Raw genomic sequence first — 57027 nt, 5'->3', positions numbered from 1 at the left:
TGAGAACAGAATGCTCGCGCACGAGATGCGTAATCTGATCCACACTACGCTGCTCGCATTCACCGCTTTACAACGAGGAAATCTGAGCGCGAAAGGAGCCACCGGATTACTTGCTGAGCGTAGTCTTTTGCGACTCGGCAAGCTGACTGACCGAATGCTTCGCGACTCGGCAGACCCGGCGACCGTACGTTACGACGACGTTATCTTCAGTCTCGCTCCATTAATCCTGGAAATCGAGGGAGCGGCGCGAGTGGACGCGACAGCCCGTGGAAAAAGTTTTTCCGTTACTCCGGTCGACGCGCTCATCAAGGTTCGTGGAGATCGCGACTTGTTGTATGAGGCGATAATCAACCTCTTACAGAATGCGTTCAAGTTCACCAAGGAGAAAAGCGCGGTCGCGTTGAGAATCTATGTGAATCACGACGTCTTTATTGAAATCCACGATCAGTGCGGAGGACTTCCTTGTAAGAACGGCGAGTCGATGTTCGATCCTTTCGTGCAATTCAATGCGGATCGCAGCGGACTGGGCTTAGGACTGACTATTGTGAGGCGCAACGTAGAAACTTTGAGGGGAACCGTGGAAGTGAAGGACATTCCTGGCCACGGTTGCGTCTTCATTATTCGCTTGCCGCTCGTTTCACACGCATGAAGTCGAGGTTGGTCGCATTCATGGCGCGATCCAATGACCGTGCCACTCGTTGCGTTCGAGCCAGAAGTTTGCGCGCCGGTGCATTTCGCCCGAGACGTCGAGGAAATCGATCTTACTGACGATGACGTCGATGAGGCAGAAGTGTTCGAAGCCATCCGTCTGAGTGTGCGCTGTTGTGTCGTCGGGCTTCGGGCGCGCATCGGGCGGACTGTCCACTAGTGTTCCCGGAGGCAACGGCGCACGATAAAGCGCGAGCGAACCGGGGCGGCTCGCGTTCCACACGGCGAGTCTTTCGTCATCGTCGATGACTTGTTGCGCGCGCCCTTCGAGTCGAATCTGGATGCCGGCACGCCAGTCGCCGACAAGCGCGGAGACGTTCGGCTCCTGTTCGATCTCAGCGACCTTTTCCGATCTCACGTCCGTGTGAAAGCTCACAAGCGCGCGGTCCTGGATGGCACGCCGCATTACGACCGTGCGCAGCTTCGGCGCGCCATCGAGTCCGATGGTCGCGAACTGCATCAACGTGTAGGCGGAACGCTCGCGGCCGGGATTGGCGCCTGAAAGCAGATGGCTCCACGTCTGCGCCAGAATCGCATCCAAAGCGTTGCTCAACTGACGCCTCCGTTGCTTGATGCAGTTGTAGTGACAGCGGCGATTAGTCAGCCTTGAAGACGATGGCGGCTGTGTCGTCGATCTGCGTGAAGCTGCGCACGAAGCGATACGACTGCTCGTCGATTTCGATTCGATTTGCACCTGATGAGGTCAGTTCCAGCATTTCATCGGCGAGCGATTTTGGAATCGAGCCTACTTGTTTCAACTCTTCCTTGGGCCCGGATGGGTCGCCGAGATAGACCGTGCAAACGTCGGCGGTATGCCGAATAAGGACGACGCTTGTCGCCTTGTCGAGCGCGCGTTCCAGATAATCGGCGAGTGGGCGTAACGATTCGAGTTTGTGATCGGAACGGTCGTCAGCGAATCCATTGATGTCTGGCACTGCGGCCTCCTTGATTTGATCGTCTGCACCGTGGTTCGATACGTCGAAGCGCACGATGGTGCAAGCGACGGAGTTTCGATTAGCGAACCGGCTCTTCGGCTTTTTTTCCCGATAGCAACGATTCGATGGCGGCGACGGATAGCGGTTTGGACAAGTGGCCATCGAAGCACGACATATCGAAATGTTCGTGAATGTCGTCGTGTGCGGTTAGCGAGAAGATGCGCCGGGAGGCATATTTCTCGGATGCGCGGAGTCGCATGCACAGAGCGTGGCCATTGATATCGGGAAGCCCGATATCCAGAAGGATGAGTTCGAACGCGCCTTCGCCTGCGGCCGCTTTCAGCGCCTCGGTGCCGGTGTAGGCGCGAGTAACCGCATGACCCATGGACCCCGCGATTTCGGCGAGCATGTCGGTGGTATCGGTGTAATCGTCCACTACGAGAACTTTCATTTGAAGTGCTCCCAACAGTGAGGACCGAGGTGCGGGGGTTTTTGATGTTGAGGTTGCAGTCTACTCTAGGTTGCTGGGTTGGATGCCGGCGGCTGCTGAGCACCAACTTGCGTTGCTTGGTGTCACTGAGAATCTTTGACCGAGACTTACCAACTTCCGTTATATGTCGTTTGCGGCCACTTCGTCTCACGAAATTTCTTGCTGATTCTTTATGTTATTCAGAAGCAGACAGCCGATGGATCATCGCCTGTCTGCGGACAACCCGACGGTGGAAGGTCAGTGCTTCCGTCTCGACAGTCACCCAAGCGTCATCGTAAATTTAGAAGTCGGTCCGGACACTCAACATGACGTTACGCCTGTCGCCGAATACACTGTAGAACTGGCCGGGTGGGCGAATGTAATAGCCGCGATCGAAGATATTGTTCAACTGCAGTGTCGCTTCGAGATGCTTGTTGAAGCGATATCCGACCTGCGCATTGAAGATGGCATACGCGCCCTGTTCGACGCCGCGCGATATGCGTGTCTGCGCGAGCATGCCGCCGCCGACCGATACCCCGCGCATGACGCCCTGCGTAAACTGATACCGCGTCCACAGTTTGAAGAGATGCTTGGGGTCCGTGCCATCGGTGAGGCCGGGCGCATCGTTCTCGAAGTGCTCGTTCAGGTACGTATAGCCCGCATAGACGTTCCAGTCCGGCATCGGCTGTCCGGTGACTTCGAGTTCGACGCCCTGACTGCGTGCCTTGCCGGCGGCAAGGTAATAGAACTGATGATCGGGATCGTCGACCGCGCGGTTGTTGTCGTTGATACGGAACAGCGCCATGTTCGTATTCAGGCGTCCGCCGAGCACGCTGCTCTTCACGCCGACTTCGTATTGCTCGCCGGAACGCGGTGGAATGCCCGCGCCGGAGAATGTCGTCTGCGTCTGGGCGTCGAGGAAGCGCGCGTAATTCGCGTACGCGGTGACCGCCGGCACGATATCCCAGACGAGTCCCGCCGACGGCAGAAAACGATGGTTGATCTGCGAGTTCGTCGCCCAGTCCGTGAGGTCGGGCAGTGTCGATTGCGTGCGATCCTGTACGAACGCCTCGCGCGCGCCGAGCACGAGCGTCAGCGGATTCGCGAGTTTGATGCGCGCCTGCGCGTAGATGCCGTACTGGACGGTGCGCTCGTTCGTGCCGAAGCTGAAGGGCGTATCGACCTGCGGCACGGCGTTGGGATCGAACAGGCTGAAGGTGCCGCCGTCGAACGGGCCATCGACGGACTGGAAGCCCGAGAGCGCCGTCGACGACATCACCGAATAATTTGCGCCGACCGTCAACGTGTGCGTTTGCCCGAAGAGCCGGATGGGACCGGACACGTTGCTGTCCGCGCCGAACCAGTCGTAGGTGTTGCGCTGATTCTGATCGCCGTAGAAGCTGAGGCCATCGGTGGTCGCGCCCGGTCCCGAGTACGCGTAGTACGCCCGCGTCAGCATGTGCCTGTAGAACAGCGTCGTGGAGGACTTCCAGCCGCTTTCGAAGCGATGCACGAGGTTCGCGTTGGCTTCCTGAATCGACGTGTACGACGTGTTCCAGCTCGGGCTGAAGTTCTGTGCATACGAACTCGGCACGCGGCCGACGAGTGCGGTCTGATCCGCATTGAGCACGCCGCTCGCGCCGTAGTCGAGGCCGTACATCGGCAGGACTTCGTAGCCGCCCGAGAGCGAGAGCGTCGTGCGCGGCGTGAAGTCGTAGTCGATCGCGCCATAGGCCATGAACTCCTTGCTGCGCGCCCGGTCGATGGATTGATGCCCGGCCTCGCCGACGATCACCGCACGCCCGCGCAGGCTGCCGTCCTTGTTAAGCGGTCCGGTGACGTCGATCATCTGCCGCACGCTGCCGAAGGAATCGACTTGTGTGTCGGTCGTCAGATGGAATTGATTTTGCGGCCGTTTGCGCACGAGATTGACGACGCCGCCGGGCTCGCCTGCGCCGTCGATCACGCCGGCCGGTCTGCGCAACACTTCCACACGGTCGTACATCGCGAGGTCGAATTGCGTGAGATATTGCAGGCCGCTGACGATGGGCGTGCCATCGAATTCGATGCCAAGTTGTGAGCCCCGCGCGCGGAAATAAGCCGTGCCGTCGCCGTAGCTGACCGAACTGACGCCCGTCACGTAGCGCAAGGCTTCTTCGATGGTCGTGTCGTTGCGGTCGTCCATTTGCTGGCGCGTGACGACGGAAACCGAGTACGGCGTCTCCTTGATCGATTGCGCGCTCTTGCCCGCGATGGTCGCGCGTTTCGCGGCGTACGAGCCGCTGTCTTCGGTCGTCGCATCGGCGCCGGTGCTGTCGGTCACCACGACGGCGGGCAACGTCACATCGCTGCCCGCCGGGTTTTGCGCGCGTGTGGGCGGCGATGTCGCGCCGAGCATCGTCAAAAGCGCGAGCGCAAGCGGCGTCATGCGCGGCGCGCGCACGTGCCATCCCGTCGTCGGCGCGGGCATCGCGCCGCGCGGGTCATTCCCTCTTCTCATGTTTTCTCATCCCATCGTTGAATAGACAAACGGCGTCGTCCCGCTGCATGCGGGCTTGAATCGGATGGGGACATTGGTTGTGTGGTGCGAGGCACGCGCGGCCCCGTTCTATCGACTTCGATGCAACCGTCATGTTTGCCGCGCACCGCGCAGCAGGATCAGCATGACGAGCCACGGACCGCCGAGCAGTGTCGCGACGAGACCGGCCGGAAGTTGCTCCGGATAAGGAATCTGCCGTCCCAGCCAGTCCGCGACGACCATCAGCAGCGCGCCGAGCATCGCTGCGAGGTAGACCTGCGGCAGCAGACGCCGCCCGCCCGAGAGTCGCGCGATATGCGGCGCGATCAGCCCGACGAAGGACAGCGGTCCGACCACGACCGTCGCCGCCGCCGTCGATACCGCCGCGAGCAGCAACAGGCCGAAGCGCGCGCGCCCGACCGGCACGCCGATGCTCGCCGCCACCTGCGGACCGGCGCCGAGCGCCGCCAGCCAGCGCGCGAACAGCGGCGCCACGGCGAGTACCGACATCGCCAGCACGGCCATGAGCAATGCCATCGCCGGCTCGATGTAGTAGGTCGACCCGACCAGCAAATCGAGCAGCACGCCCGCGCGTGGATCGCCGCTCGCCATGACCGCGCCGACGACCGCCTGGAACAGCGCGCTGATCGACAATCCGACGAGCAGCAACCGCTCTGGCGCGAACCGCGCGCGCCGCCCGAGCCAGAGCAGCAAGCCAAGCGTGGTGCACGCGCCGGCCACGCTTCCCGCGAACAGCGCGGCCGGTTCGAAGCTGCCCGCGATCAGCAGCACCGCGACGACGCCGAACATGCCGCCCGAGCCGACGCCGAGCAGGTCTGGGCTTGCCATCGGATTCGCGGTCATGCGCTGCAACAGCGCGCCCGCCGCGCCCAGCAGACTGCCCGCTGCGAGCGCGGCCAGCAGGTGCGGCACGCGCCAGAAGAGGAGCGCGTCGATGTCGGCCGGATGCGCGAACCGCCAACCGTCCGGTCCGCGCGTGACGACGAACGACAACGCGCACGTGATCGCGAAGAGCGCTGCCCATACGAGCGGCATCGTGCGCACTGCGTGCGGCGCGGTGCCGCGGTCATGCGTTTCGCGGATGTCCGGCGTGGTGCGAAGGCGCGGCAGCAGGACGACCAGGAGCGGCACGCCGATCATCGACGTGACCGTGCCGGTGGGAATCAGATGCGCCGAGAACAGCTCGCCCTGCGAGACGATGCGCACGAGTTCGTCGGTGAGAAAGAGCAGGGCGGCGCCCAAAAGCGGCGCCCACACGAGCCGGTCGCGCAGGCGGCGCGCGCCCGTGAGCCGCGCGAGGAGCGGCGCCGCCAATCCGACGAACCCGATCACGCCGACCTGCGCCACCACGCTCGCCGTGAGCACGACCGCGACCAGCAGCGCCGCGCCGCGCATCCAGCCGACGGCGGCGCCGAGATTGCGAGCGGTGGCATCGCCGGCATCGAAGAGTTGCAGCGGTCGATGCAGCAGCGCCGACGCCAGCGCGCAACCGCCCACGCTCGCCGCAACGCGCGCGGCGCTTTGCCAGCCGGTCTGATCGAGTGCGCCGCCGCCCCAGATCTGCAAGCCTTGCAGCAGATCGAAATGCATGACGCCGATCGCGAGGCTGATCGCGCCGCAGTACAAATTCACCACCATGCCCGCGAGAATCACGGCAAGCGACGACATGCGTTGCAACCATGCCAGGCCGAGCACGAGGATCATTGCCAGCGCGCCACCCGCGAGCGCGATGGCTTCGCGGCCCGCTGCGAGCCAGCCCGGCAGCCACACGCTCACGACGGCGAGCCCGAGATACGCGCCGGGGAAGATGCCGAGCGTCATCGGTTCGGCAAGCGGATTGCGCAACACCTGCTGCACCAGCACGCCCGCAAGCCCGAGCGCCGTGCCGCACAGCAGCGTCATGGCGATGCGCGGCAGCACGCTCTCGTGCACCAGCACGTCGCGCATGTCGGTGAGATCGGGCGAAACGAGCGCCTTCCAGAACGATGCGCCGTCGAGCGCGCCATGCAAATGCAACGCGGCGAGGCACACGGCGGGCAGCATCAGGCCGGCGAAAAGTGCAAGCCGCCAGTCGCGTGGCGGCGCCGAAGGGCGAGTGAGTGCGACGCGGCTGCTACGCAAGCCCACCTCCGCCGTTATCGATGATGGTGCGTGCATTCGCCATTGCGGTCGCGAAGCGTTGCATCGAAATCAGGCCGCCGTACGGGGCGATCACCGGCAACACGGCCACGCGTTTCTCGCGGACCGCTGGCAGCGCGCGCCAGAGCGGGCTCGCCGTCAGCGCCGCGCGGATATCGGGCGCGAGCGGCCGAGTCAACGCGATATCGGCGTCGGCGGCTTCGAGGAGACGGGGCAACGGCACGACGGTGGAACCCATCGCGTTCGTCGTCCAGCGCACGCGCGCAGTCGCGGCGTTCGACAGCCCGATCTTCGCGAGCACGTCGTTGAAGAGACTGCCCGCGCCGTACACGCGCAGATGCCGCTCGTCGATCACGTCCGCGACGATCACCGGCCTGCCGCGCGGCACGCGCGCCGCGATGTCGCTCATGACGCGCTCGGTTGAAGCGAACAGCGCGTCGGCCCGGGCGCGGGCGTCGAAGGCATCGGCCATCACGCGGGTTTCGGCGCACAGGCTCGCGTAGGGATGCCCGTCGGTCATATACGCGCCGAGCGTGAGCGTCGGGGCGATACGCCGCAGCGGCGCGAGCAGTCCCGCATGCGCGGGCGTGACGATCAGCAGGTCCGGCGCGAGCGCGAGCAGCGCATCGAAATTGGGTTGATAGAGAAGGCCGATATCCGCGACATCGGACGGCAGCGGCGGCACCGCGATCGTGTTCGCATACCACGCGGGCAGCGGAATGCCGACCGGCGCGCGCCCGAGCGCGAGCAGCGTCTCGGTCAGCTCCCAGTTCAATACGACGATACGTCGCGGCGCCGGTCCGGCCACGACGCGCGCGGCACGCGAGAACGCGAGCAGCGCGGCGGCGCCTTGCAGCAGCGTGCGTCTCGGTGGCGACTTCATGACGGAAAACACATGCGACGGCCGGTGGACGCATCGGTCGTAACCGACATCGGCACGCCGTAGATGGCTTCGAGCCGCGCCGGATCGACGATTACCGCCGCGTCCTCGCGCATCAGCAGACGCCCCTCGCGCAACGCGACGATCCGGTCGCAGAAGCGCGTCGCCATGTTGATGTCGTGCATGACGATGACAGCGGTCATCGCGCGCTCGGCGCACAGCGTCCTGACGAGTTCGAGCACGGTCAGCTGATGGCCGACATCGAGCGCCGACGTCGGTTCGTCAAGCAGCATGCAGCGCCCGTTCTGCGCGACCAGCATCGCGATCCACGCGCGCTGGCGCTCGCCGCCCGACAGGCTGTCCACGGTGCGGTCGGCGTAACGATGAACATCGGCGGCTTGCATCGCCCGGTCGACGTGCGCGGCGTCGCCGGCCGTGAAGCGCCCGAGCGCGCCGTGCCACGGATAGCGGCCGAGCGCGACGAGCTCGCGCACCGTCATGCCATCGGTCGATGGCGTCTGCTGCGGAAGCCAGGCGACTTCACGCGCGAACTCGCGCGTGCTCCAGTCGGCGAGCGGCCGGCCCTGCGCATCGGACGACGCCCGTATCCGGCGTAATCTGTCCTGCGAGCAGCTTGACGAGCGTGGATTTGCCGGAGCCGTTGTGCCCGACAAGCCCCGTCACGCGGCCCGGTTCGATATGCAGATCCAGCGGATGCAAGAGCGTGCGCCCGCCCGCCGAGCGCGACACGCCTTCGAGCGAGAAGGCGGGCGGCGTCGCGGTCGCGTACGCCGTCTGGTAGACGTGGCCGTTCATGCGAGCGCCGCCTTTTTCGTGGAACTCACCTGACCGCTGTCGAGCTTGACGATACGATCGGCGAGATCGAAATAACGGTCGTCGTGGGTGATGACGAGCACCGTCTTGGCGCGCGCCTTCAGTTGCGGCAGCAGCACGCGATAGAAGACGTCCTTGAACGCGGGGTCCTGGTCGGCGGCCCATTCGTCGAAGAGATAGAACGGGCGGTCTTCCAGAAACGCCACCAGCAAGGCAAGACGCTTCCTCTGGCCTTGCGACAGATCGAGCGTCGAAAAACGGCCGTTGTCGATGCGCACCTTGTGCTCTAGTTGCAATGCCACGAGCAGCGCGCGCGCCGTGGCCTCGCTGTGCGCGGGCAGGCCGAGCAGCGAATCGAACAAATGGAAATCGCTGAAGACGACGGAGAAAAGCTGGCGGTAAGCGGCGCGATTGCCGTCGTCTACCACCGTTTCGTCGATGACGATGCGTCCCGACTCCGGCGCATACAGCCCGACCAGCACCTTCGCGAGCGTGGTCTTGCCGCTACCGTTGCCGCCCACGAGATAGACGAGTTCGCCCGCCCGGAACGTCAGATCGATAGGTCCGAGCGTGAAAAAACCGTCCTCGGCTTCGCGCACGTAGCGATGTTCGACGCCTTCGAGCGTAATGCTCGCGAACGCATCGGCGTCGAGCGAGGCGCTTGCGGGCTCGGGCGGCAGGGCTTGTTCGAGCTGATCGACGCGCTCGAACGCGATCCGCGCGCTGCCGATGGCGGGCAGGGCCGCCAGCAATCCTTCGACCGGCATGATGAGGTAAAGGAAGACGAGCGCGTAACCGGACATCACGTGCGCGTCGGCATCGAAGAGACGCGCGAGCACGAAGAGGGTCAGGCCGACGAAGCCGAACAGCAGCAGATTGCCCCAGCTCGCGGCCAACGCGTGCAGCATGTAGCCGCGCGTGCGCTGCGCGCGCACCGCTTCCACATGCGGGGCGAGATCACGCGCGACGAACGCTTCGGCACGCGCGCGATGCAGCTTCAGTTCCTTCGCGCCGTCGAAGAGCGAGCGAAAGCGTTGCAACAGGCCGTCTTCACGCTGCCGCGAATCGCGCAGATGGAGAAGCGCCCGCGAGCCGATCAGATGCGTGCCGAGCGATCCCGCGCCGATCGCGACGAGCGCGAACAGCAGAATCGGCAGGGACAGCATGCCGAGATAGACGAGACAACCCGCGATCACCGCGCCCTGCATGACGATCGACGGCAGACTGATGAAGAACACGACGATGGTATCGAGGTCCTGCGTGAGCGCGTTGATGGCGCGCGACGCGCCGCATCGTTCGAGATCGCGGTACGACGCGCCCCCGATGCGGCCGATCGTCTGCAAGCGCAACCTCGCCTTGGCGTGCTGTCCGAGATACATGAACAGCATCTGAGAAACGACCCGCGTGAGAATGACCACGACGCCCAGCGCCGCGAAGCGCACGCCGAGCGTGAGCAGTTCGTCGCCGGTTGCGCGAAGCGCCTGATTGATCAGCGCGACGAGCGCCGCGTTCGCCGCGCCGCTGACGAGACTGACGACCAGCGCGACAGGCAACAACCCGCGCGCGCCGCGGATCGACGAGGCTATCAGAGACACGTGCGCACACCCTCGTTGAAAGCAGCCAAGGCAGGCGGCTGCCCACAAAGCGCATTGGGCGGCAACAAAAATGCGAGAATGCGAACCATTAACATTTCAACCGATGGGTCGGCGCAAAGTGTTGAGTGACGACGAGTTTAGCGTTTCGTCGAAAGATCAGGCCGACACCGAATATCGAATTTCTGACAACTATTGGTGTTTTATCGATAGTTTTTTGCGTACCACTTTTTCGCGACCATGAAAGAGTTCCTGCTCAAACGCTATCCGATCGAACGCGTCCCGCTGTCGCGAGACGTGATGGCGACCCTCGTCGACTATCGTCATGGCGAGCGTATAACCTGGCATCAACACAAGCACGGACAACTGGTGTTCGCCGTGCGCGGCGTCGTGCGCGTGCTCACGCCCTCGCGCACCTGGACGCTGCCGCAGTCGCGCGCAGTTTGGCTGCCATCCGATGTCGATCACGAACTGCACGCGGTCGGCGACACGCAACTATGCAGTGTGTATTTCGAGCCGCGTGTGTTTCCGTGGTCGTGGCATCAACCGGCCGTGATTGCAGTGTCGCCGTTGATGAGAGAGCTGGCCATCGTGCTGGGCGCCGCGGGCGAGCGATACGCCGAGGGAAGCCATGCCTCGCTCAGCGCGCCGCTGTTGCTGAAGGTGTTGAGAGAGACGCCCGCGCTCGCCGAGCCCGGCGTGCCATTGCCGCGCGATGCACGGCTGCTGCAGATCTGCGAGCACATGATGAACGACCCGGCGAGCGAACTGACGCTCGATTTCTGGGGCGAGCAGTTTCACACCAGCGGGCGAACATTGGCGCGCTATCTGAATGCCGAGACTGGATTGACCTTTGGCGCATGGCGTCAGCAGATACGAGTCGCGGAGGCAATCACGCTCCTTACGCTGGGACAACCTGTGACGCAAGTTTCGAAGAAGCTTGGCTATCGCAGTGCGAGTGCTTTCATCGTCATGTTTCGTCAGGTCACGGGAGAGGCGCCACAACGTTACCTGGCTTCGCGCTCGTCGAGCAGATAAACGGAGAGCGGGGCGGCTCATGCAGACTTCGAGTTGGAAACTTAGATGTAGATCGCATCGTTGCTCGAATGACGTTCGTATAGCTGCGGTCTTCGTTCGGGCCTCGATAGCTGAATGTCGAATGGCCGTTGTAGCGTTGAAAGCCGTCGTCGTCGGTACGTGGGGGAGAAGGGCGGTTGAGGGTCGTGAAGACTCATGCGCGCCTGCGGACGTTCGATTCAGCGGTGCAAGCCGGCGAATAACCGCAGACGGACGGACTGCAGCCACACGGTTCGTAACTGGGGAAGGTCGGCTATGGCCGAAAAGACGCCGTCACCGCAGCATGCGAACGCAAGCCGCAAGCCGCAAGCCGCAAACCGCAAGCCGCAAACCGCAAGCCGCAATCCCCAAACGTCGACCTTCTCAAAACCGGGCGAACGCCATTAATCGAACGTCATGGAGCGTGCATAGCTGGTTTAAAGTCGACCAATTCGACGCAAACTAGCGCTCGCTCTGAAGGCGCTAAAAGGTTGAGCAAAATGCAGCACGGCTGAGAACCGTGAGGTCGCGGCGCAGGTCCGTCACCGTGCACCTCCCAACCATCAATGGCATCATTCCCGGCAACCGACAAACAACGCCCCGGAGGCGCCACCAATGACCCCGAAAATCGACGTACACCAAGTAGAAGCCCTTCTGCGAGACGTCGGCCAATCCCTGCTTCAAACCTTCAACACCCAATACCCCATCTACGAAAACGCCGAGATGATGCGCGTTTTCAAGTCCCTCGACGATCAAGCCGCCAACACCATCCGCGAAGCGCTCGCCGCTCGTTATCCTGAGATCGCGTGGCTCGAAGGAGAACTCGCGGAAGCTGACGCCCAGACAAGCGACAAGAAAGCCTTCTGGATCTGCGACGCGATCGATGGCGCCGTCCAGTTCTTGCGTTCCATCGCCTCATGGTGCATCACCATCGCGCTCGTCGAAGAAGGCGTCACGGTCTTCGCGATGACCTACGATGCCATCCGCAACGAATGTTTCCACGCCGTGCGCGATGAAGGCGCGTTTCTGAACGGCGACCGCATAGCCGTGAACGGCCGCAAACACCACGCAGGCGCAATGCTCGCCACCAGTCAGCCGCCGTTCATCGGGAATAAACCAGCAGTCGTCGAAGCCGCAGGCGAGTCGTTAAGCGCGATGCTTGCCAAAGCGGGCGCTGTCCGCAATCTCGGACCCACATCGCTGCAACTCGCCTATGTCGCGTGTGGGCGGCTCGATGGCTTCTGGGAATTCGGAGAAGATACATTCAACTGTGTTGCAGGCGCTTTGCTTGTCGAAATGGCGGGCGGTCGCGCGACCAACGCTATCGGCGAGCCTTATGGGTTGAAGTCGGCGAGCATCGTCGCTGCATCGAGTGGCGTATCGGAAAGCATCATCGAAACTTTTGCTGCGCATCCTGGATTGACGCGCGCTGCGTAGTTTCGGTCTGGTTTGGAACGCAACAGTCGCCTGCCGAAGCTGGCGGCGACATAGCGTCTTCAGCAAGACGATTCTTCACCATCCTTTGAAACTGATTACCAACCCAGCCCAATTATCAAAGCGCATCATTGCGACCAAACTGCTTCCATGCATCGACGTTGAACAAAGCGCATCGGCAAGTCCCAACAGCACGATCGCTCAGTCCTTCATCACTCAATGGAAGCAAGCCATGAACAACAACACCTCCGATCACGACGCACGTCACACCACTGCGACTCAAACGAGCCGTCGCACGTTCCTGGCGCAAGCGGGTCTCACCGTCGCGGGCCTGGTCGCGGCCGGTGGAATCGGCGCAACCGAGCAGAGCTTCGCAGGCGTCAATGCCGCGTCGAATAACCCGCTTTCCAAGGCCACAGGAAAAGGGTTTTGGCCCAACGGAGCGCGCCTCGCCGTCAGCGTATCGATGATGTTCGAAGGCGGTGGCCAGCCCATATCCGGTGCAGGCGGCCCGATTCCCGAACCGATCGCGAAGGGCGTGCCCGATCTGCCGACCAACGCGTTCTTCGCGTATGGCTACTACGAAGGCATACCCCGTGCGCTGGATCTGTTCGATAAGCACGACATCAAGGTATCGTCGTTCATGATCGGCAAGGCGATCGAGCAAGTGCCCGATCTCGCGCAAGAAATCGTGCGGCGTGGTCATGAAGCAGCCGCGCACGGTCAGGTTTGGTCCAACTCGTACAACATGCCGCGCGATGCGGAAAAGCGCTTCATCGCCGAATCCGCCGATACCATCGAGCGAATCACGGGTCATCGTCCAGTAGGCTGGAACGCATACTGGCTGCGCAATTCCGTACACATTCTCGAAACCTTGCAGGACCTCGGCTTCGTCTATCACATCGATGAACCGAGCCACGACGAACCGTTCATCGTCCCCGTGCGTGGCCGCGATTTCGTCACGGTGCCGTACACGTTTCATATGAACGATATCTCGTCGTTCCCGTTCGAAGGCTATAACCCGATGGCCTATGAACAGGCCTTGAAAGACGAGTTCGATCAGTTATACGAGGAAGGCGCGAACCGTCGTCGCATGATGCTCGTTGGTTTCCACGACCGCATCAACGGTCACGCAAATCGCATCCGCATGCTGGACCGCTTCTTTACTTATGCACGCTCCAAACCCGACGTATGGTTCGCGCGAAAGGACGAGATAGCGCAATGGGTGCTCGCGCATCGCGCGGATACGCCGGTGCTAAAACGTGGCCGAGCGTCGGTGACGGGGTTGCCAGCTTGAGCGTTTGAGCTTGGTCACTTCACGATCTCAGGCGCAGCAGGCTGATTGGTTCCGTTAGGTCCAGGTGCCGTGGCGTGCGGGGTTTGCATCGCTCCATCCGTTTGCGCACCCGTTTTCATTTCCGCACTCACGGCCTTTATCGATCCAACGCCCGGTTTCTCCACGACCTCGTTACCAGGCGGCGCAAAGACATTGACCTCTTCTTGCGAATAGGCGTTTGCAAGCGCGCTATAGAAGACGGCCGCAGCCGCTGTCGGCAACACGATAACGAGTCGCATACGACCTCCACTTTGGACGATGGCCAAAGCCTCGGTGATTGCATCGAGGAACTTCAACAGAAGAAACGAACCGGGCAGTGCATGCTGCCTCAAGTAAGTTATAGGCCCTGCCGATAGCGATTGACAGGCCGCTTCGAAAAATTGTCAGCATATGCATGGATTACTTCAATGCCATCGCGAGCAAAACATGGCATCGAAAGCAATCAGTATGTGTTTAGTCAGATTTGAAACAAAGCTCCAGTCGAGCGGGGGCAGTGACGATATGCAGTGATCTTTTACAACGTCCCCTCTCGATCTCCAATGGCATTCCTTTCCAACATTAAAATCGGCCGGCGCCTGGGCGCTGGTTTTGCAGTCGTTTTGTTGCTGCTGTGCGCGGTCGGTGGCATCGGTCTCGTTCAGGCATCACGCATCTATGACGGTACGCGGGAGATGGGTCAGAACTGGCTGCCGAGCGTCGAGGCGCTCGGTAAGGTGCGCGGTTTCGCGGACGATGTGCGACGCACGTCCTTACGTGCGCTCGTCACGAGCGACGCGTCCGATCGCAAGACCGTGATTAACCAGCATACGCAGCTAATTTCCAAATTTGCCGCGGCATTCGACGGCTATGCGCAACTCGTCTCGTCGCCCGAAGAGCAGCGGGTTGCAAGCGGCATCAAGTCGGCATGGGCGCAGTATCTGGAACTCGATGCGAAGATTCAATCGCTCACCGAATCCGGCGACACAGGCATGGCCGAGGCTCGCAACTTGGCCGGCGGCCCTTCCGCGAAGGCATTTGCAGACGTGCAGGAGTTGATCGACGTCGACATCAAGCTGAATCACGAGGGCTCGACCGCCGAGATGGAAAAGGCGCATGCGTCCTATCAAAGCACGATGGCATGGACGGTCGGTCTCATCGCGGTGGCAATCGTGCTGGGCGCGGGAATCGCGTCTGCAATCACGGTGTCGATCACGCGGCCCATCCGCCGTTCGGTGGAAATAGCGGAAACGGTCGCGCGTGGCGATCTCACCGCAGTGATCGAAGTGCAAGGCAGCGATGAGACGAGTCAGTTGCTCGGCGCGCTGCGCCACATGAACGAGCGCCTCGTCGATCTCGTGAGCCGCGTGCTGACGAGTAGCGCAGGCATCGCGACGGCGTCGGCGGAAATCGCATCGGGCAACACCGATCTGAGTCAGCGCACCGAAGAGCAGGCCGCTTCCCTCGAAGAAACGGCCGCGAGCATGGAAGAGCTCACCACGACGGTCAAGCAAAACGCCGACAACGCGAGTCAGGGCAACGCGCTGGCCGCGCAGGCGTCGGAAACAGCAGCGCGCGGCGGCGAACTGGTCAGCCGCGTAGTCGATACGATGCACGGCATCTCCGGCAGCTCGGAGCAAGTCGCGCAGATCATCTCGGTCATCGAAGGCATCGCGTTCCAGACCAACATCCTCGCATTGAATGCGGCAGTGGAAGCCGCGCGCGCAGGCGAACAAGGTCGCGGTTTCGCGGTGGTGGCGGGCGAAGTGCGCACGCTTGCACAGCGCAGCGCGACGGCCGCAAAGGAGATCAAGGATCTGATCACCGAGTCCGTGGAACGCGTGAACAATGGTTCGGCGCTCGTGGACAACGCGGGCCGCACGATGACGGAGATCGTGCAGGCCGTGAAGCGCGTGGCCGATCTGATGGGCGAGATCAGCTCGGCATCGGGCGAGCAGCATCATGGCATCGAACAGGTCAACACCGCAGTCATGCAGATGGATGAAATGACGCAGCAGAACGCGGCGCTCGTCGAGGAAGCATCGGCGGCCGCGCAGTCCATGGCGTCGCAGTCGGCTTCGTTGCGTGATCTCGTCGCGGTATTCAAGGTGGATGCAGCGGCTGCGCGCGCGGTTCCGGTATCCACGGCGGCGAAGCCAACGAGCGCGTCTCGCGTCGCTCTCAAACCTCGCGCTCCAGCGCCGACCAAGCCTCGCGCCTCAGCGAAGACAGCGCCGAAACCTGCGCCGACGCATGCAGCGACTGCGAGCGCGGAAGGGGACTGGCAGACGTTCTGAGAGCGCGAGCGAGCGAGCCATCCGCGTCAGCAGGCGTGGATGGGAGTCGTGGCGCTCTCACAAAGCAATCGCAACCATTCCTCACACCTCTTCAAGTGCACACCCAGGCAGCACGTCCCGCACCATTCCCGCTCCACCATGCGCCGCCATCGCGCAACGCGGCGCTAACTCGAGCACGCAACCAAACGGCCACTTGTGTCCGTCTCAGCCGCTAGCGACCGAAACGGCCACAAACGCTCCCCTACCCCGCCAACAATCGACAGCACACAGCCACCTCGCCAAACACGGCGTGGAAGTCGCTAAAGAGTCATCCGTTCACAAACCGCGCATCGCTGCGAAGCACGCGCCAAGGATGACTCCGCCATGCAAATCCGCAGAATTCCCACTACCGTCGTCACCGGCTTTCTTGGCGCGGGCAAGACCACGCTCGTCAATCACATTCTCGATGCAACGCGGCCGATGCAGATCGGCATCGTGGTCAACGAGTTCGGCGAAGTCGGCATAGACGGTCAGTTGATCGTCGCCGACGAAGAAGCCGTCATCGAGATTAATAACGGTTGCGTGTGCTGCACGGTCCGCACGGATCTCGTCGCAAGCGTGCGCGATCTGCTTACACGCTTCGGCGACCGGCTGGAACGGCTGATCATCGAAACGTCCGGGCTCGCCGATCCCGCGCCCGTGCTACAGACCTTTCTCGCAGACCCCGACGTGCGCGAACGTCTCGAACTCGAAGCCGTCGTAGCCGTTGTCGATGCAATGCACGCATCCGCCCAGCTTCACGATGACATCGCGCGCGAACAAATCGTGTATGCGGACCGCATCATCATCAACAAGACGGATGTGGCCGTGCCCGCGAAAGTGGCCGCGCTCGTCGAAGAACTCCGACAAATCAATCCCACCGCGCAGATCGACTTCGCGAACCATTCAGCCGTCGACGTCGATGCATTGCTCGGCGTGCGGAGTTTCTCGCTCGATAACCTGCTCGCCGTCGAACCCGGTTTGCTCGATGAAGAAGGCCACGATCACGAACACGACGACAGTATCGCTTCTTGCGCGATCGTCGTTCCAGGCGCCATTGACGCAAGCCGCTTCAATCAGTGGATCAACCAGCTTGTGCAGACGCAGGGGCAACAACTGCTGCGCATGAAAGGCGTGCTCAACGTGCACGAGGAAGCAAGGCGTCTGCATTTTCATAGCGTCCACATGCTGCTCGATACGAGCTTCGGCCGCGCATGGAAGCACGACGAAGCGCGTGAGAACCGCTTCGTGATGATCGGCAGAAACATCGACGCACGGCACATGCGCGATGGACTTCTTTCCTGCATGCATTGACCCATTCATTCATTTCTTATCGAGGAGCACGCGCATGAAAAAGCCCGAAGCATACACATTGAGCATTGGCGTACTGGCCGTCGCGGATACATGGCTCACCGGGACCGTATTTCCCGTACCCGTCTGGGTGACGTTCATTGCATGGGCGTCGTTCTTCGTGCTTGGCGGCGGTCGCGCGGGCTTCGTGAAGAGCGTTGCGTCCAATCTCACGGGGCTGGTCATCGCATCGCTCACGTTGCTCTGCATTGCGACGACGAGCGGTGGCGCGTTTGCGGCGGCGGTGTTCGTCGGCATCGGCAGCGCGGCGATGGTGCAGGCAGCAAAGATCAGATTACTCGATGTCTTGCCGGCCATCGTGTGGGGCTTTGCATCGACGGTCGGCACGACGGTGGCAACAGGCAAGGCGATCACGACCGCTGGCATCGGCAATCCTGCACTCGTGGCCGCAGCGGCGCTCGTGACGGGCGCGGTCTTCGGCTTCGTGTCGGAAGTGGTCGGCGAAGCGCTGTTGTTCAAACGCGAGCATCGGCTGAGCTGAACTCGTTTCTTTACGCACGGAGCACATCGTGAAACTACAGCATCATCTTGGCGGCATCGAAAATCTCGGCCCTGTCAGCACCGAACGGCGCGTGTTCGTGGAACCGTGGGAGACGCGCATCTTCGGTATTCATACCGTGATGATGGCGGAAAGCGCGCATCTCTCCAACGCGCTGCATCGCTATCCTGTCGACACGCTGCCGACGACATTCAAGAACGACTGGACGTGGGCCTCGCTGCGCACGGGCGCGGAAGACATGCAGCCGTTCGAGTATTTCAAGTATCGGTACTACGAGAAGTGGCTCGGCGGCATCTCGCAGTTCTTCGTCGATCAAGGCTACATCTCGGCCGACGAACTCGCGCAAAAGACCGCGCACTACCGCGCGAACCCCGATGCCGCGCTGCCTGGGAAACCCGACGCCGCGCTCACCGCGCAGATCGACGCGTATCTGACGAACGGCGACTCCGGTTATCACGCGCTCGAAAGCGCCGCGCGTTTTGCGAAGGGCGACGCGGTACGCATAGCCGACCCCGAAGCGGTCGATCACACGCGTCTGCCCGGCTATCTGCGCAACAAGACCGGCGTCGTCGATCTCGTGTATCCGGGCGCGTTCTCGTATTTCGTATCGACGGGACCGGACGGTATAGGCGCGCCCATGCCCGTGTATCGCATTGCGTTCAATACCGCCGACATCTGGGGCGCCGACAAGAGCGAAGCGAACACCACCCTTTATGCCGACTTGTACGAAGCCTACGTACAAGCGGCCAACTGATCCGGAGCCACCGCAGCATGAGCCAACTCTTTGAATTTCCCGACGACCGCGAAGCGTCGAGCGCGGCAAAGGTGCGCGCGCTGGAAGCATTGCTGATTGAGAAGGGCGTGATCGCGAGCGATTCCGTCGATGCCGTGCTCAAGCACTTCGAAACCATGGCCGGGCCGTTCAATGGCGCGAAGATCGTGGCGCGCGCATGGACCGATCCGGAGTACAAGAAGCGCCTCGTCGACGACACACCGAAGGCCATCGCGGAGCTTGCACTGCCGCTCGGCATGACGGGTGCGGAAGGCGAGCACATGGCCGCCGTCGCCAACGACGAGAACGTGCATAACCTCATCATCTGCACGTTGTGTTCGTGCTATCCGTGGCCGGTTCTCGGCTTGCCGCCGTACTGGTACAAGGATCCCGTGTTTCGTGCACGCGGCGTGCGCGAGCCCCGTGCCGTGCTGGCGGAATTCGGCGTGAACGTGCTTGCGGACAAGGAAGTGAAAGTGTGGGACAGCAGCGCGCAAATCCGCTGGTTCGTCGTGCCCGAGCGTCCCGCCAACACGGAGCACATGAGTGAAGCGGAACTCGCCGCGCTCGTGACGCCGGAATCGATGATGGGTGTCGCCCTCATCGAAGCGCCCACCGCCTGAGGCCCGTCATGTTCACTCGATTCGAGGAATACGCGGCGACGTCGATGCTCGGCGCGCCCGATTCGCCGCCGCGTCTCGACGGCAAGCTGTTCTTCACCAACCGCTGGGAGCGCGATGTGTTCGGGCTTGCGCTGTCGTTATCGAAAGCGGGCTGCTTCGAGTGGGAGGACTTCCGGCAGAGCTTGATCGCATCGATTGCACAGTGGGAAGCGATCGGTTGCGTCGACCAGCCGCGCTGGGACTACTACGAACGCTTTCTCGAAGCGCTTCTGAACGTAGTCGAAACGAGCGGCGTGTTGTCGCGCGATGAACTCCTGAAGGTCGTGACGGCGCGGCGCGTCAACGTTGACGCCTGAGTCTTGCGCATCCATCCAATCATCATCATCGATTCAAACGAGGTTTTCAATGAACGACGCTATTGCTTTTCCTACCGAAGCGGTCACGCCCATCCCGTTGCGCGAGCTACTACCCTGGATCGTGTTCGGCGGTCTCTTGATGTTGCTCGCGCTGTATTTCGTCGGCGCGGAAGAGGGCGCGACCTCGATCGTGTCCGGCATGTACGTTCACGAGTTCGTGCACGATGGACGCCATCTGCTCGGCTTTCCCTGTCATTGACGCGGAGACGATCATGGTCGGCAAACTGTTGATGCGCGGCATGCTCGCGGGCGTGGTCGCGGGACTGCTTGCGTTCGGTTTCGCGAGAGTGGTGGGCGAACCGCAAGTCGAACGCGCGATTGCAATCGAAGAGCACGCGCACGCCGCTCACGGCGATGCGCCCGAGCCCGAACTCGTCAGTCGCGAGACGCAGGCGGGCATGGGCTTGCTGACGGGTGTCGTGGCCTATGGCGCGGCTTTCGGCGGGCTCTTCGCGCTTGCCTTCGCATATGCGTGGGGCAGGGTGGGCAAGCTCGGCGCACGGCCGCTTGCCGCGTGGATGGCGCTTGCGGCGTTCGTATCGCTCGTCGTGGTGCCGAGCCTCGTCTATCCGGCGAATCCGCCATCGGTCGGGGACCCGGAAACCATCGGTTATCGCACGGCGCTGTTCTTTCTGACCATCGCCATCTCGCTTGCGATCATGCTGTTGTCGCTCAACGTGCGCAGTGTCGCGGCGAGGAAGTTCGGGCAGTGGAACGGAACGCTCGTCGGTATTCTCGCGTTCGGCGTCATGCTTGCCGTGATGATCGTCGTGCTGCCCGGGATCGACGAAGTGCCGGCCGGCTTTCCCGCCACGCTGCTGTGGAAGTTCAGGATGGCGTCCATCGGCATGCAGGCGATCGTCTGGACGACCATTGGCGCGCTGTTCGGTGTACTCGTCGAGCGTAGCGAACTCGCCGGCGCTCGCCAGCCTCGCAAGGCACCGGCTTTCGCGCCGGCGGTGCGCAATCGATGACATGCGCGACCGCGTGTTTTTGGGCGGTTAGACTAATCGTTCAGGGCGACGGTGTTCCGCCGCCGCCCGCTTTCAGACGGACACCAAAACTCCGATGAAACGCATCAAGGTCGGCATGCTCGTCTTTCCCGGGTTCCAGTTGCTCGATATCGCCGGGCCGAAGGACGCCTTTGCCGAAGTCCGCGTGTTGAGCAAGGGCGAATGCGAGTACGAAATGATGACGGTCGGCACCACGCGCGGCAGCGTGCAGTCGTCGAGCGGCCTCACGACCGTACCGGATCGCACCATCTTCGACCGCTGCCCGGAGTTTGACACCATCATCGTTCCGGGCGGGCTCGGTATCTTCGACGCCTTCGACGATCCCGCGCTCAGCGAATGGCTGCGCGCGCAGCACAAGCAATGCCGCCGCGTATCGGCGATCTGCAATGGTCTCTTCGCGCTCGGTTCGGCGGGACTGCTCGACAACAAAGTCGTGACCACGCACTGGATGGACGTGCCGCGACTCGCCGCGACGTTTCCGCGCGCGCGGATCGAGCCGGACCACATCTTCGTTCGTGACGGCAACATCTTCACGACGGCGGGCGTCACGGCCGGTATCGACTTGTCGCTCGCAATGATCGAAGACGACTTCGGCCGTCAGATGGCGCTGGATGTCGCCAAGTATCTGGTCGTGTATCTGCGGCGCGCGGGAGGTCAGTCGCAGTTCAGCCCGCTCCTTGAAACGCAGGCCGCGCCCGGCTCGCAGACTATGGCGCTGCAGGAGTTCATGCTCGACAACCTGCATGTCGCGCATACGGTGGCATCGCTTGCGGACCGCGCGCATATGAGCGCGCGCAATCTCTCGCGCATCTTCGCCAAGGACTGCGGCACGACGCCGATGACCTTCCTCGCCAATGCGCGCATCGACGCGGCGCGGCACTATCTCGAAGCCACGGAATTGCCGATGCGGGAAATCGCGCGCCGCTGCGGCTTCGAGGATACCGACGGCTTTCGCAGAACCTTCTTTCGGCGGCTCAGTATCAATCCGGTGGATTATCGCGACCGGTTCAGATCGAAAGCCGACACGGTTCAGGCAGCCAACGGACGCGCCTGAGGATCAGCTTCCGAGCGCGTTCGGATCGCGCCAGGCACGCTCGAACGGCAGCCGCCAGGCACGCGGCGCGACGAGCTGATGAATCGCATTCGGCCCCCACGAACCCGGCGCGTAAAACCGCACGGGCGGCGGCGATTCGAGCAGCGCCGTGGATACTTCCCACAGCCGCTCGATGCCTTCCGCAGTCGTGAACAGCGTGCGATCCCCGCGCATGGCGTCGAGAATCAGGCGCTCGTAGGCTTCCAGCACTTCGCCGATCAAGCCCGTGTCGCGCATGGCGAACTGCAGGCTCAGTTTGTCGAGACGCATGCCGGGGCCGGGCCGCTTGCCGTAGAACGAGAGCGACATCTTCGAGGCATCGGCGAGATCGAAGGTCAGATGGTCCGGTCCCTGCGAACCCACGCCCGAACCGGCCGGAAACATGCTCTTCGGCGGCTCGCGAAACGCAATGGAAATGATTCGCTGGCCTTCCGCGAGCCGCTTGCCGGTGCGCAGATAGAAGGGCACACCCGCCCAGCGCCAGTTGTCGATCGAGCATTTCAGCGCAATGAAGGTCTCTGTTTCCGACTCGGCGCTCACGCCTTCCTCGGTCCGATAACCCGTGTACTGACCGCGCACGACATCGTTAGGTTGAATCGGCAACATGCTGCGAAAGACCTTGTTCTTCTCCTCGCTGATAGGCGAAGGTTCCAGCGATGTGGGCGGCTCCATTGCCATGAACGCGAGAATCTGGAACAGGTGCGTGACGACCATGTCGCGAAACGCGCCCGTCTGCTCGTAGAAGCCCGCGCGCTTGCCGAGGCCGAGCGTTTCCGGCACGTCGATCTGCACGTGATCGATGAAATTGCGATTCCATATCGGTTCGAACAAGCCGTTGGCGAAGCGGAATGCGAGGATGTTCTGCGCCGGTTCCTTGCCGAGAAAGTGATCGATGCGAAAAATCTGCGCCTCTTCGAAGACCTCGTGCAAGTGCGCGTTGAGCGACACGGAACTTGCCAGATCGGTGCCGAAAGGCTTTTCCATGATGATGCGCGAGCGTTCCACGAGTCCCGCTTCATGAAGCATGCCGACCGCCGAAAGCGCGGCGTTGGGCGGAACGCTCAGATAATGCAGGCGCCGGCATTCGCCGCCGAAGCTTTTCTCGGCGTTCAGGACCGCCGCCTTCAGCGTTGCGGCGCCGGCTGTCAGGGGCACGTAATCGAGATTGGCGGCGAACGTGTCCCACTCTTGCGGCGTCACCTTACGACTCGAAAACTCGTCGAGCGCGCCTTTCGCCGTGACGCGGAAGTCGTCCACGTGAATGTCGTCGAGCGCGACGGCAATGATCTTGCAGCCGGGGATGAACCCCGCATTCGACAGATGGAAGAGGCCAGGCAACAGCTTGCGTCGTGCGAGATCGCCCGTGGCGCCGAACAGCACGACCACTTGCGGAAATTTCGGACCTACGCCTGCGGAGATCTTGGCCATCGTGCGAATCCTCGTTGGGTTGTCACGGCTCGTCAGCAACAGCGTCGCGTCTCATGCGTTCCGACAGTGTCAGTATCGCTCAGGCGTGCGCGATTCAATAAAGCGCATTCGAAGCGCGTTCGCGCGTGGTCCACATTGCGGGATCGTGCTTCAACGCAGCTCGCGTTCCCTCGGCGGTTTGGGCTGCCATGCATCGACGAGTCGGCCGATAAAGAGCCGCACCTTCGGACTCGGATGCCGTCGCGTGGGAGACACCGCGCTAATGGGCACGCCCTCGGCGCCAAGCCGGAACGCAGCGGCGCGAGCGCGATTGCGCTCGGTTCGCTCGGTGGCGGCGCGGTCGTCGAACATCTCGGCATTGCTTCGACGATGCGCTTCAGCGCGATCCTCGCGGCGCTGAGTCCAATCGTGGTCGCGACGACGTTCGGCACGGGCCGCGCGCCGCCCAGCGAGCCTTCGAGGAACTGAAGGGTGCCGCCGATGCCGCGCATGGAGCCGGCTTTTTTGGCGGCTTGCCAAACGCGCTGATTGACTTTAGCCTGCATCGGCAATCGGCGGAACTCATCAACGCAATACCTTCCGGTATAGGACAAGAATGACGATGAAGCGTATCGGGACAGGCCGTGTTTTGTGCATCTGCGCCACGGCTGGATTGGCCGCGGGCAGCATCGGTCAGGCTGTGGCGGCGCCAACGGATGCGCTCATCGCAGCCGCGAAGCAGGAAGGGCAGTTGACCACCATCGCACTGCCGCATGACTGGTGCGGTTACGGCGCGGTCATCGCCGGGTTCCAGAAGAAGTACGGCATTCGCGTCAACGAACTCAACCCCGACGCAGGCTCGGGCGACGAGATCGAAGCGATCAAGGCCAACAAAGGCAACAAGGGACCGCAGGCACCGGACGTGATCGACGTCGGTCTTTCGTTCGGCCCGACGGCGAAGAAAGAAGGCTTGTTGCAGCCGTACAAGGTGTCGACGTGGAGCGCGATTCCCGCTGAATCCAAGGACGCCGAAGGCTACTGGTACGGCGATTATTACGGCGTGCTTTCATTCGAAGTCAACACCGACATGATCGACAAGCCGCCGGCCGACTGGAGCGACTTGCAGAAGGCCGACTATCGCAACGCGGTTTCGCTCGCGGGCGATCCACGCTCGGCGAATCAGGCCATTCAGGGCGTCTATGCGGCGGGCTTGTCGCAGACCAAGGGCGACGCAAGCAAGGCGGATCAGGCAGGACTCAAATTTTTCGCCGATTTGAACAAGAGCGGCAACTTCGTGCCGGTGATCGGCAAGGCGGCGTCGCTGGCGCAAGGCACGACGCCGATCATCGTGCGCTGGGACTACAACGCGCTCGCCGACCGCGACACGCTCAAGGGCAACCCGAAGGTGCAGGTGATCGTGCCGAAGACGGGTGTCGTGGCGGGCGTTTATGTTCAGGCGATCAGCGCGTTTGCGCCGCATCCGAACGCCGCGAAGCTGTGGATGGAATACCTCTATTCCGACGAAGGCCAACTCGGCTGGCTCGCGGGCTATTGCCACCCAATGCGCTACAACGAACTCGTGGCGCAGAAGAAGGTGCCGCAGGCGCTGCTCGACAAGCTGCCGCCCGCATCGGCGTATAAAGGCGTCGTGTTCCCGACGCTGCCGCAACAGGACGCCACCAAGGACGTCGTCACCAAGGGCTGGGATCAGATCGTCGGCGCGAACGTGAAGTAAGCGTGACGCACGAGATCCCGCGATGAGCGTCTCTCCTCCGCAAGGCGCCGGGCCGGATCTGCTGGCGCCGGCCGCGCCCGTGCCGCCGGCCGCGCCCGTGCCGCCGGCCGCGCCCGTGCCGCCGGCCGGTGCCGCGCGCGCAAGCGGCGGCGCGAGTTGGCTCACGTATATCGGCGTGCTGCCGTTCTTCGTGTTCGCGCTGCTATTCCTTCTGCTGCCTACAGGCTTCTTGATGGTGGGCGCGTTCCAGGACCCGCAGGGACACTTCACGCTCGTCAACTTCCGCGAGTTGTTCCAGCCGGGCGTGCTCGATGCCTACTGGATCAGCATGAAAGTCAGCGCGGCGTCGGCCGCGGGCGGCGCGATACTCGGCTCGCTGCTCGCGTGGGCGGCGGTGAAAGGCCAGTTACCCGCATGGATTCGCCCGACGCTCATGACCTTCTCCGGCGTGGCGTCGAACTTCGCGGGCGTGCCGCTCGCGTTCGCTTTCATTTGCACGTTGGGGCGCGTGGGTCTCGTCACCGTGCTGGCGCGCAAGTACCTCGGCTTCAATCTCTATTCCACCGGCTTCAGCATTCTGAGCTTCGCCGGACTGACCATCACATACCTGTATTTCCAGATTCCGTTGATGGTGCTCATCATCACGCCCGCGCTCGACGGTCTGAAGCGCGAATGGCGCGAAGCCTGCGATTGCCTCGGCGGGACATCGGCGCAGTACTGGCGTTATGTCGGCTTGCCGGTGCTGTGGCCGAGCTTGCTGGGCGCGGCGCTGCTCTTGTTCGCCAACGCGTTCGGCGCGGTCGCCACGGCTTATGCGTTGACCGGCAGCTCGCTCAATATCGTGACCATTCTGCTGTACGCGCAGATTCGCGGCGACGTGCTGCATAACCAGAACCTGGGTTACGCGCTCGCGCTCGGCATGATCGTGGTGACGGGGCTTTCGAACGGCGGCTATATCTGGTTGCGTGCGCGCGCCGAAAGGGGACGCCGATGAAATCGCAGTCGCGCGCGGGCGCCGCCATCGCGATGATCGTCGGCTCGCTATATTTTTTGATTCCGCTCATCGCCACATTCGAGTTCAGTCTGCGCATGCGTCGTGGCGAATACAGCTTCGACGCGTATCGCGTCGTACTCGGCGATCCGCATTTTCAGGCGTCGTTCGGCTATTCGGTGCTGATGGGCTTTCTCACCATTGTGATCGGCGTGCTGCTCGTGGTGCCAACCGCTTACTGGGTGCAGCTGCGCTTGCCGAAGCTGCGCCCCGTGGTCGAGTTCATCACGTTGCTGCCGCTCGTGATTCCAGCCATCGTCATCGTGTTCGGCTATCTGCGCATCTACAACAGCAGTTCGATCCTGCCGCTCACCGGCAACGAACGCGCGACCGACCTTTTGCTCGTGTTCGGCTATGTCACGCTGTCGCTGCCGTATATGTATCGCGCGGTCGACGCCGGCATGCGCGCCGTCGATATCCGCTCGCTCACCGAAGCCGCCGAATGTCTGGGCGCGGGCCGCGCGACCATACTTTTCAAAGTGATCTTCCCGAATGTGCGCTCGGGCATTCTGTCGGGCGCGTTCCTTACCTTTGCGGTCGTCATCGGCGAGTTCACGCTCGCGAGCCTGCTGGATCGTCCGGCGTTCGGCCCGTATCTGCAGTTGATCGGTGCGAACCGTGCCTACGAGCCGTCGGCGCTCGCGATCATCGCGTTCGTCGTCACCTGGGCCTCGATGGGGCTGATCCAGGTATTCGGTTCGGCGCGCGCGCTGGCCGGCCAGAAAACTTGAGCCTGAGGCACGCGACGCATGGCATTTCTCGAAATCGACAATCTTCACAAGGCGTTCGGGCCGAACATCGCGCTGCATCAGTTCGACATGAAAATCGAGCGCGGCGAGTTCATCACGTTCCTCGGTCCTTCTGGATGCGGCAAGACGACCGTGCTGCGCATGATCGCGGGCTTCGAGACGCCCACGCGCGGCACCATTCGTCTCGATGGCCGCGACGTCACGCATCTGCGTACGCGCGAACGAGCCGTCGGCATGGTGTTTCAATCGTATGCGCTCTTTCCGAACATGACGGTGGCGCAGAACATAGGCTTTGCGCTGCGAGTGGCGAAGCGTCCGCAGAAGGAGATGGACGAGCGCGTGGCGCAAATGCTCGAACTGATCAAGCTGCCGCATCTTGCCGAGCGTTATCCGTGGCAACTGTCGGGTGGCCAGCAACAGCGCGTGGCGCTGGCGCGCGCGCTTGCGAGCAAGCCGCAAGTGTTGCTGCTCGATGAACCGCTGTCCGCGCTCGATGCGAAGATCCGCGTCTCGTTGCGCGAAGACATTCGCGCGTTACAGCGCGAACTTGGAATCACGTCGATCTTCGTCACGCACGATCAGGAAGAGGCGCTATCCATTTCGGATCGCATCGTCGTGATGAACGAGGGGCGCGTCGAACAGGTCGGGCCGCCGCTCAACATCTATAACTTTCCGCGCACGCGCTTTGTCGCCTCCTTCGTCGGCACGCTCAACATTCTTGCGGGCCGCGTGATCGATCCCGCGACCGGACGCATGGCCGTGGACGGTCAGGAACTCGTGACGTCGCGCCAGTTGCCATCGGACGATGCCGGCCGGGAGCGGCTTCTCGCCTTGCGTCCCGAAGCGATCGTGCTGGAACCGCCCGCGAGCGGCCGCAATTCGCTGGCGGCAACCGTCGAGGAAATCAGCTTCCTCGGCGCGGTGGTGCGTATCCGCGCGCGTGTGAAAGACGCGGTAGTCTCGCTCGATGTCTTCAACGACCCGAACCGGTTGCTGCCCGAACGCGGCCAGCCGGTCGCGCTCGGCTTTTCGCACGAGAATCTCCTCGTGCTCGACGAGGACGCGCGTTAGGCAACGCGCCAAACGTGCCGTTGCGCAGCGCACCAGCGTCGCGGCGCCGTTCGGCAGGCGCGAGACTCGATCTCGTCGCTGCATTGCGGCACGCGTAGCGAATATATACGCGATGCATCGATGTCATCGCCGCGCATTTCGATTCCGGCAATTCAGACACCTTGCATGGCGGATTACGCCAATGCAATTCCCTTTTTGTTAAGGCACACTAAGCGGCAGCATCCGGTTTCGAGCTTTGCATCCCGCAAACCATCAAGGCAGTGAATGGAGGCTTCGAGATGAACCGAAAAAATAATGCGGCCATCTGGATCCTGGTCGCCATGCTGTTGGGCATCGGGATCGGCTACATGATCTACTCGAGCTTTCCGGACAAGAAGACTGCTACTGAAATCGCGGGCTACATCTCGCTCATATCGGACGTGTTTCTGCGACTGATCAAAATGGTGATCGGTCCGCTCGTGTTCTCCACGCTCGTCGTGGGTATTGCGCATATGGGCGATGCAGCCTCGGTCGGGCGCGTGTTTGCCAAGGCGCTCGGCTGGTTCGTCACCGCGTCGCTCGTGTCGTTGCTGCTCGGTCTCATGATGTCGAACCTGCTCAGACCGGGCGAGAATCTCGGGCTGCCGTTGCCGGATATCGGCGCGTCGGCGAATCTGGCGACTTCCAAGTTCACGCTCAAGGACTTCGTGAGTCACATGGTGCCAAGGTCGTTCGCCGAAGCGATGACCAACAACGAAGTGCTGCAGATCGTCGTGTTCTCCATGTTCTTCGGTGTGGCGCTCGCCGCGCTGGGCGACAAGGGCAAGATTCTCGTCGCCGCCATCGACCAGCTCTCGCACGTCATGCTGAAGATCACCGGCTACGTGATGAAGCTCGCACCGCTCGCCGTGCTGGCCGCAATGGCGTCCACTGTCGCCGTCAATGGCCTGACCATTCTGCTCAAGTTCGCGGTCTTCATGGGCGACTTCTACTTGAGCCTGTTCATGTTGTGGGCGTTGCTGGCGCTCGCGGGTTTCCTGTTTCTCGGACCACGCGTGCTCAAGCTGCTGGGACTGATAAGAGAAGCGTTCATGCTCTCGTTCGCGACCGCGAGTTCGGAAGCGGCGTATCCGAAGATTCTCGATGCGCTCGACCGCTTCGGCGTGAAGCGCAAGATCTCCGCGTTCGTGATGCCGATGGGCTATTCATTCAACCTCGACGGCTCGATGATGTACTGCACCTTCGCGACGTTGTTTATCGCGCAGGCCTACAACATTCCGCTTTCCATCGGCACGCAACTGACCATGTTGCTGGTGCTCATGCTGACATCCAAGGGAATGGCCGGCGTGCCGCGCGCGTCGCTCGTCGTGATCGCGGCGACGCTCAACCAGTTCGGCATTCCCGAAGCGGGTTTGTTGTTGATTCTCGGCGTGGACACGTTCCTCGACATGGGCCGTTCCGCCACGAACGCGGTGGGCAATTCGATTGCGAGCGCGGTGGTCGCCAAGTGGGAGGGCGAACTGATGACGGAAGCGGAAGCCGACGCCAACGCGGCGCGCATCGAAACCGAGCTCGAAGCGACCATCGCCCATCCGGCAGAAGGTTAAGCGGAGCCGCGCCATGAAGATGCAGCGATTCTGCTCGATGCTCGCGCTCGCGGGGACCTTGATCGCCTGTGCCGGAGCGCGAGCGCAGGACGATCCGCAAACGTCACGCGCTATTCCCGATAGCTTCGCGCCCGTCGCGCTCACGGGAACGCTCGCGAAGGTGCGAAAGAGCGGTGTCGTCGCGATTGGTTATCGCGAGGCATCGGTGCCGTTTTCGTATCTGAACGCGCGCCATGAACCTATCGGTTATTCCATCGAGTTATGCAAGTCGCTGGTGACGGCCATCGGCGATGCGATCAACCTGACGCCGACCATCCTGTGGGTGCCGGTTACGCCTGATAATCGTATCGACGCCGTGACGAGCGGCCGTGTCGATCTCGAATGCGGCTCGACGACCAGCAATATCGAACGCCAGAAACGCGTGGCGTTTTCGCCGATCATCTTCGTCGCGGGCACGAAGGTGATGGTCAAGAGCGGCTCGCCTATCGCCTCGTTTCGCGATCTCGCGGGCAAGAAGGTCACGTTGACCGCTGGCACCACGAACGAGAAGGCGCTGCGCGATCTGGACAGCAAGTTCCGGCTCGGCATTCAGTTGCAGATCGTGCCAGACCACGCGCAAGGCTTCGCGCAAGTGGCCGACGGCCATGCCGACGCATTCGCCACCGACGACGTCTTGCTCTACGGGCTGATTGCCGAGCACGCGGGCGCGGGCGGCTCGTACCGCGTGGTCGGCGATTACCTTTCGTATGAGCCGTACGGCATCATGTTTCGCAAGGACGATCCGCAGTTGGCGCAAGTGGTGAAGGACACGTTCCAGGAACTCGCGGCGGATGGCGAAATGGACCGGCAATACAAGCGCTGGTTTTTGCGCCGCCTGCCATCGGGCACGAGCATCAATCTGCCGATGAGCGCGCAACTCGAGACTATCATTCAGACGACCGCGGGCACGGACGCGCAATGAAGATGCGCGCGCCAGAATTGCGGCCACGGTTGGCGCGGTGCTTCGCATACGAAGATATCGCGGCCACTTACCGTGCTGTTTGCAATCCCGAAGCGGTTCGTGAGACGCGCGGCCATACGGCACGACGCCAACTCACGCTGCACGATATCGCTCGGAAAACCCACGACGATCAGCGGCTTCGGCGGCGGGTCGCCGTATCCGCGAAACCAGTGTGAGTTGGTGCCGGAGATCGGGCTCGGCAGCTTCAAGCGCGCGCCGAATAGATCGATGGCGCCGGCCTGGCCCGTATCGGCGACGAGAATGCCGACGCTCGCACGTTGCCTCTCGGGAAGTGTGTCGCGAATGCGCGCGACGCTTTCCGCCATGTCGGGCCACCCGAGCTCTTCGTTGAAGTTGCCGCCATTGACGCGATCCGCAAAGCGCCACCATGTCGATCCGACCGGAGCAATCGGCAGTACGGGTGCCGCGCCCAGCACCGCGCCGATTGCGAGCACGACGCACACGGACCAGCGAATCGCCGCTGCGTGGCGCATGTTGAGCGATGCCATCCGTTGCTCCGCCCACACCGCGCCCGCCGCGAGCAACATCGGATAAGCAGGCGCCATATAGTAGTCGCGGCCCTTCGCCACGACGAACAACACGAGCGGCACGACGAACATCCAGCCAAGCACGCGAAACCGCTTGCCTTCCCCGACGGCGAAAAGATAGTAGAGTCCCGCGAGCCACAAGGGAACCGTGAACGGGCTTGTCGTGATCCAGAACTGACCGAGCAGGAACCCGTTGCCGCGTCCCATGCGGACGTCGCGAGCGTGAATGCTCTGCAGAAAATCCAGTGTGATGAAGTCGTGCTGAAACTGCCAGATCAAGTGAGGCAGCACGATCACGCCGACGAGCGCGACGCCGAGCCATAGCCACGCGCTGCGGAAGTATCGACGGGCGGGTGTGAAGAGCAAGCCCGCGGCGATACCCGCTGCCAGAAACGCGATGGTGTACTTCGTCAACAAGCCGATGCCGATGGCCGCGCCAACGCCGAGACACCATCGTGCATCGTCCGTGGACAGCAGGCGCACCGCGCAGTATGCGGCCGCGACCCACCATAGATAGTCGAAACTGACGTACTGATAAAGCGCGCCCGCGCTCAACGCGACACTGCTAATAGCGGCGGCCAATGCGGCGACGATCTGCGCCCGTCTGCTTCCTCCGAGCTCGCGCGCAATCAGGCCCGTGAGCACGAAGGCGATGCCCATTGCCAGCGACGAGAAAAAGCGCAAGCCGGTCAGCGACGGCCCGAACAGCGCGAACGCGCCTCGCGCAAGAAACGGAATGAACGGCGGGACGCCGACGTAACCCCACGCGAGCGAGCGCGCGTCTTCCAACGTGGAGAGCTCATCGCGATGAAAGCCGTATTCGCCATTGGTCGCGATATGCAAAATCACCAGCGCCGCAGCCCATGGAAGCAGTGGCGCGGTGTCGGCGAGTGAATGCGTTTTCAGGCTATCGGCTGGCCGCATGTCTCCTCCGTTTTGCGGGCGACTTCAGCGTGCCGAGTCTCGCATCGTCCGACGCACGAGGCAAGTCGCGTGGCGCGCGTGATGCGAACGTTCGTGCCCGTACACGAGCGGATCAACGGCGGGCGCCGCGTTTCTTGCGCTCGCGCACGAGCTTGCCGGCATCGACGGGAATGAACGGCGCCTGAAAGCGCTCAACCAGGAAGTCGATGAACGCACGGGCGCGTGCGGTCTGGTTGCGTTGCCGCGGGTAATAGACGAAGAGATCGGCCGATGGCAGCACGGCGTTCGGCAGCACGATTTCGAGCCGTCCGCTCTGTACATACTTCGCCAGGTCCCATTCCGAGCGGATAAGAATGCCGTGTCCGTCGAGCGCCCAGCGCAGGACGATATCGCCATCGTTGCTGGATAACGCGCCGCGCACTTTCAGCGCTTCCGTGTGGTCTTCGTCGATGAATCGCCATACGCCATGGGCATCGTCGTTCTGCCGATGAATGATGCAGCGGTGCTGCAGCAGGTCTTCAATCTTTTCGGGCGTGCCGAAGCGTTCGAGATATTTCGGCGATGCGCAAAGAAAGCGCCGGTTGCTCATGATGCGTCGCGCGCTCAAGCGGCTGTCGGGCAGTTCGCCGAAGCGTATCGCCATATCGAACGCACCTTCGACCAGATCGACGGGCCGATCCGTCACTTCGAACTGAACCTCGACCTGAGGAAAGCGCTTAGCAAACTCGGACACGAGCGGCGCAATGGTCGTGCGTCCGAAGCCGAGCGTCGCGTTGATGCGCAGCAGCCCTTGCGGATCGGTGCGCGCGCCCGTGATCGCTTCTTCCATTTCGCGCACTTGTTCCACAATCTGCGTTGCATAGCGCAGATAGGTTTCGCCTTCCGGCGTGAGGCTGATGCTGCGCGTGGTGCGGTTGACGAGCTGCGCGCCCAGCCGCTTTTCCATGATGCCGAGCCGCTTGGTCGCTGCGGGCGGCGTGAGATCGAGTGCGCGCGCCGCGCCGGACATGCTCTTCAGTTTCGCGAGCAAGATGAAGAACTCGAAGTCCGTTGCCGAATCAGTATTCACTTTAAGTAAAAAATGAAATGAATGTGGGTGAATCTTAACCCGGCATTTCGCGGCTAACCTAACGTCTTCAATGAGCGAGTGCCGTCAGGAGAAATTCATGAAGATCGTCGAAATCCGCGAAAAGACCGTTCCGATCAGTTCGCCCATCCGTAATGCATATATCGACTTCAGCAAGATGACGCTGAGTCTCGTCGCGGTCGTGACCGACGTGATCCGCGACGGCAAGCCTGTCGTCGGTTACGGCTTCAACTCGAACGGCCGCTACGGTCAGGGCAAACTCATGCGCGAGCGCTTCATTCCGCGCATCCTCGAAGCAGACCCGGGCACGCTCCTCGACGATACCGGCAACAACATCGATCCCCACAAGGTGTGGGCGACCATGTTCATGAATGAGAAGCCGGGCGGTCACGGCGAGCGTTCGGTGGCTATCGGGACCATCGACATGGCGATCTGGGACGCGGTCGCGAAGATAGAAGGCAAGCCGCTTTTTCAGTTGCTCGCGGACCGTCATGGCAATGGCCAGCCGGACCGCCAGGTATTCGTGTATGCGGCAGGCGGCTACTACTATCCGGGCCAGGACCACGGCAAGCTCAAGGACGAGATGCGCAGCTACATCGACCGGGGCTATACGGTCGTCAAAAAGAAGATTGGCGGCGCTTCGCTCGATGAAGACCTGCGCCGTATCGATTCGATCCTGAGCATTCTGCAGGACGGCCAGAAGCTCGCGGTGGACGCCAACGGCCGCTTCGATCTCGACACGGCCATTCAGTACGCCAAGGCGCTCTCGCAATACGATCTCTTCTGGTACGAAGAGCCGGGCGATCCGCTCGACTTCGAGTTGCAAGCCACGCTGCGCAACTACTACGACAAGCCGATGGCCACCGGCGAAAACCTCTTTTCGATGCAGGACGCGCGCAACCTGATTCGCTACGGCGGCATGCGTGCCGACCGCGACTGGCTGCAGTTCGATTGCGCGCTGAGTTACGGTCTCGTCGAATATCTGCGCACGCTCGACATGCTGCATCAGCACGGCTGGTCGCCGAGCCGCTGCGTTCCGCACGGCGGGCACCAGATGTCGTTGAATATCGCGGCAGGGCTGGGGCTTGGCGGCAACGAGTCGTATCCTGATCTGTTCCAGCCCTACGGCGGTTTCCCGGATGGCGTGCAGGTCGAAAACGGCTATATCACCATGCCCGACTTGCCCGGCATCGGTTTCGAGGGCAAGGCCGACCTTTACGCCGAGATGACGAAGCTGTCGGCGTGACGCGTCACCAGATGGTGTAGCCCGCATCGGTGAGCAGGATGGTGCCGGTGATTGCGCTCGCCGCGTCCGACGCCAGAAAGGCAATCGCCGATGCCACTTCCTCCGGTTCCACCATGCGGCGCATCGGCGTGTTGTCCATCCACGGCTTGAAGAAGCGCTCGTCCTTTGCCGTCACGTTCGACATGACCGTGTTGACGTAGGTCGGCGCGACGCAATTGACGCGCACGTTGCGCTCCGCCCATTCGCCCGCGAGCGACTTCGTCAGATGATGCACCGCCGCTTTCGACGCGTTATATTGCACCTGCCTTTGCGGTTTGTTGGAGATGACGCCGGACATGGAACCCACGGTCACGATCGAGCCTTTGCCCTTGGCGAGCATATGACGCCCGAACGCGCGGCACGTCCAGAACGTGCCGTTGAGATTGGTGTCGATCACCTTGAGCCACGCTTCGTTGCTCATTTCCTCGGCGGGCGTGTCGGGCCACGCAATGCCTGCGTTGGCGACGAGTACATCGACCGCTGCGCCGCCATTCAGTTCGAGCGCGACGCGGTCGCATTGATCCGGGTCGGTGACGTCGAGCACCACGCCGCTGGCATCGACGCCGGCCGCGCGCAGCTTGTCGACGGCTTCGCTCACCGCATGATCCGTCAGGTCAGATACGGTCACCGCCGCGCCCGCTTCGCCTAACGCGATGGCGGTCTGAAAGCCAATGCCCCGGCTGCCGCCGGTGATGAACGCGTGCCGCCCTGCGAAGCTTTGCTTGTCCACTTTCATGCGAATCTTTCCACGGGTTGTGTTGAGATAGGGAAACGGGTTCGGCCTCATGCGCGTCGTTTCGATGACGCGCGAACCCTCGCTGCACTATATTTCAATTTCTTCAACTCATGGATCGCGACGATGAGCGGTGGCTACCTGATCGGCCTGGACTACGGAACGGATTCGGCAAGAGGCGTGCTGGTGGATATCGAAAGCGGCGAGGTGTGCGCGATGCATGCGCATCGGTATCGGCATGGCACGCTCATAGACGCGCTTCCGGGCGGGTTCCCGCTGAAGGCGGGCTGGGCTTTGCAAAACGCGCCGGATTATCTCGAATGCGCCGAGGTCATTCTCGCGGCGCTCGGGCGTGGGAAGCGTATCGAGGCTATCGGCATCGGGTTCACGGCGAGTTCGCCATTGCCTGCGTCGGCGGACGGAACGCCGCTTTCCACGCGATTCCCCGACGATCCGCACGCTTACGTCAAGCTCTGGAAGCATCACTCGGCGCAGCCCTGGGCCGACGAGATCAGCCGTGAACGCGGCGTGCATCTGACTAAGTCGGGAGGCAAGACTTCCGGCGAATGGTTGCCCGCGAAGGCGGCGCAGCTTGCCGCGGAAGCGCCCACACTTTGGGCGCAGACGGAGCGATTCATCGAGGCGGGCGACTGGCTCGTGTGGCAGCTCACCGGAACGGAGTCGCGAAGCTCCGATATGGCGCGCTACAAGGCCCACTATTCGGATGCGGGTTATCCACCCCTCGGCGTCGATGGACTCGCCACGCGATCGAGCGCGCCGAAGCATATTGGATCGTCGGCGGGAACGGTGCGGCGCGAGTGGATCGAGCGCACAGGCATGCTCGGCGAACCGGCCGTGGCGGTCGCGGCTATCGATTCGCACGTGATTCTTCCCGCGCTCGGCGCGACGCAAGCGGGCACGCTCGTCGGCGCGCTGGGGACATCGGCGGTGTACATGTTGCTCGATGACACCGAGCGTCCCTTGCCCGACGGTATCGAAGGCGTGGCGAAGGATGCGGCGCTTCCCGGTCTATGGTGCTACGAAGCAGGGCAGGCCGGTTTCGGCGATGCGCTCGCGTGGTTCGTCAAAACCGCGCCGCTGGCGGAGGACTTGCCAGCGAACTTCTCGGCGTACAACGCGAGCGCGGCGCGTTTGCGGCCGGGTGGGTCGGGGCTCCTCGCGCTCGACTGGTGGAACGGCTGCCGCGTGCCGCTTTCCGACCCGCAGGTGAGCGGCATGCTGCTTGGCTTGCGCACGACCACGACACGCGCGGAGATTTATCGGGCGATGATGGAATCGCTGTGCTTCGGCGCACGCACGATCATCGAGCTGATGCAGAGCGAGGGCGCGCCGGTCACGCGGACCATCCTCGCGAGCGGCTTGAGCGAGAATAATCGCTTCCTGCTTCAGTTGATGGCGGACGTGCTCGGCAAGCCGGTCTCGGTGCCCGACATGCACAACGCAACGGCGGTCGGCGCCGCGATTCATGGCGCCGTCGCGGCGGGCGTGGTGCGGGATTTCACGGACGGTGCGGCTCGCTTCGGCGCGCGGGCGTTCCAGCATTTCGAACCGGACGCCGCGTCGGCGGATGTTTATGAAGCGTTGTTCGAGCAGTATCGGATGCTTGCCTCGCGTGCGGAATTGCGGGAGGCCATGCACGTGGTTTCGCGGCTTGCGTTACCTCGGTGATTCGATTCAATGCGTTCGGGCGCACGCCTTCAAAAGCCAAATAGCCGACGCGGCGTCTCCCACTGAATCTGCCGCCGGACCTGCGCGTCCGGGACGATCTTCTCGAAGAGCGCAAGCAGCGGCCCATGATCCATCCGCTCTGGCGCACGCAAGAACGGCCAATCGGAGCCCCAGATGCAATGCTCCGGTCCGAATGCGCGCAACAACGCGTGAGCGTAGGGCCACACGTCCTCATACGGATACGCTTCGTGCGCATACTTTTGCCAGCCCGACAATTTGACCGTCGCGCGCCCGGTCTCTGCGATCCGAAGCACCGCCTGAAAGCCTTTCTGATCGATGCCATCCGCGCTATCGGGCCGCGGCATGATCGATCAAGACATTCACCGGTTGCCGCGCGAGCCAGGGCTCGAGCGTCGCCATCTGATCGCCAACCACCTGAATCTGCGCGAACATCTCGAGGTCCGCGAGCGACGCGAAAAGCTCGCCTGCATTCAGCACGAGTTCGACGCCTTCCATCGCCGGGTTGAACGCGACGCCGACCACGCCCGCATTGCGCAGCGCAGTCAGTTCGCTTCGGCCGATGTCGTTATCCACCACCGCAATGCCGCGAAACCGCGCCGGGTACGTCTGCAACGCGTCGACGAGACAACGGTTGTCGGTCCGGTAGCCGCTCGTCGGGCCAACCAGTAGCGCATGACGCACGCCGTAGGCATCCATTACGCGAATCAGTTGCGCGGCGGTGCCGAGTTCCTGACCTTCAGGGCGATACGGCGTGTCGTCGCGATACGGAAAGCGCGCAGGATCGAAGATATGGCAATGACAGTCGATCCTGTCTTCATCGAAAAGGCTCATGGGTTGATCCGGTTGGAAGATTGACCCGCTCAGAGCGAGCGCTGAATGGCTTGTCCGAGCAAATCGAGACCGAGGTCGATCTCTTCCTCGCGCACGGTCAGCGGCGGCGCAATGCGGAACACGCCGCCCATGCCCGGCAACTGCACGATATTCATGCTGAGGCCGAGATTCATGCACTCGCGCGTGATCTTCGCGCCGAGGCCGTCATCGGGCTGCTTGGTGCGGCGATCCTTGACAATCTCCACGCCGAGCAGAAGACCGCGTCCGCGAACATCGCCGATACAGTCGAAGCGTTCCATCAGATTTTGCAAGCCGCGCCTGAGTCTTTCGCCCATGATGTTCGCACGCGCGACGAGTCCTTCGCGCTCGACGACGTCCAGCACGCGCAGACCGACGGCGGCGGGGAGCGGGTCGGACACGTGCGTCGTATAGAAGAGATAGCCGAGTTCGTGCGCGCGCTCCTCGATGGCCGCCGACGTGACGATGGCCGCGAGCGGCAGCCCCGCGCCGAGTGTCTTCGACAAGGTGAGAATGTCGGGCGTGACGCCGTCGCGCTGGCACGCGAACATGTTGCCCGTGCGGCCGATGCCCGTTTGCGCTTCGTCGAGAATCAGCAGCATGCCGCGCTCCTCGCACTTGCGCTTGAGCGCTGCCATGTAACCTTCGGGCAATTCGATGATGCCGCCCGAACTCAGGATCGGCTCCGCGATGAACGCGGCGAGATTGCCGCTCGACTGGCGGTCGATGAGCGCGAACGCGTAGTCCAGTTCCGCGAGGTAATCGTAGGCGCCGTTGCGCTCGAACTGCGGCCGGTAAGTGAACGGAGCCGGAATCGCGAACGAGCCGACCGCAGCCGGGCCCACGCCCTTGCGGCCCGCGCTGTAGGTCGCGGCGGCCGCGTGCCCGGTCATGCCGTGCCACGACTGCGCGAAGCCGACGACCTCATAACCGCCGGTGACGAGCTTCGCCATGCGGATGGCTGCTTCGTTCGACTCGGCGCCCGTGCTGAGCAACAGCGCGCGGTCGAGGCCTTCGGGCGTGATGTCGGCGAGGCGCGTCGCCAGATCGACGACAGGCCGCGAAAGCATCCCGCTGAAGAGATGGTCGAGCTTGCCGGCGTATTCGCTGATGACCGCGACGATCTCGGGATGGCTGTGGCCGAGCACCGCGCTCATCTGTCCCGAGGTGAAGTCGAGAATGGGACGATCATCCGCGTCGTAGACGAAGCTGCCCTTCGCACGTTCGATGATCATGGGTTCGAACGTGCCGCCGTAGCGGATCAGATGCTGCTTCGCGTTGCGCCAAAACGTTGCGTCGTTATTCCGGGACACCGTGCATCTCCTCGCGAATGGGAAGAACCTGCAGTCTAGACGACGCTTCGCGAATCGCCCACACCTTCCCTTCAGACGATGACAGGCGGATGCGTCACGATCGACTTCAATTGCGGCACCGGCGCGCGCAAGGCGCTCAAGTCGGGCGTCGGGCGCTCGAGCGATTCGTCCCCGGCAAACGCGGTTTCGAGTGCTTCGGCGATATCGAGCACGCGCGCGTCGCCACGCAGCGCGCCGACCAGTTGCAGACCGAAGGGCATGCCCGATTGATCCATTCCGCAAGGCAACGAGAGCGCGGGATTGGTCATCATCGAGATGACGTATGTGAGTCCGAGCCAGCGATAGTACGTGTCGAGCGGCCGGCCGTTGATCGCTTCCAGATGCCATTGCGACCATGGAAATGGCGTAATGGAAGTGGTCGGCGACACGATCACGTCATACCGTTGCACATGTTCCTGAAAGCGCCGGTACAAACGGGTCTGCGTGACGTGCGCGCCCACGACATCGGCGAGCGTCATCTTCACGCCCATTTCGTAGTTCGCGCGCGTGTTCGGGCCGAGCAGCGACGGATCGCGCTCATAGGCTTCGCGAAACTGCGCGACGAAGTTCTGCGCGCGGATCACGTCGAAGCAGCGGTCGCTGTCCCGCATGTCGATATCGACCGGCTCGCACACCGCGACATGCCGCGCGACGGCTGCCATTTTCTTGCGAAAGGTGGCGCGCGTGGCGTCGTCGAGCGCGCAGGTGCCGAAGTCCTCCGTGAAGCCGATGCGCAACGTAGACGCATCGATTGGACGATGCTTCGTGAAGGTATCGGCATCGACTTCGTAGGAAAGCGGATCGCGCGCATCGAAGCCCGCTTGCGCGGCGAGCAACAGACGCGTGTCGGCGACGGTACGCGCCATTGGTCCACTGACGGTGATGGGCGCCCAGCCCAGGTCCTTGCGATCGCCAGGCACGAGTCCCGGCGATGGCCGAAAGCCCACGACGCCGCAATACGCAGCCGGAATGCGCAACGAGCCGCCGGTGTCCGAGCCCGTGCACAGCGGCAACATGCCGGTGGCAAGCGCAACTGCCGACCCGCCCGACGATCCTCCCGCGTTGAGCAACGGCGCGAAGGGGTTGCCGGTTGCGCCCCACACGACGTTGCGCGTGTTCGCGCCCGCGCCCATCTCCGGCGTATTGGTCTTGGCCGTGACGATGGCGCCTGCCGCGCCAATGCGCGCGACCATGGCGTTGTCGGCCTCGGGCACGTGGTCGCGATACATCGCCGAGCCATATGTCGTGAGCACGCCCGCGGTCTCTTCGAGGTCTTTCACGCCGATGGGCAGACCATGCAGCAAGCCCGGCGTTTCGCCGCGCATGAGCGCGTGTTCCGCGTGCCGTGCCTCGATGCGTGCGCGCTCGAAGCATGTCGCGGCCATCGCATTGACCGAAGGGTTGAGGGCCTCGATACGCGCAATGCTCGCATCGAGTAATTCCACCGGCGAGATTTCGCGAGTGGCGATGAGCCTGCGTGCATCGACAGCGGAAAGAGAAGCGAGCGTGTCATCCATGATCGATCAGGCCGCCGCTTGGGCGAAAGATTGTTCGACGCACGCGGCTATGGCATTGCGCGTGTTTTCGAGGTGCGCGCGTGTCTGCTCGTGCACGGCGCGGCCATCGCGCGCGCGGTAGGCATGCAGCAAGCCCGCGTGCTCGTGATTGTTGCTGTCCATGATATCGCCCTTGACGTACATCGACAGCGACACATAAGGCCGTGCGACGAGCGACAACCCTTCGACCAGATCGAAAAGGCGCGTGCCGGTTTCGCTCGCCATCAGATGCTGATGGAACTCTTCGTTGAGAATGGCCCAGGTCTCGGAAGAGGTCGTCGCGCACATCGTCTGATGCACGGCTTCGGCGGCGGCAAGACTCGTTTCGCTTGCGTTGGCGCAGGCACGTTCGGCGAGCATCGGTTCGAGCACCATGCGCAGTTCGTAGATCTCGGTGACATCGGCGGCAGTGAGTTCACGCGTGACGACACCCTTGTTCGGATCGATAGCGACGAGCCCTTCGGCGCGCAAGTCGCGAAACGCCTCGCGCACAGGCGTCGTGCTGACGTTGAGCCGCTTGGCCACTTCTTCCTGGCGAAGCCGCGTGTTCGGCGGATAAATACCCTGCAAGATTTCCGCGCGCAGCGTGCCGAGAACATATTGCGCGATGGTGCGAAATGGCTGGCTCAACGTCGTCTCCTTGATTTGTGTGTTCAGTCGGGCAGCGCGCGTCGCTCGAACCCGAGCATGCCTTCGACCCATGCAGCGATGCGGAGCAGCTTCAGATCGTCGTCATATCCGCCGACGAGTTGCAAGCCGAGCGGCAAGCCAGCGTCGGTCCAACCGGACGGCACCGTGACGGCGGGCGCACCCATCAAACTCCACGGCGCGCAGAAGCGTGCGTCGCCCGTATCGCCCAGACCTTCGGGCGCCGCGCCGCTCGATGGCAAGGTCACGAGCGCGTCGCAACCTTCGAGCAATTGCTGCGAACGCACGCGCAGTCCGGCTTGCAACAGCAACGCGTCCTGATAGCGTGTGAGCGACATGGCGGCACCCTCGGCAAGCAATGCGCGCATGTGCTCGCTGATCAGTTCGGGCTTGCGCGCGGCCGCGTCGCCAATAGCGCGATGCGCTTCGATCGCGAGTATCGTCAGCGTGGCTTCGCGCATCTGTTGCAGGTCCGCGCCGTAGTCCAGTTCGACGATACGCGCGCCGCCTTCGCGCAGACGTTGCAGCGATGCCTCGAAGCTTGCGCGTTGATGCGGCGCGATCAGTTGGTCCCAGAATGGCGTGCGCACGACGCCAAGCCGGGGCGCTCTGTTGCCGCCATCGAAATAGGCGCGCCAGGAGGCTTTATCGGCGAGGGTCTCGGGCGCGGCATCGACGAAAAGCGCATGGGCTACCGCGACATCTTCCGCCGAGCGCGCGAAGAAGCCGATGTGATCGAGCGAAGCCGCAAGCGGATGCACGCCTTCGGTCGCGATCTTGCGATACGTGGGCTTGTAGCCGACCACGCCGCAATAAGCAGCCGGACGAATGACCGAGCCGACCGTCTGCGTGCCGATGGCAAGCGGCACGATGCCCGCTGCCACCGCCGCCGCCGAGCCGCTCGACGAACCGCCCGGCGTATGCGCGCGGTTCCACGGATTGACCGTCGCGGCGGGACCGCGCCAGGCGAACTCCGTCGTCGCGGTCTTGCCGAAGACGATGCCGCCGAGCGCGCGAATGGAAGCGACGATGCGCGCGTCATGAGCCGGACGATGGCCGCTGTAAATCGCCGAACCATAGGACGTGGGCATGTCGTGCGTATCGGCGAGATCCTTCACGCCGATTGGCACGCCCGCAAGCGGGGCCGTTACGGCGTCGCGCACGCTGTAGACATCCGGACGATGCACGAAGGCGCGCAGCCACGGATCGAGCAAGTCGGCGCGCGCCTGCGCCTCTTGCAAGGTGGCGCGCACCGCCGCTTCGTCGTGGCGATTGGCGAAGAGAGTCGCGAGCAATGAGCGAGGCTGATCGGTCATCGCTTACTTGGCCTTTACCGAAGCAGCCGCGAACGAGTTGTCGACGCCGCTCGCATAGGTAATCGCGCCGGGCTTGATGTTGCCGATGGATTCCTGCAACGCAAGCGCGTTCTTGAACGCCTGTTCCGATATTTCAGGCGTGGGTGCGTAGATGTTCTGATCGATCAGACGCTGCACCGCCGAATCCACGATCTTCGGGTCGAGCGACGGGAACTCCGTGCGCGCCACGGCCTTGGCCGTATCGTGCGATTGCTGAATCAGCGCTTCGGCTTCGCCTATCGACTTCACGAAGGCCTCCACCATCTTCGGCTTGTTCTTGATCGTGGACGTAAGCGTGTCGATGGTCGAGAACGCATAGCCGCCCGGATAAGCCTTCGGAAACGCATACACGATGCGATAGCCTTGCGAGATGCCGGTTTCCGCTTGCGGCATGTACAGCGCGGCCGCTTCCGAACGTCCCGCCGTGACAGGCGCGAGTTCGGTGCCGATCTGCACGGTATTCATCTTCACGTCGGCAAGCTTTTCGTCGTTGATGAGCCGTTGCAGCAGGTACGTGCTCGTAGAAGGCGGCAAGGCCGTGGCGACGCTCTTGCCGTTCAAGTCCTTCAGGTTCCTGACCGGCGAATCCTGCGGCGCGATCACCCACACCGGCACGCCGGCCACGACGTTGGCCACGTTGATGAGCGACGCGCCCTTGAGGTTCGCGAGCATCGCGGTCATCGGGTCTTGCAACGAGAAGTCCGCGTGACCGCCGATCACCGCCGCCACGCCCGCTGCACCGCTACCCGCCGTGATTTTCTGCACGGTGAGGCCGTTCTTCGTGAAGATGCCCTTGTCGATGGCGACATAGAGCGGCAAGTATTGAATCGACTGGAACGCCTGATAGACGACGACCGGTTCGGACGATTGCGCCTGCGCGCCTTGCAATCCAAAGACGGCCATGCAGGCAGCCGCGACACCCGTGAGCAGAACGTTTTTCTTCATTTTCTCTTCCATGAAATGATCTTTGCTTCAGCAAATTGAACGATCCAGCTAAGAACCGATGCCATCAAGGTCAGCACGATGATGCCGAGCCAGACGGTGTTCAGATCGAAGAGCGAGCCCGCGACGAACACGGCGTGCCCGAGCCCCGCTTGCGACGCGATGTACTCGCCGACCACGGCGCCGATCAGCGCGAAGCCGATGTTCACGCGCAGTGTCGAGAAGATCCACGGCAACGCGCTCGGCACGATGAGCTTCATGAAGATCATCGAGCGCCGCGCCTTGAACGAGCGGAAGAGGTTGAGCAAATCGCGATCGACTTCGCGCGCGGCGGCGCATGAAGAGATCATCGCGACGGCGAAAGTGGAGATCGCCGCGAGCCAGATTTTCGACGACGCGTCCGAGCCGAACCAGATGACGATGAGCGGCCCGAGCGCGATCTTCGGAATGCTGTTGAGGATGACCGAGAGGCCTTCGGCGACGCCTGAGATCGCGGGCAGGAACCACAGCAGCAAACCGAGCCCGATGCCAAGCGCACTGCCTATGGCAAGACCCGCGAGCGTCTCGTAGAGCGTGACCCAGGTATCGGATGCGAGCGTGCCTTGCGACAGCCCGAACACGGCGGCGTCGTAGATGCCGGCGGGTGAGCCGAGCAGCTTGCCGTTGATCCAGCCCGAGGCGACGGCGAATTGCCACGACGCCACCAGCAACACGACGATGCCGATCACGGCGCCAGTCGTGCCGAGCTTGCGCGGCGCGCGGCGCGTGGTCTTTCCGGGCGTGACGGTGGTGGACAGCACGGCTTCACTCATGTGCGGCTCCTTGTGGTGTACGTGAGTCGGATTGCACGGTGGCGCCGCTGCGCAAGCCGTTCCAGACGCGCGCGTGATAGGCGCGGAACTCGGGCGCTTCGCGCGCGGAGACGGCGGTGCGCGGGCCGTGCGTGCTCAGCGTGATGTCGATTTCGTCCTGCACGCGTGCGGGGCGCCCGCCGAGCAGGATCACGCGGTCGCTCATGGCAATGGCTTCCTCGATGTCGTGCGTGACGAGCACCACGCTCGTGCCGGTTTGCTCGCGCAGCGCGATGATGTCGTCTTCGAGCGCGAGGCGCGTCTCGTAGTCGAGCGCGGAGAAGGGCTCGTCGAGCAATACGAGCGTCGGCTCGACGAGCAGCGTGCGAGTGAGCGCCACGCGTTGACGCATGCCGCCCGACAGCGAATGCGGATATGCGTCGGCGACGCTTGCAAGACCGTAGCGCGCGAGCATGTCGCGAGCGCGAGTCATGTCGTCGGGCCGCACCTTGCGATACAGTTCGACGCCGAGCAGCGCGTTTTGCAGCACGGTGCGCCACGGCATCATCAGGTCTTTTTGCAGCATATAAGCGATGCGTCCGGGCGACCCGTCGGCGCGCGCGCCTATCGCTATGTGGCCGGATTGCGGCGTCAGCAGGCCCGAAACCAGGTTGAAGAGCGTGCTCTTGCCCGCGCCGCTGCGCCCGACGATAGACACGATCTCGCCTTCGCGCACGGCGAAGTCCAGGCGGTCGAAGATGGTGGTGCTCACGCCGTTGGCGGTCTGGAATGCGTGACTCAACTGGCGCACGTGCAGCCGATTCGCGTCGGGCGACGCCGCACGCGCGGGTGCTTCGGTGGGGTTCATCTTCAATCCTCGCGAGTCGTCGGTTATTGCGATGCACAACACATAATGCACAATCAAAAATGACGGTAGGGGTTTGTCAAAATTGACGAGCGTGTGAAAAGCGGGCAGACGAACGCGCGGGAATCGGGTTGCTTCAGAAGTGCCGGGTTGGTGTCAGATGCTCGTGAAGCTCGCGCGTCAAGGTTTCGATGCGCTCGGCCAACTGGCGCGTAAGCTCGGTGAGTTCGGTGTTGCGTCGAAGGAGTTCGGCCATCTGCGACGTCTCGCGCGCAAGCTCGGTTTCACGTTGCTGGCACGCGAGCGCGATATCTTCGCGATGATGCGCGTCGGCTTCAGCGAGCGCCTTGTCGCGATCGGCCTGACGCGTTTGTGCAAGCAAGATGAGCGGCGCGGCATAAGCGGCCTGCAAGCTGAACGCGAGGTTCAGGAGAATGAACGGATACGGATCGAAGCGCGATATGCCGAGCATGTTCGCCATGATCCAGCCGCCCACGATCAGCGTCTGCGCGATGAGAAACGTGGGCGTGCCGAAGAAGCGCGCGAAGGCTTCGGCCTTCAATGCGAACCAGTCGTTGCCGAACACGCTCGACAGATGCGCGTGGGGTGCGTGAAAGCGCAGAGGATGCCTTGCTTCCTCGGGCGCGGGTTCGGTTGCGTGAGCCATGTTTCCTTGCAAATGGGTTGGTGCAGGCGCTTGCCGTATCAACTGCCGTTATCCGACCAGCCGATGCTGACGATGGGAAAAATATCCGTCGGCGTACGGACGATCGCGACCGAGCCGAGAATGACAAGCAGCACGGCGAGCACGATGTAAGTGTGCGGTCTTTTCAAGGCGAGTCGGACGATCCACATGACGGTTTCCAATGGTTTCGAGTGACGCACTGGCGCGCCGGCGTGCGGTTGGGTTGAATGGAGCTTAGGGCTTTCGAAGGCGGCGGTTTCCGTAAGGCGCACGGTCGTTGCCGATTCGCACGGTGGTCGCGCGTTGGAGGTTTTTGTGAGCGGCGGTCGGCTGCTTTCCATACGCTCGTGTTCGATCAGCCCGATGCGCGCGCGGAAACCGTCGAGATTCGTCCAACTCAAAACATAGGCCCTTGCCGTCCTTCGAGTCTTCCTGAACCTCATGCATGCGCGGCATACATGCTATGCCGCCGCGCCCTCTGTTCATCCATGCCCGCCAACTCCATTCTCTTGCCTCGGCTTGTCGCGAAGCTAGCTTCGCGTCGAGCACCATCCACGTCATGCGGAGAATCATCATGGGTAAGCTTCAAGGCAAGATTGCGGTCATCACGGGCGGAAGTAGCGGGATTGGACTCGCAACCGCAAAGCGGTTCGTCGCGGAAGGCGCGTATGTCTTCATTACGGGGCGTCGTCAAACTGAACTCGACAAGGCGAAGGCTGTCATCGGCTCGAACGTAACGGCTGTTCAGGGCGACATCTCGAGTCTTGAAGATCTCGACCGCCTCTACGAGACGGTGCGACGCGCGAAAGGCGGCTTGGACATCGTCGTCGCGAGTGCGGGGTTCGTCGAGGTGTTGCCAACAGAGTCCGTGACACCCGAACACTTCGACAAGACCTTCGGCATCAACGCACGGGGCACGTTCTTCACGGTGCAAAAGGCGCTGCCGCTGCTGCGCGATAACGGCTCCATCGTCATCGTTTCTTCCGGAATGCACATCAAGGGATCTCCGGACTTCGGCGTATATGCCGCAACGAAGGCGGCGATCCGCTCGTTCACGCGGACTTGGGCATCGGAATTCAAAGGCCGCGGCATTCGCGTCAACACGCTGAGTCCGGGAATGATCGAAACGCCGATCGTAGACGGCCTGTTCAGTTCGAAGGAAGAGGCGGACGGCGCACGAGCAATGTTCAAGCAGATCACGCCACTGGGCCGAATCGGCCGCGCTGACGAGATGGCCGCGGCGGCGCTGTTCCTCGCCTCGGACGAAAGCAGCTACAGCACAGGCATCGATCTGATCGCGGACGGAGGAATCACCCAGCTATAAACTGCATGCCATAAGCCGTGCTGATGCCTTGCGTTTCTCGTTCGTCCCGCCGCGTTTATATCGTAGGAGGAAAGTTCCAGTGGATCGAATCGATGTCATGCGGCTCTTCATCCGTGTTGCCGACAGCGGCAACTTCTCGAAGGCGGCGCGTGCGGCCGGAATCAGTCAGCCAACGGCAAGCAAGACGATTGCGGGTCTCGAAGCACGGCTCGGCGCGCAACTGTTGCGCCGAAGCTCGCGAGGCCTGGGCCTGACAGAGGCTGGCCAAAGCTTCTACGAAGGTGCGGTTGCGATCGTCGAGAGCGTGGACGATGTCGAGGCTCGCGTCGGCAGTGGCGAAGCGTCGCCGTCCGGCATGGTGCGGGTTGCCCTGTCTCCAGCCTTTGGGCGTATGTGCATTGTTCCGCACCTGCCGCGCTTTTGCGCTCAGTTCCCGGACGTCCGCGTCGAGTTCACGGTTGCGCAGCGCTACATCAATCTGATTGAAGAAGGCATCGACGTCGCCATACGAATTGGTCCGCTGAGCGACTCGACTCAAATTGCGCGTCGAATTGGCAGCACCGAGTACCTTACTGTCGCTTCGCCGGCTTATACCGAACGCATGGGCGTGCCAAAGACGGTAGATGATCTCGTCAATCACGAATGCATTGCTCTGATGTCTCGCGACTCTCCGCGAGTCTGGCCGTTTGCCGGCCCCGACGGCGCGAAGGAACACGTGCCGCAAGGTCCATTAAGAAGCAACGACGCCGAATATGTCCGAGCGGCGGTAATTGCGGGCTTGGGCATTGGGCATAACGCGGGCTGGCTTTATTCGCGGGACGTCGAGGAGGGCAGGCTCGTACCGCTTCTCAAGGCATTTCGGCCCGCGCCTTTTCCGATCAACGCAGTGTGGCCCGGAAGCAGGCAGTTGCCTGGCAGGACCCGCGTTTTCATCGAATTTTTAGCGGACCTGTTCGCCGCCGATCCCCGGTTGAAGGTTCGATAACTCTCGTGGGGATAGCGCAAGCGACGCTATTCGGAGACTGAATACGTCCTATGCCAACACGCCCTCTACCGAAAGCGTCCGCGCGAGACTATCTTTGATTTCAAGCCGCCGCGAAAGAATATACGGCGACAGGCAGAAGTCGGAGTCGAGGCGTCATTCGCCGAACTCCTCCCCTTCAGGCACTTTTCGATGACTTGCTCCGGCAACGCATCACGTCTTAGTGACAAGTGCTCTTTCGAATAGCCTTCCCAGGAGTAGAAAATGGTCGATGAAAATGGTCCTCATTATTTCGTGGCGTTTCAAACGCCGGGTCCGAAGTGGATTCAAAGCGTGAAGTACAACGAGCAACCGGACTTCATGAAACACGTGGCTTATATGGCCGAGATGCAGGACAAAGGGCTGACCGTGATGAGCGGTCCGTTCATGGAGAAAGCCGGCGGTCTCTCCGGTGTTCTGGCGGACGGCGGCATGACGATCTTCAAGGCTGCTGATCTTGCGGATGCCCGAAAAATAGCAACCGATGATCCGACAGTACAGTCGGGCATGCTCAACGTCGATGTAAAAATGCTCTGGGTTCCGTTCCACGATTAGCCCACGCATCTAGCGATGCTGCCGGGCGAGCGTTGATTTGGCGTGCGCTTGGTGAGCAGTAACACGGTATGAGGCTGTGAATGACTGATTCGCAGCCTTTGCGAGAAGCCGGCGTTTTCGTGCAGTGTTCAGCGAACGGCTGTCAAGCAACATGCAGCCAGCTTGCCGCCACCACTCGCGGCAAGCCGGTCAATGCTGGAGAATGCTTCTCCCCCGATCAAGCGACGAATGGATCAGGAAGGAACGCCATGCCGTGCCGTCAAACGATCGAGATACGCGGCAATCGTATCTGTTTCACTAGCCGAGCAGGCGAGATATCCATCGGGCCGCACGAGCGAGATCGTGTCGGCCTGCAATGGTGGTCGGACGTTGTCGTCGAGCAGGCCCGGATAGGCGTCGATCAATTGCTTCACTGCCGCAGTCGGCGCCGCGAACAGCGCGAATACCGGCCGCACGCCTGATCCTGCTGGTGCGTGGTCGGACGTCGGCGCAACGCGTTCGCCAGGCTTCATCCCATGCACGGACGGGCCGTTGAGCGGGCTATGCGGATAGTGGACCGTCACTTCCGACATGGTTTGAGCAACGCCACGGGTGAAATGCGAGAAGCCCAACGCAAAGTGCCCGGCAAGGTTGCGCAAACGCTGTGCAATCGCGTTGCGAAGCGTGGCGACCGATGTCAGTCGTTCCGCGGCTTTCAGTACCTCGTCGCCAACCGCGCTGCGCTCCGGGCTGTAGGTGTCGAGGAGCGACTCGTCCGCTTCGTTGCGCAGCACGAGTGCAAGTTTCCAGGCAAGGTTGATCGCATCCTGCATGCCGGTGTTCATGCCTTGACCGCCAGCGGGACTGTGAATATGCGCTGCGTCCCCCGCAAGGAACGTGTGGCCGTGTCGATAGCCCGTCACCTTGCGACCGTTGATGCGAAAGCCGGACAACCATACGGGATCGTGGAGTTTGGTACCGGCCGGGCCGCGCCGGTCTACGAGCTGCTGCACCTGTGCGAGCGTTGGCGTCGGTGGAACCTTATCTGCCGTCGCCGGCAAGTCGCCGATGACGCGGTAACGGCCAGCCTGGATGGGAAAAATCAGCAAGACGCCATCCTTATGCCAGTGGACAGAAGCGTCCGTGTCAGGGCGCGGATACCCCGTCATGTGAACGTCAGCAAGGAACCAATCGCTCAGCAGCGTTTCCCCCTCGAAAGGCACGTTCAAGGCGTGTCTTACGATGCTGTGCGCGCCATCGCAACCAAGCAGCCAGTCGGCACGCACGGCCTCTTCGCGGCCGTCCGGATGGCGCAACACCGCATCCGCGCCAGAGGCATCGGGCGTGATCATCGTTACTTCGACGCCGCGCTCGATAGATACGCCTTGGCTCGCCAGACGCTCCTCCAGCAAACGCTCGGTCTCGGATTGCGGCAGTGCCAGCGCATAGTTGTGCGTGCTGGGGATCATGTCCATTGCAACCCGACCGACCACCTCGTCCTGCGCCATGAAGACGACGCCGTCGATCTTGAAGCCAGCGTTCACGAACGGCGCGGCGCCGCCTTCGCCCCGGTCGAGCAGCTCGAGCGTCCTGCTCCAAAGCACCATGGCTTTGGATTTATCGGTACGGTGCGGCGCCTTGTCTACGATGCGCGCGTGGACACCGTAGCGGGCGAGTTCGGAGGCGAGCGTCATGCCGACTGGACCGGCGCCAACGATCAGAACGGAAGCAGTCATATACGTCCTCTCAAAGCAAAGAATTGAGCGATTCAGTCGGAGTCTTCAGGAAAGGCGCCGTGGTGCGAGTACGAGCATGACGTCCATGTCCGCGCCTTGTCGATCGTCGGCTATCGGTCGGGGAGCAACGGCAGGCTCCGCGCGCTTAGACCAAGAGTGCGGTGACGAAAGAGCAGTCATTGCAACGCTTACGGCAGCCTCGAAAAAACCTGAAGATGAACGAAAGTTTGACGTATAGGGAAAACGTTTTTTCCGGTCTTTGTCTGCGGTAAGGGTCACGGCATTGCGGAGCAATAGCGCCGCGCAGCAGTTCAACTCATGGTGCCAGATAAAAATCCAGGGGAATAACCTCCACGGCCCATCCGCCTTCTTCGCCCAATGTCGCGGCCGGATGCATGGACGCGATGCGCACCGCCTCGTCAGGGCTATCTGCCTCGATGATGAACATGCCGCCCACCACTTCCTTCGCTTCGGTGTAAGGCCCGTCGGTAACGCGTGTCGTGCCACCAAGTGGGCGGAGCGTCTTCCAGTTTTCCAGATCGCCGAGCGAGGCGGAAACCACGACCTTGCCGGTGGCACGCATCTTCTCGTCCAATGCCGGGCATTGACTCACTAGCGCCTTGATTTCGTCTGGCGTCATCGCGGCGAACTTCTCGGGGGTGAAGTAGGCGAGGCCGAGGTATTTCATGGCAAATCCTTTTGATGAGATTTACTGACGACGAATTTGTTGAGCGGAAATCGACAACGGCGGTGTACCAATTGCGCTCAATCAAACCGCTTCACCGATGAGCAAGTCCAGATGCGGTCAACAAAGCCAAGGTTCGCATCGATCGAATGACGGGGCAACCGGCCCTGGCCAGCGGGCCGATACGAATTCGGGACCCAAATTCCATGCCGCTCTAAACCATTTGGCCGGAAGATGTGCCGCTACGGTAAGCTCAAACGACTATCACGCCCCGCGCAAATACTCCCCCAAAAATTCCACGAACGTCCTGAGCTTGACCGAAAGCTGATTGCGTTCGAGGTAAATGGCGTGAATGTTCGCGTCCGGCAAAGCCCATTCATCGAGCAAGGAAACGAGCTCACCGCGCGCGAGATGTTCGTCTATCTCCCATTGCGAGCGCGTCGCGATGCCGCGACCGTCCAGCGCCCACTGCAACACCGCGCTGCCGTCGTTGCTCGATAACGAGCCATCGACCTTGACCGTCTCCGTGCGCTTGCCGCGCGAGAAATGCCACGTGCCGTAAGCCGACTCGTTTTCGCGCAACACGATGCACGCGTGACGCGCGAGATCATGCGGCGCCGATGGTCGGCCATGCCGCGCGACGTAAGCCGGCGATGCACACAAGATGCGCCGATTCGCCAGCAGCAGACGCGCGTTGATGCGCGCGTCCGGCACTTCGCCGAAGCGGATGCCGACATCGAAACCTTCTTCCTGAAGACTCACCGGACGGTCCGTCAGATGCAGGACGATCTTCATCGCCGGATAGCGCGCAATGAACTCCGACACCGCAGGCGCTATACGCGCCCGCCCGAATCCGAACGACGCGTTCACACGCAGAAGACCAGTCGGTTCGCCGCGACTTTGCGTGACGAGCTGTTCGAGTTCCGAGAGCTCATCGAGAATGCGCGAGCCGTTCGACAGGTACAACTCGCCCTCGGGCGTGAGGCTCAGACGCCGCGTCGTGCGATTCATCAGGCGCACGCCCAGACGCCGCTCCAGTTGCGCGAGCCGCTTGCTCACGGCTGGCGGCGTCACACCCAACTCGCGCGCCGCCGCAGCCAGATTGCGATGCCGCGCCACAAGCGCAAACAGGTTGAGGTCAGAAAAGCCATCCATCTCGCGTCGCTCCAAATCTGCCTGATTCGTTCCTGCCGGTTACGACCGAAATGCTTTCGAGGAAACCCAATCTCGTAAGGCATCAATTAGACTCGAATCAACGTTGGGAGACAACCATGTTCGAAGGCTTCGATGAGCTATCGATTTCCGTCGATGGCATCAGGATTCACGCGATCAAGGGCGGCCAAGGCCCCGCGTTGCTGCTACTGCACGGGCATCCGCAGACGCACGCGATTTGGCACGAAGTGGCGCCGGCACTCGCCGAGCATTTCACGGTGATCGCCGCCGACTTGCGCGGCTATGGCGACAGCGACAAACCCGCAGGCGCGCCCGATCACTCGAATTATTCGAAGCGCCGCATGGCGCTCGATCAGGTCGGGCTGATGCGCGCATTGGGCCATGCGTCGTTCGCGGTCATCGGACATGACCGTGGCGGGCGTGTCGCGGCTCGCATGGCGCTGGATCATCCGGCTGTCGTGACGCGTCTGGTCACGCTCGACGTGGCGCCGACGCTCGCCATGTACGAACAGACCTCGTTCGATTTCGCGCGTGCCTACTGGCACTGGTTCATGCTCGTGCGACCCGCGCCATTTCCGGAAACACTCATTCGCGCGGACCCGGACCTGTATCTCAGGCAGACCATCGGCGCGCGCAGCGCGGGTCTCGCGCCGTTCACGGCAGAGGCTTACGCCGAGTATCTGCGCTGCTTGTCCGATCCCGCCACGGCGCATGGCATTTGCGAGGACTATCGCGCGAGCGTGAGCATCGACCTCGAACATGACCGCGCGACGCTGGCTTCGAACGAGCGAATTGAATGCCCATTCATGGCGCTATGGGGTGAGGAGGGCGTCATCGAACAATGCTTCGATCCGCTGCGCGAATGGCGTGCTTACGCGCCGCAAGTCGAGGGCGAGGCGCTGCCTTGCGGCCACTACATTCCCGAGGAAGCGCCGGCGATCTTGCTCGAGCACGTCCTGCCCTTTCTGACCAACTAACGCCATGTCGAACCGAACCCTGTACCAGAAGCTCGTCGATTCTCACCTCGTCTCGCGTATCGACGAACAGAATGTGCTGCTCTATGTCGATCTGCATTTGATGAACGAGTACACCAGTCCACAAGCGTTCAGCGCGCTCGATGCGCGTGGCCGCGCGGTGCGACGCCCGCATCAGCAGCTTGCGGTCGTGAGCCACATCATTCCGACGCACGCCGAGTCGCCGCGCGTGATTCGCGATGAAGCGTCGTATTTGCAGGCGCAAAATCTCGCGCGCAATTGCGAGCGCGCGGGCATCCGGCTTCTCGCGGCCAATGATCCCTTGCAGGGTATCGAACACATCGTGGCGCCGGAACTCGGGCTCATTCGTCCGGGCATGGTCGTGTTGTGCGGTGACAGTCACACCACGACATACGGCGCGCTTGGCGCGTTGGGCTTTGGAATTGGCACATCGGAAGTGGAGCATGTGCTCGCCACGCAGACGCTCGTCTATCGGCTGGCGAAAACCATGCGCATCGATATCGATGGCGCGCTGCCTTACGGCACGTCGTCCAAGGACGTGGTGATCTGGATCATCAGCCAGATCGGCGCACAAGGCGCGCGTGGCTATGCTGTCGAGTTCGGTGGATCGACCATTGCGTCGCTGTCGGCCGAGGCGCGCATGACCTTGTGCAACATGACCGTCGAGGCGGGCGCGCGCGCCGCGCTCATCCCGCCGGATCGGACCACGTTCGACTATGTGCGCACCCATGCAAAATCACTCGATGAGGCCGCCTGGCAAGCCGCACTCGCGGACTGGCGCGAACTCTACTCCGACGCAGATGCGACCTTCGATGCCGAATATCGCTTCGACGCGCATGCCATCGCACCTTTTGTCACATGGGGCACGAGTCCGGATCAGGCCGTCGCGATAGACGAGCCCATTCCCGACGAAGCCGCGCAGGCCACCCCCGAAGCGGCGGCATCGTTGCGACGTGCGCTCGATTACATGGGGCTCACGGCGAGCCGTTCGTTGGCGGGAACGCGGATCGACCGTGTGTTTATCGGCTCGTGCACGAATGGGCGTATCGAAGACCTGCGCGTGGTGGCGAACATCGTGCGCGGCAAGCGCGTGGCGCCCGGCGTGCGCGCGATGATCGTGCCGGGTTCGGGCAGCGTGCGACGCGCGGCGGAGCGTGAAGGTCTGGCGAAGACGCTGATCGATGCGGGTTTCGAATGGCGCGAGCCTGGCTGCTCGATGTGCCTTGCCATGAACGACGATGTGCTGGACGCGGGCGAGCGTTGCGCATCGACCACCAACCGCAACTTCGAAGGTCGACAGGGACGTGGCGGCCGCACGCATCTGATGAGCCCGGCAATGGCGGCCGCGGCCGCGATGACCGGCTGTATCACCGACGTTCGAACGCTCATGGGAGAGGCATCATGACGCGACTGACGAAGATTGCAGGCAGCGCGGCGCCGTTGTCCATCGACAACCTGGATACCGACCAGATCATGCCGAAGCAGTTTCTGCGCATTATCGACAAGGCGGGTCTAGCGGATGGTTTGCTGTACGACTTGCGTTTCGATGAAAACGGCGCGCCGCGTGGGGATTGCGTGCTCAATCGGGCGGAGTTTGCAAAGGCGCGCATTCTGATTGGCGGCGCGAATTTCGGATGTGGTTCCAGCCGGGAGCATGCGGTGTGGGGTTTGCAGCAATATGGTTTTGCTGCGGTGATTGCGCCGAGTTTCGCGGAGATTTTCTATTCGAACGCGATGAATAACCGCTTGCTGCTCGTGCAACTGGAACGCGATGTCGTCGATATGCTTGCGCGTGAAGTGACCGAGACGCCGGGTGCTGTTATTTCCATCGATCTGGAAGGGCAGACGGTGGTGTCGGCATCGGGTAAGCAATATGCGTATTCCATCGGCGCGCGTCATAAACGCATGGTGATGGAGGGAATGGATACGGTCGATTTGACGCTTCAGTCGCTGGCGCAGATCGAAGCGTTCGAGACGGTGCATTTTGAACGACGGAGATGGGCGCGGGTGATGTGAATTCATGAAGCGCGCTTTAGCAACCTCTTTCCTGAACTTTCCCCCAACTACGTATAGCATCCCCATTGCAGTGCCGAACAGCATGCACGCGGCTCGCCCAACGCCGCGAAGTTCCTCCCACACCAAGGAGCAAACGATGCCAACGATGCACGCAGTGCAAGTAGCGAAAGCCGGCGGTCCGCTCGAACTCGTGGAGCGCGAAATACCCGATCCGCCCGAAGGACACGTGCTCATCAAAGTGCAAGCCTGTGGCATCTGCCACAGCGATTCCCTCACGAAAGAAGGTCAATGGCCGGGTCTCGAGTTTCCGCGCGTACCCGGTCACGAAATTGCAGGCGTCATCGAGAAACTCGGTGCGAACGTCGAGGGATGGCAGGCCGGGCAGCGGGTCGGCGTCGGTTGGCATGGCGGGCATTGCGGGCATTGCGAAAATTGCCGTCACGGCGACTTCGTGCTTTGCAAGAACGCGCTCGTTCCCGGTATCAGCTACGACGGCGGTTACGCGGAATACATGGTGGCGCCGCAGGAAGCACTCGCGCGCATGCCCGACGATCTCTCCGATATCGACGCCGCGCCGCTTCTCTGCGCCGGCATCACGACGTTCAACGCGCTGCGCAATAGCGGCACCCGCGCGGGCGATGTCGCGGCGATCCTCGGCATCGGCGGGCTCGGGCATCTCGGCGTGCAGTTCGCGCGCAAGATGGGCTTCGTCACGGTCGCCATCGCGCGCGGCAAGGACAAGGAACCGCTCGCGAAGCAACTCGGCGCGCATCACTATATCGACAGCGAATCGCAAAACGTCGGCGAAACGCTGCAAGCACTCGGCGGCGCACGCGTAATTCTCGCCACCGCCACGAGCGGCAAGGCGATGAGCGCGGCTATCGGCGGGCTCGGCATCAACGGCAAGCTGATCATGGTCGGCATCTCGCAAGAGCCAGTGGAAGTGCCCGTCGCGCAGTTCATCATGGGTCGCAACTCGGTGCAAGGCTGGCCGTCCGGCACGGCGGCGGACTCGCAGGAAACGCTCGCGTTCAGCGCTTTGTCGGGCGTGAAGCCGATGACCGAAGAGTACCCGCTCTCGCGCGCGGCCGAAGCCTACGACCGCATGATGAGCGGCAAGGCGCGCTTCAGAGTAGTGCTCATTCCAGGCAAGTGACCTCCGCCGAAGCATCGTTTCATTGACCAACGAACATAGAGTCAATGTCGCCCGAACCATTGGGCGACATGTAGCACGTCGCTATCGTAGTGTTCATGCGGTCGAATCCATCCCGGCCGCTTCAACACGATCCAGTTCCTTGGAGACACGAAAATGGCGACCCCCACCGTCGCGCCGCTGACGTTTCAGCGCGCGCCCAATCTTCCACGCAATTGCACTTTCGATCCGCACGACTGGCAAATCCTCAGCCAATACTGGCATCCGGTCGCGTTTGCTTCGCAGGTCGCGGACAAACCGTTGAGCGTCACGCTGCTCGATGAGCCGCTCGTCGTGTTTCGTGCGAACGATGCACTCGTCGCCGCGCGCGATGTGTGTCCGCATCGCGGCGCGCCGCTGAGTCAAGGCTGGGTCGAGAACGGCCATCTCGTGTGTCCTTATCACGGCCTCGAATACGGTGC

56 protein-coding genes and 1 pseudogene (2 of these 57 running past the window's edge) are annotated in these 57027 nt (G+C 62.3%); 30 read left to right on the top strand and 27 right to left on the bottom strand.

Annotated features, from left to right (window positions below):
• On the top strand, window positions 1–649 hold the 3' portion of the coding sequence (locus P9292_RS40180; RefSeq protein WP_250469649.1) for a sensor histidine kinase KdpD. It extends 476 nt beyond the left edge of the window; 649 of the gene's 1125 nt are visible here — the last part of the coding sequence; its start codon lies off the left edge, out of view; its stop codon occupies window positions 647–649.
• A gap of 18 nt (window positions 650–667) precedes the next feature.
• Here P9292_RS40180 and P9292_RS40175 read toward each other — a convergent pair whose 3' ends face one another.
• The 9 genes from P9292_RS40175 to P9292_RS40140 all read right to left on the bottom strand — a co-directional run bounded on the left by P9292_RS40175 (window position 668) and on the right by P9292_RS40140 (window position 10099).
• The gene (locus P9292_RS40175; RefSeq protein ID WP_309846080.1) at window positions 668–1261 is read right to left on the bottom strand and encodes a pyridoxamine 5'-phosphate oxidase family protein; all 594 of its coding nucleotides are present in this window, start codon (window positions 1259–1261) and stop codon (window positions 668–670) included.
• 43 nt (window positions 1262–1304) lie between these two features.
• Entirely contained in the window at window positions 1305–1643 is a 339-nt protein-coding gene (locus P9292_RS40170; protein ID WP_244831711.1) for a hypothetical protein, read from the bottom strand.
• 79 nt (window positions 1644–1722) lie between these two features.
• Window positions 1723–2094 (bottom strand): response regulator, encoded by a 372-nt coding sequence (locus P9292_RS40165; RefSeq protein ID WP_244831710.1) that lies wholly within the window; start codon window positions 2092–2094, stop codon window positions 1723–1725.
• A gap of 319 nt (window positions 2095–2413) precedes the next feature.
• Window positions 2414–4612 carry a TonB-dependent siderophore receptor gene (locus P9292_RS40160; RefSeq protein ID WP_309965247.1) on the bottom strand — a complete coding sequence of 733 codons (2199 nt, stop codon included), beginning with the start codon at window positions 4610–4612 and terminating at the stop codon, window positions 2414–2416.
• A gap of 129 nt (window positions 4613–4741) precedes the next feature.
• On the bottom strand, window positions 4742–6778 hold the full coding sequence (gene fhuB / locus P9292_RS40155; protein WP_409015568.1) for a Fe(3+)-hydroxamate ABC transporter permease FhuB: 2037 nt from the start codon (window positions 6776–6778) through the stop codon (window positions 4742–4744).
• Window positions 6765–7673, bottom strand: a complete 909-nt coding sequence (locus P9292_RS40150) for an ABC transporter substrate-binding protein (RefSeq protein ID WP_309965241.1) — start codon at window positions 7671–7673, stop codon at window positions 6765–6767. Before P9292_RS40150 ends, fhuB begins: the two co-directional genes overlap by 14 nt.
• Window positions 7670–8278, bottom strand: coding sequence for an ABC transporter ATP-binding protein (locus P9292_RS40145; RefSeq protein ID WP_409015567.1), 609 nt, complete (start codon window positions 8276–8278; stop codon window positions 7670–7672). The genes P9292_RS40150 and P9292_RS40145 overlap by 4 nt, the downstream gene beginning before the upstream one ends.
• Window positions 8211–8486, bottom strand: coding sequence for an ATP-binding cassette domain-containing protein (locus tag P9292_RS43405; protein WP_409015548.1), 276 nt, complete (start codon window positions 8484–8486; stop codon window positions 8211–8213). Before P9292_RS43405 ends, P9292_RS40145 begins: the two co-directional genes overlap by 68 nt.
• The gene (locus P9292_RS40140; RefSeq protein WP_309965237.1) at window positions 8483–10099 is read right to left on the bottom strand and encodes a cyclic peptide export ABC transporter; all 1617 of its coding nucleotides are present in this window, start codon (window positions 10097–10099) and stop codon (window positions 8483–8485) included. Before P9292_RS40140 ends, P9292_RS43405 begins: the two co-directional genes overlap by 4 nt.
• A gap of 237 nt (window positions 10100–10336) precedes the next feature.
• Here P9292_RS40140 and P9292_RS40135 point away from each other — a divergent pair, with 237 nt between their 5' ends.
• The 3 genes from P9292_RS40135 (at window position 10337) to P9292_RS40125 (ending at window position 13883) form a co-directional block, all read left to right on the top strand.
• Entirely contained in the window at window positions 10337–11134 is a 798-nt protein-coding gene (locus P9292_RS40135) for a helix-turn-helix domain-containing protein (protein WP_244831704.1), read from the top strand.
• A 633-nt stretch (window positions 11135–11767) separates the two neighbouring features.
• Window positions 11768–12589: an inositol monophosphatase family protein gene (locus P9292_RS40130; protein WP_309965234.1), complete on the top strand. Its 822-nt coding sequence runs from the start codon at window positions 11768–11770 to the stop codon at window positions 12587–12589.
• Window positions 12590–12818: 229 nt separating this feature from the next.
• Window positions 12819–13883 (top strand): polysaccharide deacetylase family protein, encoded by a 1065-nt coding sequence (locus P9292_RS40125; RefSeq protein WP_309965231.1) that lies wholly within the window; start codon window positions 12819–12821, stop codon window positions 13881–13883.
• Between the two features lie 14 nt (window positions 13884–13897).
• Here P9292_RS40125 and P9292_RS40120 read toward each other — a convergent pair whose 3' ends face one another.
• Window positions 13898–14218, bottom strand: coding sequence for a hypothetical protein (locus P9292_RS40120; protein WP_250528159.1), 321 nt, complete (start codon window positions 14216–14218; stop codon window positions 13898–13900).
• Window positions 14219–14461: 243 nt separating this feature from the next.
• Between P9292_RS40120 and P9292_RS40115 the strand changes: the two genes are divergently transcribed.
• The 9 genes from P9292_RS40115 (at window position 14462) to P9292_RS40075 (ending at window position 21961) form a co-directional block, all read left to right on the top strand.
• Window positions 14462–16195, top strand: coding sequence for a methyl-accepting chemotaxis protein (locus P9292_RS40115; RefSeq protein ID WP_250528160.1), 1734 nt, complete (start codon window positions 14462–14464; stop codon window positions 16193–16195).
• Between the two features lie 363 nt (window positions 16196–16558).
• The gene (locus P9292_RS40110; RefSeq protein WP_309965227.1) at window positions 16559–17527 is read left to right on the top strand and encodes a GTP-binding protein; all 969 of its coding nucleotides are present in this window, start codon (window positions 16559–16561) and stop codon (window positions 17525–17527) included.
• A 34-nt stretch (window positions 17528–17561) separates the two neighbouring features.
• Entirely contained in the window at window positions 17562–18065 is a 504-nt protein-coding gene (locus tag P9292_RS40105; protein WP_244831698.1) for a DUF1097 domain-containing protein, read from the top strand.
• A gap of 28 nt (window positions 18066–18093) precedes the next feature.
• A complete protein-coding gene (gene nthB / locus P9292_RS40100) occupies window positions 18094–18837 on the top strand; it encodes a nitrile hydratase subunit beta (protein ID WP_309965225.1) in 744 nt (247 codons plus the stop codon).
• Between the two features lie 17 nt (window positions 18838–18854).
• Entirely contained in the window at window positions 18855–19478 is a 624-nt protein-coding gene (gene nthA / locus P9292_RS40095; protein WP_250511345.1) for a nitrile hydratase subunit alpha, read from the top strand.
• A gap of 8 nt (window positions 19479–19486) precedes the next feature.
• A complete protein-coding gene (locus P9292_RS40090; RefSeq protein WP_250528165.1) occupies window positions 19487–19834 on the top strand; it encodes a nitrile hydratase accessory protein in 348 nt (115 codons plus the stop codon).
• A gap of 49 nt (window positions 19835–19883) precedes the next feature.
• Window positions 19884–20093, top strand: a complete 210-nt coding sequence (locus tag P9292_RS40085; RefSeq protein WP_309965222.1) for a CbtB domain-containing protein — start codon at window positions 19884–19886, stop codon at window positions 20091–20093.
• Between the two features lie 13 nt (window positions 20094–20106).
• On the top strand, window positions 20107–20868 hold the full coding sequence (locus P9292_RS40080; protein ID WP_309965220.1) for a CbtA family protein: 762 nt from the start codon (window positions 20107–20109) through the stop codon (window positions 20866–20868).
• Between the two features lie 94 nt (window positions 20869–20962).
• Entirely contained in the window at window positions 20963–21961 is a 999-nt protein-coding gene (locus P9292_RS40075) for a GlxA family transcriptional regulator (RefSeq protein WP_244831692.1), read from the top strand.
• Between the two features lie 3 nt (window positions 21962–21964).
• Here the strand turns inward: P9292_RS40075 and zwf are convergent, their stop codons facing one another.
• The gene (gene zwf / locus P9292_RS40070; protein ID WP_244831691.1) at window positions 21965–23428 is read right to left on the bottom strand and encodes a glucose-6-phosphate dehydrogenase; all 1464 of its coding nucleotides are present in this window, start codon (window positions 23426–23428) and stop codon (window positions 21965–21967) included.
• Between the two features lie 234 nt (window positions 23429–23662).
• On the opposite strand from zwf, the gene P9292_RS40065 reads away from it, so the two are divergent.
• The 7 genes from P9292_RS40065 (at window position 23663) to P9292_RS40035 (ending at window position 30560) form a co-directional block, all read left to right on the top strand.
• On the top strand, window positions 23663–23896 hold the full coding sequence (locus P9292_RS40065) for a hypothetical protein (RefSeq protein ID WP_250528167.1): 234 nt from the start codon (window positions 23663–23665) through the stop codon (window positions 23894–23896).
• A gap of 127 nt (window positions 23897–24023) precedes the next feature.
• Window positions 24024–25142: an ABC transporter substrate-binding protein gene (locus P9292_RS40060; RefSeq protein WP_244831689.1), complete on the top strand. Its 1119-nt coding sequence runs from the start codon at window positions 24024–24026 to the stop codon at window positions 25140–25142.
• A gap of 22 nt (window positions 25143–25164) precedes the next feature.
• The gene (locus tag P9292_RS40055) at window positions 25165–26136 is read left to right on the top strand and encodes an ABC transporter permease subunit (protein WP_309965215.1); all 972 of its coding nucleotides are present in this window, start codon (window positions 25165–25167) and stop codon (window positions 26134–26136) included.
• The gene (locus P9292_RS40050; protein WP_244831687.1) at window positions 26133–26924 is read left to right on the top strand and encodes an ABC transporter permease; all 792 of its coding nucleotides are present in this window, start codon (window positions 26133–26135) and stop codon (window positions 26922–26924) included. The genes P9292_RS40055 and P9292_RS40050 overlap by 4 nt, the downstream gene beginning before the upstream one ends.
• An 18-nt stretch (window positions 26925–26942) precedes the next feature.
• On the top strand, window positions 26943–28013 hold the full coding sequence (locus P9292_RS40045; protein ID WP_250494874.1) for an ABC transporter ATP-binding protein: 1071 nt from the start codon (window positions 26943–26945) through the stop codon (window positions 28011–28013).
• A 278-nt stretch (window positions 28014–28291) separates the two neighbouring features.
• Complete coding sequence (locus P9292_RS40040; RefSeq protein ID WP_250528169.1) at window positions 28292–29599, top strand: dicarboxylate/amino acid:cation symporter; 1308 nt, start codon at window positions 28292–28294, stop codon at window positions 29597–29599.
• A 13-nt stretch (window positions 29600–29612) separates the two neighbouring features.
• Window positions 29613–30560 carry an amino acid ABC transporter substrate-binding protein gene (locus P9292_RS40035; protein WP_250469632.1) on the top strand — a complete coding sequence of 316 codons (948 nt, stop codon included), beginning with the start codon at window positions 29613–29615 and terminating at the stop codon, window positions 30558–30560.
• Here P9292_RS40035 and P9292_RS40030 read toward each other — a convergent pair.
• Both P9292_RS40030 and P9292_RS40025 read right to left on the bottom strand, forming a co-directional pair.
• Window positions 30530–32071, bottom strand: coding sequence for a glycosyltransferase family 39 protein (locus P9292_RS40030; protein WP_309965212.1), 1542 nt, complete (start codon window positions 32069–32071; stop codon window positions 30530–30532). The genes P9292_RS40035 and P9292_RS40030 overlap by 31 nt on opposite strands.
• A gap of 112 nt (window positions 32072–32183) precedes the next feature.
• On the bottom strand, window positions 32184–33140 hold the full coding sequence (locus P9292_RS40025; protein ID WP_309965208.1) for a LysR substrate-binding domain-containing protein: 957 nt from the start codon (window positions 33138–33140) through the stop codon (window positions 32184–32186).
• Window positions 33141–33237: 97 nt separating this feature from the next.
• On the opposite strand from P9292_RS40025, the gene P9292_RS40020 reads away from it, so the two are divergent.
• Window positions 33238–34404, top strand: coding sequence for a mandelate racemase/muconate lactonizing enzyme family protein (locus tag P9292_RS40020; protein ID WP_309965205.1), 1167 nt, complete (start codon window positions 33238–33240; stop codon window positions 34402–34404).
• Window positions 34405–34408: 4 nt separating this feature from the next.
• Here the strand turns inward: P9292_RS40020 and P9292_RS40015 are convergent, their stop codons facing one another.
• Window positions 34409–35179 (bottom strand): SDR family NAD(P)-dependent oxidoreductase, encoded by a 771-nt coding sequence (locus tag P9292_RS40015; protein WP_250494870.1) that lies wholly within the window; start codon window positions 35177–35179, stop codon window positions 34409–34411.
• Between the two features lie 123 nt (window positions 35180–35302).
• On the opposite strand from P9292_RS40015, the gene P9292_RS40010 reads away from it, so the two are divergent.
• Window positions 35303–36865: an FGGY-family carbohydrate kinase gene (locus P9292_RS40010; protein ID WP_309965202.1), complete on the top strand. Its 1563-nt coding sequence runs from the start codon at window positions 35303–35305 to the stop codon at window positions 36863–36865.
• A 29-nt stretch (window positions 36866–36894) separates the two neighbouring features.
• Here P9292_RS40010 and P9292_RS43400 read toward each other — a convergent pair.
• From P9292_RS43400 to P9292_RS39955, 10 genes and pseudogenes are all read right to left on the bottom strand, one after another.
• Window positions 36895–37717: pseudogene (locus P9292_RS43400) on the bottom strand (amidohydrolase family protein).
• 29 nt (window positions 37718–37746) lie between these two features.
• Window positions 37747–39048 (bottom strand): aspartate aminotransferase family protein, encoded by a 1302-nt coding sequence (locus P9292_RS39995; RefSeq protein ID WP_250469626.1) that lies wholly within the window; start codon window positions 39046–39048, stop codon window positions 37747–37749.
• A 71-nt stretch (window positions 39049–39119) separates the two neighbouring features.
• Window positions 39120–40604 carry an amidase family protein gene (locus P9292_RS39990; RefSeq protein WP_309965191.1) on the bottom strand — a complete coding sequence of 495 codons (1485 nt, stop codon included), beginning with the start codon at window positions 40602–40604 and terminating at the stop codon, window positions 39120–39122.
• Between the two features lie 6 nt (window positions 40605–40610).
• Complete coding sequence (locus tag P9292_RS39985; protein WP_250469624.1) at window positions 40611–41273, bottom strand: GntR family transcriptional regulator; 663 nt, start codon at window positions 41271–41273, stop codon at window positions 40611–40613.
• Window positions 41274–41296: 23 nt separating this feature from the next.
• Window positions 41297–42607, bottom strand: a complete 1311-nt coding sequence (locus tag P9292_RS39980; protein WP_309965188.1) for an amidase — start codon at window positions 42605–42607, stop codon at window positions 41297–41299.
• 3 nt (window positions 42608–42610) lie between these two features.
• A complete protein-coding gene (locus tag P9292_RS39975; protein WP_244831667.1) occupies window positions 42611–43591 on the bottom strand; it encodes an ABC transporter substrate-binding protein in 981 nt (326 codons plus the stop codon).
• Window positions 43588–44400, bottom strand: a complete 813-nt coding sequence (locus tag P9292_RS39970) for an ABC transporter permease (RefSeq protein WP_309965184.1) — start codon at window positions 44398–44400, stop codon at window positions 43588–43590. Before P9292_RS39970 ends, P9292_RS39975 begins: the two co-directional genes overlap by 4 nt.
• Window positions 44393–45247 (bottom strand): ABC transporter ATP-binding protein, encoded by an 855-nt coding sequence (locus P9292_RS39965; RefSeq protein ID WP_309965181.1) that lies wholly within the window; start codon window positions 45245–45247, stop codon window positions 44393–44395. The genes P9292_RS39970 and P9292_RS39965 overlap by 8 nt, the downstream gene beginning before the upstream one ends.
• 133 nt (window positions 45248–45380) lie before the next feature.
• Entirely contained in the window at window positions 45381–45911 is a 531-nt protein-coding gene (locus P9292_RS39960) for a DUF1003 domain-containing protein (RefSeq protein ID WP_250469620.1), read from the bottom strand.
• Between the two features lie 38 nt (window positions 45912–45949).
• Complete coding sequence (locus P9292_RS39955; protein ID WP_309965178.1) at window positions 45950–46099, bottom strand: hypothetical protein; 150 nt, start codon at window positions 46097–46099, stop codon at window positions 45950–45952.
• Window positions 46100–46503: 404 nt separating this feature from the next.
• Here P9292_RS39955 and P9292_RS39950 point away from each other — a divergent pair, with 404 nt between their 5' ends.
• The 3 genes from P9292_RS39950 to P9292_RS39940 all read left to right on the top strand — a co-directional run bounded on the left by P9292_RS39950 (window position 46504) and on the right by P9292_RS39940 (window position 48829).
• Window positions 46504–47253: an SDR family oxidoreductase gene (locus P9292_RS39950; protein ID WP_309965175.1), complete on the top strand. Its 750-nt coding sequence runs from the start codon at window positions 46504–46506 to the stop codon at window positions 47251–47253.
• A gap of 97 nt (window positions 47254–47350) precedes the next feature.
• Window positions 47351–48238, top strand: coding sequence for a LysR family transcriptional regulator (locus P9292_RS43395; RefSeq protein WP_409015565.1), 888 nt, complete (start codon window positions 47351–47353; stop codon window positions 48236–48238).
• 261 nt (window positions 48239–48499) lie between these two features.
• Complete coding sequence (locus P9292_RS39940; protein WP_244831655.1) at window positions 48500–48829, top strand: YciI family protein; 330 nt, start codon at window positions 48500–48502, stop codon at window positions 48827–48829.
• 233 nt (window positions 48830–49062) lie between these two features.
• On the opposite strand, the gene P9292_RS39935 is transcribed toward P9292_RS39940, so the two are convergent.
• The 3 genes from P9292_RS39935 to P9292_RS39925 all read right to left on the bottom strand — a co-directional run bounded on the left by P9292_RS39935 (window position 49063) and on the right by P9292_RS39925 (window position 52384).
• The gene (locus P9292_RS39935) at window positions 49063–50544 is read right to left on the bottom strand and encodes an FAD-dependent monooxygenase (RefSeq protein ID WP_309965170.1); all 1482 of its coding nucleotides are present in this window, start codon (window positions 50542–50544) and stop codon (window positions 49063–49065) included.
• A gap of 316 nt (window positions 50545–50860) precedes the next feature.
• Window positions 50861–51232 carry a YciI family protein gene (locus P9292_RS39930; protein ID WP_309965168.1) on the bottom strand — a complete coding sequence of 124 codons (372 nt, stop codon included), beginning with the start codon at window positions 51230–51232 and terminating at the stop codon, window positions 50861–50863.
• Between the two features lie 261 nt (window positions 51233–51493).
• Entirely contained in the window at window positions 51494–52384 is an 891-nt protein-coding gene (locus P9292_RS39925; RefSeq protein WP_244831649.1) for a LysR family transcriptional regulator, read from the bottom strand.
• Between the two features lie 116 nt (window positions 52385–52500).
• Here P9292_RS39925 and P9292_RS39920 point away from each other — a divergent pair, with 116 nt between their 5' ends.
• From P9292_RS39920 to P9292_RS39900, 5 genes are all read left to right on the top strand, one after another.
• Complete coding sequence (locus P9292_RS39920; protein WP_250494857.1) at window positions 52501–53379, top strand: alpha/beta fold hydrolase; 879 nt, start codon at window positions 52501–52503, stop codon at window positions 53377–53379.
• Window positions 53380–53383: 4 nt separating this feature from the next.
• Window positions 53384–54802, top strand: coding sequence for a 3-isopropylmalate dehydratase large subunit (gene leuC / locus P9292_RS39915; RefSeq protein WP_309965166.1), 1419 nt, complete (start codon window positions 53384–53386; stop codon window positions 54800–54802).
• The gene (leuD, locus tag P9292_RS39910) at window positions 54799–55413 is read left to right on the top strand and encodes a 3-isopropylmalate dehydratase small subunit (RefSeq protein WP_309965163.1); all 615 of its coding nucleotides are present in this window, start codon (window positions 54799–54801) and stop codon (window positions 55411–55413) included. The genes leuC and leuD overlap by 4 nt, the downstream gene beginning before the upstream one ends.
• Window positions 55414–55549: 136 nt before the next feature.
• Window positions 55550–56569 carry an alcohol dehydrogenase gene (locus P9292_RS39905; protein ID WP_250469612.1) on the top strand — a complete coding sequence of 340 codons (1020 nt, stop codon included), beginning with the start codon at window positions 55550–55552 and terminating at the stop codon, window positions 56567–56569.
• Window positions 56570–56722: 153 nt separating this feature from the next.
• A protein-coding gene (locus tag P9292_RS39900; RefSeq protein WP_250528186.1) for an aromatic ring-hydroxylating dioxygenase subunit alpha crosses the window boundary here: on the top strand, window positions 56723–57027 show its beginning. It continues 751 nt past the right edge of the window; 305 of the gene's 1056 nt are visible here — the first part of the coding sequence; the start codon lies at window positions 56723–56725; the stop codon falls past the right edge of the window.

The sequence above is a fragment of the Caballeronia sp. LZ001 genome, assembly GCF_031450875.1.
In the GTDB taxonomy this organism is placed as follows: Bacteria; Pseudomonadota; Gammaproteobacteria; order Burkholderiales; family Burkholderiaceae; genus Caballeronia.
The sequence above is the reverse complement of the archived record's forward strand: the minus strand, read 5'-3'. Positions and strand labels throughout refer to the sequence as shown.

Bases quoted from the DNA above. Each gene is read 5' to 3' on its own strand.
- P9292_RS40020 (WP_309965205.1), top strand. From the start codon at position 33,238: ATGAAGATCGTCGAAATCCGCGAAAAGACCGTTCCGATCAGTTCGCCC.
- P9292_RS40055 (WP_309965215.1), top strand. From the start codon at position 25,165: ATGAGCGTCTCTCCTCCGCAAGGCGCCGGGCCGGATCTGCTGGCGCCG.
- P9292_RS40105 (WP_244831698.1), top strand. From the start codon at position 17,562: ATGAAAAAGCCCGAAGCATACACATTGAGCATTGGCGTACTGGCCGTC.
- P9292_RS39950 (WP_309965175.1), top strand. From the start codon at position 46,504: ATGGGTAAGCTTCAAGGCAAGATTGCGGTCATCACGGGCGGAAGTAGC.
- P9292_RS39905 (WP_250469612.1), top strand. From the start codon at position 55,550: ATGCCAACGATGCACGCAGTGCAAGTAGCGAAAGCCGGCGGTCCGCTC.
- P9292_RS40115 (WP_250528160.1), top strand. From the start codon at position 14,462: ATGGCATTCCTTTCCAACATTAAAATCGGCCGGCGCCTGGGCGCTGGT.
- P9292_RS40075 (WP_244831692.1), top strand. From the start codon at position 20,963: ATGAAACGCATCAAGGTCGGCATGCTCGTCTTTCCCGGGTTCCAGTTG.
- P9292_RS40090 (WP_250528165.1), top strand. From the start codon at position 19,487: ATGTTCACTCGATTCGAGGAATACGCGGCGACGTCGATGCTCGGCGCG.
- P9292_RS40040 (WP_250528169.1), top strand. From the start codon at position 28,292: ATGAACCGAAAAAATAATGCGGCCATCTGGATCCTGGTCGCCATGCTG.
- P9292_RS40125 (WP_309965231.1), top strand. From the start codon at position 12,819: ATGAACAACAACACCTCCGATCACGACGCACGTCACACCACTGCGACT.
- P9292_RS40065 (WP_250528167.1), top strand. From the start codon at position 23,663: ATGCCGTCGCGTGGGAGACACCGCGCTAATGGGCACGCCCTCGGCGCC.
- P9292_RS40160 (WP_309965247.1), bottom strand. From the start codon at position 4,612: ATGAGAAGAGGGAATGACCCGCGCGGCGCGATGCCCGCGCCGACGACG.
- P9292_RS39955 (WP_309965178.1), bottom strand. From the start codon at position 46,099: ATGTGGATCGTCCGACTCGCCTTGAAAAGACCGCACACTTACATCGTG.
- P9292_RS39930 (WP_309965168.1), bottom strand. From the start codon at position 51,232: ATGAAATACCTCGGCCTCGCCTACTTCACCCCCGAGAAGTTCGCCGCG.
- P9292_RS40035 (WP_250469632.1), top strand. From the start codon at position 29,613: ATGAAGATGCAGCGATTCTGCTCGATGCTCGCGCTCGCGGGGACCTTG.
- P9292_RS40080 (WP_309965220.1), top strand. From the start codon at position 20,107: ATGGTCGGCAAACTGTTGATGCGCGGCATGCTCGCGGGCGTGGTCGCG.
- P9292_RS40165 (WP_244831710.1), bottom strand. From the start codon at position 2,094: ATGAAAGTTCTCGTAGTGGACGATTACACCGATACCACCGACATGCTC.
- P9292_RS40085 (WP_309965222.1), top strand. From the start codon at position 19,884: ATGAACGACGCTATTGCTTTTCCTACCGAAGCGGTCACGCCCATCCCG.
- P9292_RS40030 (WP_309965212.1), bottom strand. From the start codon at position 32,071: ATGCGGCCAGCCGATAGCCTGAAAACGCATTCACTCGCCGACACCGCG.
- nthA (WP_250511345.1), top strand. From the start codon at position 18,855: ATGAGCCAACTCTTTGAATTTCCCGACGACCGCGAAGCGTCGAGCGCG.
- P9292_RS40110 (WP_309965227.1), top strand. From the start codon at position 16,559: ATGCAAATCCGCAGAATTCCCACTACCGTCGTCACCGGCTTTCTTGGC.
- P9292_RS43405 (WP_409015548.1), bottom strand. From the start codon at position 8,486: ATGAACGGCCACGTCTACCAGACGGCGTACGCGACCGCGACGCCGCCC.
- P9292_RS40150 (WP_309965241.1), bottom strand. From the start codon at position 7,673: ATGAAGTCGCCACCGAGACGCACGCTGCTGCAAGGCGCCGCCGCGCTG.
- leuC (WP_309965166.1), top strand. From the start codon at position 53,384: ATGTCGAACCGAACCCTGTACCAGAAGCTCGTCGATTCTCACCTCGTC.
- P9292_RS39925 (WP_244831649.1), bottom strand. From the start codon at position 52,384: ATGGATGGCTTTTCTGACCTCAACCTGTTTGCGCTTGTGGCGCGGCAT.
- zwf (WP_244831691.1), bottom strand. From the start codon at position 23,428: ATGGCCAAGATCTCCGCAGGCGTAGGTCCGAAATTTCCGCAAGTGGTC.
- P9292_RS40045 (WP_250494874.1), top strand. From the start codon at position 26,943: ATGGCATTTCTCGAAATCGACAATCTTCACAAGGCGTTCGGGCCGAAC.
- P9292_RS43395 (WP_409015565.1), top strand. From the start codon at position 47,351: ATGCGGCTCTTCATCCGTGTTGCCGACAGCGGCAACTTCTCGAAGGCG.
- P9292_RS39970 (WP_309965184.1), bottom strand. From the start codon at position 44,400: ATGAGTGAAGCCGTGCTGTCCACCACCGTCACGCCCGGAAAGACCACG.
- P9292_RS39990 (WP_309965191.1), bottom strand. From the start codon at position 40,604: ATGGATGACACGCTCGCTTCTCTTTCCGCTGTCGATGCACGCAGGCTC.
- P9292_RS40130 (WP_309965234.1), top strand. From the start codon at position 11,768: ATGACCCCGAAAATCGACGTACACCAAGTAGAAGCCCTTCTGCGAGAC.
- P9292_RS39965 (WP_309965181.1), bottom strand. From the start codon at position 45,247: ATGAACCCCACCGAAGCACCCGCGCGTGCGGCGTCGCCCGACGCGAAT.
- P9292_RS40010 (WP_309965202.1), top strand. From the start codon at position 35,303: ATGAGCGGTGGCTACCTGATCGGCCTGGACTACGGAACGGATTCGGCA.
- P9292_RS39980 (WP_309965188.1), bottom strand. From the start codon at position 42,607: ATGACCGATCAGCCTCGCTCATTGCTCGCGACTCTCTTCGCCAATCGC.
- P9292_RS40015 (WP_250494870.1), bottom strand. From the start codon at position 35,179: ATGAAAGTGGACAAGCAAAGCTTCGCAGGGCGGCACGCGTTCATCACC.
- P9292_RS40135 (WP_244831704.1), top strand. From the start codon at position 10,337: ATGAAAGAGTTCCTGCTCAAACGCTATCCGATCGAACGCGTCCCGCTG.
- P9292_RS40060 (WP_244831689.1), top strand. From the start codon at position 24,024: ATGACGATGAAGCGTATCGGGACAGGCCGTGTTTTGTGCATCTGCGCC.
- P9292_RS39975 (WP_244831667.1), bottom strand. From the start codon at position 43,591: ATGAAGAAAAACGTTCTGCTCACGGGTGTCGCGGCTGCCTGCATGGCC.
- P9292_RS39960 (WP_250469620.1), bottom strand. From the start codon at position 45,911: ATGGCTCACGCAACCGAACCCGCGCCCGAGGAAGCAAGGCATCCTCTG.
- P9292_RS40050 (WP_244831687.1), top strand. From the start codon at position 26,133: ATGAAATCGCAGTCGCGCGCGGGCGCCGCCATCGCGATGATCGTCGGC.
- P9292_RS39920 (WP_250494857.1), top strand. From the start codon at position 52,501: ATGTTCGAAGGCTTCGATGAGCTATCGATTTCCGTCGATGGCATCAGG.
- leuD (WP_309965163.1), top strand. From the start codon at position 54,799: ATGACGCGACTGACGAAGATTGCAGGCAGCGCGGCGCCGTTGTCCATC.
- P9292_RS39940 (WP_244831655.1), top strand. From the start codon at position 48,500: ATGGTCGATGAAAATGGTCCTCATTATTTCGTGGCGTTTCAAACGCCG.
- P9292_RS39935 (WP_309965170.1), bottom strand. From the start codon at position 50,544: ATGACTGCTTCCGTTCTGATCGTTGGCGCCGGTCCAGTCGGCATGACG.